The sequence below is a fragment of the Puia sp. P3 genome, from assembly GCF_050632245.1.
Lineage (GTDB): Bacteria > Bacteroidota > Bacteroidia > Chitinophagales > Chitinophagaceae > Puia.
The window spans coordinates 171147-227662 of record NZ_CP192583.1; the positions used below are offsets into that span (position 1 = coordinate 171147).

Sequence of the window (56516 nt, forward strand, 5' to 3'; positions counted from 1 at the left end):
GCTCGCTGCGCCAGCACAGGGTGTCGGGCAGAGCGGCTTCGCGGACGGCCTTGTATTCGTCAGCGTCGAATACCTGGTTCAGCCAGTAGAGGTATTCCCGGTAGTGGATGTTGGCCACTTCGGTCTGGTCGATGTAGAAGGAGTTGACGGTTACGCGGCGGGGAACGTTGTTCCAGTCGCGCATGACGTCTTCCTGTGTGGCACCCATGGTAAAGGTACCGCCCTGTACGAATACCAGACCCGGACCGGTACGTTGTTCTTTTTCTTTGGAAACCTGGAACCCGCCCATCTTGGAGTCATTGTAGTTCCAGCCGGTGACGCTGGACTGCTCCGCCTTTTTGTGAAAACAGGACGTGCCTGTAATGGATACGGTAATTGCCAGGATCGCTAGGTTTTTCAGATTCATAGTTGACGTTAGTTAACGCGTTTGCCGAAATTTTTAATTTTTTGGCCGTTTCCGGTGGTTTGGCCGTCGGGGCTGGGTTTTACTCCTTCCGGCGACCGGTTTACCGGTTAGTTGCCAATAGTATGCCAGACGATGGGGCGAGCCCAGGGCCGGTCTAAGGTGGAAAACGATGCTTTTTACTGTTTTATTGTATTAAAATACGAGAGTTAGTTTTCCACAGTTGCCTGGCGGGGTGATCTTTGGCCCCGGTGGTTATCCACCGGGGGCATTCCGCCGGTTCACACGCGGTTCACACCCCCTTCCCGGTCCATCCCCGGCTCAAATCCGTCCATTTTCGGGTAAACGGCACGGACTTTGGTTTCTTCCGGCTCGTCCCGACCCCCGGCTCGTCCCCGGGTCGCCCCTGGTCGCCCCCGGCTCGTCCCCGGGTCGCCCCTCGGTCGCCCTCGGCTCGTCCCCGGCCGGCCTCCGGGCTCAGTCCCGGCACAGCCTTTGAAGCGGATGAGCTGGCCCCTAACTGGCCATTAAACAACGGGATAGACAACAATAAATTGGGTCATTCGCCGTTGGAGGAGGGTTAAAACCGATAACCCGGCACACCGGCCGGCAGCCGTCCCGCTGAAAAATTATAATTAATTGATAACCAAAAGCAAAGCAGCCTATATCGCAAATCTACATTTCTAAAAGGTTCTCCCCGGGAATCGTGCATTTTTGAAGAAGAGCCTCGCGGCGCCGGCAAAAAAACTTCCGTCGGGGAAACCAAATTGTCAAAATTTTCGTGTCGGGAATGGGCGACCCCCCAGACCGTTCACCAATCACCCGGGCGCATGCGCCGGGCAGGACAAAAAAATTTATTTGCGTAGAAAGAAAATTTAAAAAGCTCATGAAAAGATTTTACCAGGGATTAGCTGCTTTAGTGGTTCTAGTTTTTACAGGCAGAGAGGCGATGGGGCAGGCTAACAGCATCAATGTCACTACAACGGCCGTCCCTTTCCTGCGGATCTCCCCTGACGCCGGGGCCGGAGGGATGGGCGATCTCGGACTGGCCACTTCTCCGGACGCTTCCAGCGGCTTTTACAATCTGTCGAAGACCCCGTTTGCCAAAAAAGACATCGGCATCGGGATCACCTATACTCCGTGGTTGAAGGACCTCGGCCTGAACGACGTCTACCTGCTCGCGGCCAGCGGCTATAAGAAGCTGGACGAGAACGCGGCGCTGTCGCTCGGCATCCGGTATTTCAGTCTGGGTAATATCCAGTTCGAGGACTTCAACGGCAACGCACTGGGCGAGGGCCACCCCCGCGAATTTAGTTTTGACCTCGGCTATTCGCGTAAACTCAGCGACAAGCTGGGTATCGCCCTGGCCGGCCGCTATATCTACTCGAACCTCGCCAGCGGCTATGCCGCCAGCGGCGCGACCTACCAGCCCGGCAAGACCTTTGCCGCCGACATCTCCCTGTACTACCACGGGGTGACGGACGAGGCCGGTGGCTGGAATTTCGGTCTTGCGCTGACCAACCTCGGCGGTAAGATCGGGTATACCAACTCAGCAACGGAAAAGGACTATATCCCCGCCGACTTCGGTCTGGGCGCTGCCTATACCGCCGTCTTCAATGAGGACAACAAGCTAACGATCGGGCTGGACATGCACAAATTGCTGGTTCCCGTACCCCCCAAGCCGTCCAACACCGGCAACGCGGCGACGGACGCCACCAACGACTCCACCAACCTGGCCAACTACCACCAGAAGAGCTTTGTCGGCAGCTGGTTCAGCAGCTTTGGCGGCGAAAATCAGTTCAAAAGCCTCCAGTTCTCTCTCGGCGCCGAGTATGCCTATCAGGACCAGTTCTTCTTCCGCGCCGGCTACTACTACGAGGACCCCACCAAGGGCGACCGCAAGTATTTCAGCGTGGGCGTAGGTCTGAAGTACAACGTGATGGGGCTGAACTTCTCCTACCTGGTGCCTTCGGGTAGCGGGACCAACAGGAATCCGTTGTCCAACACCCTCCGATTTGGCCTGACATTCGACCTGGACAGCAACAGCGACAACAGCAGCACGTCGAGCTCGACCAATTAATCGCCGGTATATAATATATTGAGGTCCCGGGGCAGGTCCCCGGGATTTTTTTGTCCGGCCGACGGCACCGGACGCGGGGAGTTGGACCGCATTATCTTATTTTTGGCACCCGTCGGCCAATAGCCGGCGGTTCACATCAATGTCATACAGAATCGGATTCGGAGTCGACTTTCATCAGCTGGCCGCGGGGCGCGAGCTCTGGCTGGGCGGTGTACATATTCCTTACGAGCGGGGCGGGCTGGGACACAGCGACGCCGACGTCCTGCTGCACGCCATCTGCGACGCCCTGCTGGGGGCCCTCAATCTGGGGGATATCGGGTTGCATTTCCCCAACACTGACCCTGCGTACAAGGATATCGACAGCAAGATCCTGTTGGAAAAGACCTATGCGCTGGTGCGCGGGAAAGGCTGGAGGGTAGTCAACATCGACAGCACCGTCTGTCTCGAGGCGCCGAAGATCATGAAATACGCCGGCGCCATGCGCGAGGCCATGGCGCAGCGGCTGGGCATCGCGGCAGACGATATTTCCATCAAGGCCACGACGACCGAGCAGATGGGGTTCGTCGGCCGCGGGGAAGGACTGACCGCGTACGCCACGGTTTTACTGGAGAAAGCAGGGTAGGTGGTTCAGGTCCACGGTTCACGCGACAAACCCCTACCTTTGCGCCATGTCAGCACGCGCCGAAGGCGAACTGCATTAGACCACTAAAAAATATATTTACGCCTGATGAGAATCACTGTCAAAGTCATCAACCAATCCCCTAACTCCCTCCCCGAGTACGCGACGGAAGGCTCCGCCGGAATGGACATCCGCGCCCACCTCACGGCTCCCGTAACCCTCGCACCGATGGAACGGCAGCTGATCCCCACCGGCCTGTTCATCGAACTCCCCCACGGCTACGAAGCCCAGATCCGCCCCCGCAGCGGCCTGGCCATCAAACAGGGGATTACCTGCCTCAACACCCCAGGCACCATCGACTCCGACTACCGCGGCGAGATCAAGGTCATCCTGATCAACCTTTCCGGCGAACAACAGGTGCTGCAGCCCGGCGACCGGATCGCCCAAATGGTCGTCAGTCCCGTAGTCCAGATCGGCTGGACAGCCGTCGAAGAGATCAGCGTCACAGCCCGCAACGCCGGTGGATTCGGCCACACCGGATCAAAATAGTTTTCATCAACTCACATATACAGCATGTTTAGATTTCTGGCAGGTCTTATCCTCATTGGATTATTGGCAGGTGTGACGGAGGGCTGCCGCTCGACAAAGAAGATCCGGAAGGTCATCACTACGCCCGTAGTCAAAAAGGACACGACCCACGTCACAGTCGCCCCCGTGCGTGATGCACACGCCGACTCCCTGCTGGTCATCCGCCAGACCCTCGACAAGCTGAACCACAACCATATCGACTTCAATACCTTCAACGCCAAGCTGAAGGTCCACTACGAAGGCGGCGACGGCAAGGACTATGAGGTCAACGCCTTCCTCCGCATCCGGAAGGACAGCATGATCTGGGTGTCGGTGAACGCCGCGCTCGGCATCGAGGCCTTCCGCCTGCTGATCACGCCGGACAGCGTCAAGATCCTCGACAAGCTGAAGAAGGTCGTCCGGCTCCGGTCGGTGTCCTTCCTCCAGGACGAGGTACACCTGCCCGTGGATTTCAGCACCCTGCAGGACCTGCTGATCGGCAACCCCATTTTTCTCGATACAGCGCACATCATATTCTATAAAGACGAGGTTAAGGGCGGGGTCTCGCTGTTCAGCTCGGGCACCATCTTCCGCAACTTCCTCACCATGGCCGCCGACGGCACGCAGCAGCACTCCAAGCTGGACGATACCGATCCCCTGCGCTCCCGCACCGGCGACATCACCTACGGCGAATACGACTACTCATCGGCGGTGCCTTTCTCGACCTACCGCAAGGTGTCCGTCGCCGAAAAGTCAAAAACGGATATCGAGATCAACTACAAGCAGTATAAGTTTAACGAACCATTAAGCTTTCCATTTACTATTCCAAAAAATTATAAGCGTAGATAAACGTTATATATACTCCCGCACCCGGTCTTGCGTTTACAAATATAATTGCAAGGGGGACCACGGGTCAGCCGGCACTGAGGACAATTATCAGACAATTTAATTCCGGGGGATATTTTTGCCGATTTTCCCGGGGGATCAATTAATTTCGGAGTCATGCTGAAAAACTTCTTACAGGCACTCTATTTCTGGTCTTCCTCGCTGCCGGGCTGGTCGTCCGGGCCCAAACGCCCGCACAGAACCGCACCGACCTGGAAAAGGAACGGGCCGCCATCCAGAAGGAGATCGAGGACGTGAAAAGGTCCCTCGACGAGACCCATAAGAACAAGCACGAGACCCTGGTCCAGCTGAACCTCCTGCAGCGCAAGCTCAAGCTGCGTGAATCCGCCATCAGCAATATCAACAAGCAGATCGACGTCATCCAGAGCGACATGAACAACTCCGCCCGCGACATTACCAAGCTGCGGAATGAGCTCGATACCCTCCGGATCCAGTACGCGCAGAGTATTGTTTTTGCGTACAAGAACCGTAGCAGCTATGACTTCCTGAACTTCATCTTCTCCGCCACCAATTTTAACGACGCCGTCCGCCGCATCCAATACCTCAAATCTTACCGCGCCTACCGGGAAGAACGCGCCGAGAATATCCTCCGCACCCAGGACCAGCTAAAGGTCAAGATCGACGGCCTCAAGGTGACCCGCATAGAAAAGGACGAAGCACTCAAGAAGCAGAGCAAGGAAAGGACCCTCCTCGAAGGCGAGAAAAAGGAAAAGGACGCCGCCGTCAGAACCCTGCAGTCCCAGGAGAAAGAGCTGAAAAAGGAAATGGCCGCCAAACAGAAACAGGACCTCCGCCTCGGCGCCGCGATCACCGCCGCCATCAAGCGCGCCCGCGACCTGGCCATCAAGGAGGCGGCCAAACGAAACGCCGACGCCAAAGCCGCCGAAAAGGCCGCCGAGAAATCAACGCCCGCGAACAACAAGTCCACCCGCCCCGCCGAAGAGGCTGTGGCCCCTGCGACCCTCAGTCCGGTCAAGGCATACAACAAGACCGTATTCACCAGCGAAGAAGATTTGCGGTTGAGCGGCGACTTCGAGAAGAACAGGCGCCAGCTGCCCTGGCCCGTCAGCGGCACGATCAGCATGGCCTTCGGTCCCCACGAATACATTCCGGGTATCAAGCACAACAATCAGGGCGTAACCATCGACTGCGCCGCGGGCACCCCGGTCAAAGCCGTTTTCACGGGCGAAGTGCAGAGCGTCTTCAGCGTCGGCGACGTCCAGGCCGTCATGATCCGTCACGGTAAATACTTTACTACCTATAGCAATCTTGGTTCAGTCACCGTCAGCAAGGGCGAACAGGTCCATACCGGTCAGGTCATCGGCCGCATCGGCGGCGAAGCGCAGCTGGAGTTCATTCTGTCTGACGAAAAGAATAAGGTGTACGACCCCGAGGTTTGGCTGAGACGTTAATATCTACCCACCCTATGATACAGAAATTATTTACCGGAGCAATGCTCCTCATGTCCCTCTCCTTCTGCGCCGCCGCCGCGCCGGCAGCGGAGCACAGCGCCAAAAAGCCCTACCACACGGTAAGACGCAGCAGCGGTCAAAAGAACCATCGGCTGGCCAGGGCCGTTAAGGCCGGAATGCGGCATCGCGTGGTGGTGGCCGGACGTAAGTCGGCGCACTCCAGGTCCGCTTCAGGGGTGATCGCTTCCCGGGCCGCGTCAAGGACGACCGTTTGCTGGACGGGTGATGCCGCCACAATCGCGCTCTCCAACGAGTTCCGCCGCCAGAAAGGCCATCTGGGCTGGCCCGTCGCGGGAACGGTATCGGCGTCTTTCGGTCCTCAGAAATATGCCGGAGAAATTTATCACAACAATCTGGGCACCACCATCGATTGTGCAGAAGGCGCCGACGTCAGGGCCGTATATTCGGGAGAAGTAACCTCAGTGACGGATATCGCCGGTGTTTTGTGCGTGATCCTTCAGCACGGCAGCTATTATACGGCATACAGCAATCTGGTAACGACTACAGTGGTGAAGGGCGACCAGGTACAGGCGGGTGAACCGCTTGGCCGCATTGCCGCTATCGGTCAGTTGGAGTTCATGTTATCGGATGAAGGTGGCCACTTTACGACCCGGAGCTCTGGTTGAAGAAATAGCCGCCCCGGCGTGAACCGCCCGCCGGCCGGGGCCCGCCGCGTGAACCGCGTGAACCACGCCGGCCGCACCGCGTGAACCATTCCCCTACGCCAAAAATCGATTGTACAACGCCTCATACTGCGGCACAATCCGATGTATATCAAAATTCTTCGAGTGCGCCACCGCATTTGCCTTGAACCGCTTCAGCGTCTCGTCGTCCTGCAGGATGCGTATCGCGTGCTCACTCATACCGTGAATATCCCCCACATCGTCCAGATACCCCGTCTCCCCCTGTATCTGTATCTCCGGTAAGCCACCCGCATTCGTGGAAATGACGGGAACCCCTGCGGCCATCGCCTCCAGCGCCGCCAGTCCAAAGCTTTCGTATTCCGAGGTCAGCAGAAAAAGATCCGCCACCGCCAGTATCTCCTCCATCTGCTCCTGCTTGCCGACAAACCGGACGTCTGCATCGATCTCCAGCTCCCGGCAAAGACTCTCCGCACCAGACCGCTCAGGCCCGTCACCTACAAAAAGCAGCTTGCTCGGTATCTTCCTGTGCACAATCTCAAAAATGCGGACGATGTCCTGAACCCTCTTGACCTTGCGGAAGTTCGACGCGTGCATGATTATGCGCTCCCCGTTGGGAGCGATCACCTTCCGGAACGCGTCGATCGGCTTCTTATGAAAACGCTCTGTATCCACGAAGTTGTGGATCACCCGGATCTCCTTCTCGATCGCAAAGCTGCGGTAGGTTTCGTCCCGCAGATTTTGGGATACCGCCGTGATGGCGTCGCTCTGGTTGATGGAAAATGCGACCACAGGAGCGAAGGTCTTGTCCCGGCCGACCAGGGTGATATCGGTACCGTGGAGGGTCGTGATCACCGGAATATAGCGGCCCTGCGCTTCGACGATCTTCTTTGCCAGATAAGCCGCGGAAGCGTGGGGGATCGCATAGTGTACGTGCAGCAGGTCCAGCTGGTGGTTGTTGATCACGTCCACCATGGCGCTCGACAGCGCGGTCTCGTATGGGGGATAGTCGAACAGGGGGTAGGTCGTAACCCGAACCTCGTGGTAGAAAATGTTCGCGTTGAACTCGTTGAGCCGCACCGGCTGCTGGTAGGTGATGAAGTGAACCTGATGTCCTTTGTCGGCCAACGCCTTCCCCAGCTCGGTCGCTAAAACGCCACTGCCACCGAAGGTCGGATAACAAACTATTCCTATACGCATAGAGTTTATTTATGATTACGAGGCCCTGCCCGAAGGTAGTTTATCCTTAACTTTAGCCCAAATTAACAAGATGCACCCTAAATTGTTGAAAGGCAACCTGCTATTATTTTTCTTAGTCGTTCTGATGGCGCCTGCGGCAACACATGCACAGACTGTTCCCACGGCCACGCAGCCGACAACGGTGACGCCCGACGACTCCATCTTTATCCGCCGGCTCGCCGACACCATCCTCACCGATGGCCAGGCCTACGGCAACCTCCGCCTTTTGACAAAATCGGTTGGTGCACGTCTCTCCGGCAGCGCCGGCTACTACAAAGCCGAGAAATGGGGACAGCAGGCGCTGGGCGCAGCCAATGCCGACAAGGTCTGGTTGCAGGAGTGCATGGTACCGCACTGGGTGCGGGGAGGCCGCGACTCCGCGTCGTGGTCAGGTCCGGTGCGGGTCAGGTCCGCAAGGAATGGTGACGCGACAGGCGGCTCCACGGCAATGTGGCGCGGAGGCCTCGACGTCCTTGCCCTCGGCAACTCCCAGCGGCACCGGCGCCAACGCCATCCAGTGCCCCCGTCATCCTGATCAACAATTTCGACGAACTCGAACAACAAAAGGACAACCTCAAAGGCAGGATCGTATTCTATAACTATCCCTTCAATCCCCTTTTCGTCGAAACCTTCCAGGCCTACGGCGACGCCGTCCGCTACCGCGGCGCAGGGGCAAGCCGCGCGGCAAAATATGGCGCGATCGGCGTTCTGGTCCGCAGCATGAGCTCCTCGGTGACCAATTTCCCCACACCGGCGCGCTCATGTACAATGACTCCTTTCCAAAAATACCCGCCTTCGCGGTGGGCCTCCGCGACGCGGACCGGCTGGCGGAACAACTAAAGACAAACCCCGGCGCAACCACCGTCTATATGCGCTCGGGCGCCCACATGCTCCCCGACACACCCGCCCACAATATCATCGGTGAACTAAAGGGCACCGAATTCCCCGACCAATATATTACAGTAGGCGGGCACCTCGACAGCTGGGACCCCGCCGAAGGCGCACAGGACGATGGCGCGGGCTGCGTCCAGTCGATAGAAGTGCTGAGGGCGCTGAAGGCTATCGGCTACAAACCCCGCCACACCATCAGGGTCGTCCTCTTCGCCAATGAAGAGAATGGCGGTCGCGGCGGCCGTAAATACGCCGAAGCCGCAAAAGACGCGGGTGAGAAACACCTGCTTGGCCTCGAGAGCGACAACGGCGGATTCACTCCCCGGGCATTCACGCTGTCTTTGTCCGAAGACAAACTCGCGGCCATCCAGCCCTGGATCAGTCTGCTCAAGCCCTACGGCGTCTACGAACTCGAACACGGCGGCGGCGGATCGGACGTGAACCCGATGGCGCGGCAGCTGAATGCCACCGTCGGCGAGCTGCGCCCGGACTCGCAGCGCTATTTCGAGTACCACCACGCCCGGAATGACGTGCTGGAGAATGTTAACAAACGGGAGCTTGAAATGGGAGCGGTCAACATGGCGGCGCTGATCTATCTCGTCGATAAATATGGGTTGTAACACGCAAACGGCTATACTATGAAAAAATTCCTTGGCATCGCCGCCGCAGTCATCATCGTGGGCGTGATCGTTTTCATCTTCGTCCGCTACTTCTATGTCTTCGGCGAAGGCGTCAAGGCGGGCGAGCTCAACTACGTGGTAAAAAAAGGCTTCCTCTTCAAGACATACGAGGGCAAGCTGATCCAGAGCGGCTTCCGATCGAAGATCCCCAACACCATCCAGTCCTACGAGTTCACCTTCTCCGTCGTCAACGAAGCCGTCGCCCAAAAGCTCATGCTCAACAGCGGCCGCAACGTCGAACTCCACTATAAGGAATACATCGGCGTCGTCCCCTGGCGTGGCTACAGCGAGTTCATCGTGGATAGTATTATCGCGATCACTAACGAGGCGAAATAGGGTAATCTTAGGCCAGCAGACAAAATATCGTGGGTCTTTTGTGTAACTCCGGCAACTTCCCCTCCTTCCATTCCCCCACCGTCCGGGTCTTGATATATTCCCCCGGACCCGTCAGATCGGCCGCGATACAGAGCCGCGTCGCGGGCCGGCAGGTCGACAGGAGGGTTTCGAGCAGTTGGTTATTGCGGTAGGGGGTTTCGATGAAGATCTGTGTACAGTTCAAACGCGCGGACTCGGCCTCCAGTGTCCCGCAGCGTCTTCGCGCGGCCGGCCGCGTCTACCGGCAGGTAGCCGGAAAATCGGAATTGCTGGCCGTTGAGGCCGCTGCCCATCAGGGCCAGCAGGATGCTGCTGGGACCGACCAGCGGATGTACGGTTGCCCCTGCCCGGTGGGCGGCGTCGGTGAGGATCTGGCCGGGGTCCGCGATACCTGGACAGCCTGCATCGCTGATCAGGCCGATCGTCTTTCCCTCTTTGAGCCGCTGGCGGAACACCGCCACCACTTCCTCCTCTGCCTTGTGGATGGTATGCCATTCGTAGTCGTCGATCACCATCTCCTTCCAGAGGGCTTTGAGGTATCGGCGCGCAGTCCGTTCGTTCTCGACAAAAAAGACCTGGCAGGCCTTCACCGCGTCGATAATATACGCCGGCAACGGCGTCAGCGACCCAGGATCGAGATAACAGGGGATCAAATAAAGTGCAGGACCATCCATATCTATTCCAAATTCTGATGATAAAGACTAATCGTCGCCGCAATCACGGCATAAGCCGGCGCCAACACCCACCCCAGCACCGGCACAAAATGCATCAAAAAAAGACCATCCCATTCCCGATGGCCAGTCCCTTATGCTGACTGATATACGCAACCGAAGCCGCGGAGCCCAGCCGGTGCCGCATACAACTATAATCCAGCATGGAAAATCCATAGTAGTAACACTCCACAAACGTACAGATCACCGGCGTGATCCACCCCACCAGCGGGATAAAGGACAGGATCAGAATGCTGATCGTATACACGGTCTGCCACAACGAATTCCGCACCGCCAGCCGCACGCCGCGGCCCATATCGGACATCAGCTGCGCGTCCAGCCGGAAACTATACTCCTTCCCATTGATCAGCGCCTCCGTCTGCTCGCTGAGATATGCGAACAGCGGCGACCCAATGATCAGGAAGAGATATTTGAATAAGGAAAAGTAAAAGAACACCAGCACCAGGTGAAACATGATCCCCCCATCACGAACAGGAAGCTGAGTGCTGCACTCTGCTGATGGTGCAACCACCGCTGGATCCCGATCACCCTGCTCAACCAGGATACCGCCTCGCTCGTCGAAGTCCAGAAAAAATACATCCCCACACAAAAAAGAACGGTATACAAAATCCCCGGTATCAGGATCCACTTCCAAAGCTTATGTTTGCTTACGAACTGGTGCGCCCGGACATAAGACTGAAACGCTATAATAAGTTCCTTCAGCAACGTCTTTTTTTCAAACGTACGCTAAATTGATGAACTTGACCGTTAAAAAACTTGATAGCCCCTTTTACGACCGCCCCAACGTGGTACGCATCGCGCGCGATCTGCTGGGTAAAGTGCTCGTCACGGAGTTCGGCAACCATCTCACCTCCGGCCGCATCGTCGAGGTCGAGGCCTACAACGGCGTCATCGACCGCGCCAGCCACGCCTGGTCCGGCCGCCGCACCCGCCGCACCGAAGTCATCTTCGGACAGGGCGGCGCCGCCTACGTCTACCTCATCTATGGGATCTATCACCTGTTCAACGTCGTTACCAACCAAAAGGACGTCCCCCACGCCGTTCTCGTCCGGGCCCTCGAACCCCTCGAAGGCATCCCCACCATGCTAAAGCGCACCGGTAAACCAAAACTCGACCATACTCTCACCCGCGGCCCCGGCAACCTCTCGAAGGCCCTCGGGCCTCCTCACCACTCACACCGGCACCTCCCTCCTCGGCGACGAGATCTACATCGGCGACGACGGCTATAAACCACGCCGCGGCGAGATCGTGGCCACCCCGCGTATCGGTGTCGACTATGCGGGCGAGGACGCGAAGCTCCTCTACAGATTTTTTCTCAAAGGGAATAAATATGTAAGTGGTAACAAGAAGCAAAACACGGTCTAGAACCTCGGACAAGGCACGCCCTTCCTCCCATCCGACTTCTTCTTGATATAGATCAGCGAGATCTCGATGCCCCCGCGGCTCTGCGACGCCGTCTTCAGCGAGGATACGTTGACGTCATAGGTCACGCCGAGATTGAAGTCGCTGTAGTCGAGACCGACATAGGGGATGACCGCGTCGGTAGTGTTATTGGTAAACCGGCCCCAGACGCCGGCGTAGAAGTTGACGGGGTTGGTCTCGTCGGTGCTCGCAGCCACGGTCCAGTGCGCCGCCGAGGACATACTGTCTTGCGCCGGCCTGATTGCTGAAGAGACCGCTGACATAGATCGTGCTCGGCGAGCCGACTATCGGGAAATAGCCACCGCCGTGCAGCGTCACGCGCGTGGGGACGTTGACGGTATCCGTCCCGAGGAAGGAGGCCTTTGGGCGGTTCAGGTGATAGCCGCTGGCGCCTACGTAAAAATTGTTGTTGCCGTCGGTGGTGGCGTTGTAGAGCACACCCAGATTCATATCGAAATAGTTGGTGCTGACGACGCGGTAGGCGATGGGCTCGTTGGAGAGACCCGTCCAGCCGCCCTGCAGGTCCAGCTGGTCCTCGAAATGCAGCTGTGTGCCGTCGAGACGCATATTGGCATAAGTGCCCCGGAAGCCGACCCCCAGCTGGTGGTAGCCGTCCTCGTCGAGACTTTTGTGATAGGCTGTGGAAAAGGAGATAAAATTGCTGGTCAGCGCGCCCGCGGCCGTCTTGTCGTTCATCGCCATGACGCCGATGCCCCGTGTGTCGTTCTCCGGCAGCTTGTTCCGCAGGATGGGTGCGTCGACGCTGACCGTGGATGTGATAAAGGCGTTATTGATAGAAGGCCACTGATTGCGGTAGTTGCCGGCCACCCGTACCACCCCGTTAAACTTGCCCGTCAGGGCGGGGTTGAGGGTCAGCGGCGAAGCAAAGAATTGTGAGAAACCGGGATCCTGCGCCTGGACGCTGTTACCGGCAAAGAGAAGGCCCACAAGAATAAGGAAGGCAGCCGCAGCGCGGCCGGCGGGGCGGGTAGACAGGATTATAGGAAAAGTTTTCTGCTTCATAAACAGTTAAATCACAATTATAAGACGGAAAAAACGATCCGGGGGTTGGGTTATTGTCGACTAAACTGCCGAAAAAATAATAAAAAAAGGGCAAAAACAAGAATTTACATGCGGACCGCGCCCAATCTACATCTGGACCTTGGTTCCATAGGCCAGATCGCCCGCATCCCCGAGGCCGGGAACGATATACCCCTTGGCTGTCAATTCGTCATCGATGGCGCCGCACCAGATCTTACAGTTAGGCTCACTCCGCAGGACAAACTCGATCCCCACCGTACAGGCGATGGCGACCACCACGTGGATCTCCGCCGGGTGACCCTCGTCCCGGAGGTACTGGATCGTCTTCACCAGCGAGGCGCCGGTGGCCAGCATCGGGTCCGAGATGATCACGACCCTGTTCTCCAGCTCGGGGCAGCTGACGTAGTCCAGACTGATATCGAAGCTACCGTCCCGGTTGTGCTTGCGGTACGCGGAAATAAATCCGTTGTCAGCCTTGTCGAAAAATTCAGCAGCCCCTGGTGCAGGGGCAGACCGGCGCGAAGGATGGTCGTAACAACCGGTTGATTCTCCAACACCTTACACGAAGCGATGCCCAGCGGCGTCTGCACCTCCTTCACCACGAAGGGAAGGGTCTTGCTGATCTCATAGGCCGCCACTTCCCCGATCCGCTCGAGGTTGCGCCTGAACCGCATGCGGTCCTTCTGTATCTCTTCGTCCCGGATCTCGCTGATCCAGTCGCACAAAAGGGTATACTGCTCGCTTAAGTTGACGACCATATGTGTTGGGTATTTTGGAGGGCAAACCTACGATAAAAATCCCGAATCGTCGGCCCGCCGGAACACAACCACAATAGTTACGCCCGCCCCTCCCTCCACGATCATCTCCCCCTCCAGCTGTGTGGCGAGCATCCGTATCAGCGGCAGCCCCATGGAGGCGCTCCTGCCGATGTCATAGTCGGCGGGCAGCCCCACGCCGTTGTCCCTGACCGACAGCCGGATCGCCGGCCCCTCACCGGCCAGGGTGATGGTGATCTCCGGGTCGGCAGGTGGCCCTCCCGCGGACGCCCGCGTCGGGGGAAAGGCGTATTTCATCGCGTTACTGATCGCCTCGTTGAGGATCAACCCCACGGGCACGCTCTGGCCCAGAGCCAGCCGTACCGGCGCTATCTCCAGCCGGAAAAGGATACGATGGCCCGCCCGCCTGCCCTCTTCGAGGAAGTCCACCAGCTGGCGGACATACCCGGGCATATCGATCCGGTCCTGGTATAGCTGCTGGTGGAGGAGGGATATGGTATAGATGCGGGCCGATAGATCCCCGAAGGCGCTGAGCGCGGCCTCGTCCTTCAGGTTGGCCGCCTGCATCTTGAGCAGGCTGATGATGACCTGCAGATTGTTTCGCACCCGGTGGTGGACCTCCCGCAGCAGCCATTCCCTCTCGGTGAGCAGCCGCTCATTCTCCCCCAGCAGCCTCCTCACCCGATAACGGCCGTACACGACCGCCAGCACGAGGCCTGTACAGACCCCGCACGACAGCAGTAGCCAGAGGATGAGATGAGGGAGTCTGGTCATTTATCGTACTTTTGCGGCGCTATGGTCTATAAAGTCATTGGTCTGATGAGCGGCAGCTCCCTCGACGGTCTGGATATCGTCTACGCCCATTTGCAGGAAAAGGCGTCGACCACAAAAGGCCCGAAAGGCTGGGAATATACCCTGGTCCATACCGTCTGTTACCCTTATTCCGACGAATGGCGGCAGCGGCTGGCGTTGGCCCCCGGGCTCTCCGCGCTGGAATATCAGCTGCTGCACGCAGACTATGGCCGGTATCTGGGAGAGCAGGTGCTGAAATTCGTCGAAGAGTTCGGCCTCCACTTCCGCGTGCAGCTGCTCGTCAGCCACGGCCATACGGCCTTCCACCTCCCCGCGCGCCATATGACGGCCCAGCTGGGCGACGGCGCCGCCATCGCGGCCGTGACCGGCATCAACGTGGTCAGCGACCTCCGGTCGATGGACGTGGCGCTTGGAGGACAGGGTGCGCCCATCGTGCCCATCGGCGAATTGTTGCTGCTCCCCGGCTATGACTTCTACCTCAACCTCGGCGGCATCGCCAATATCTCGCGCCACGGCGAAAAGTTCATCGCTTTCGACGTCTGTCCTGCTAACAGGGTCCTGAACACCCTCGTAGCCGGTCTCTGCAAGGCCTACGACGCCGACGGCGCCATCGCCGCGACGGGAAAGATCGACGAGGCGCTCCTCGACCGGCTGAACGAACTTCCCTACTACGCCCAGCCCTCGGCCCAAATCCCTCGCCAACGAGTTCGGCACGGAGACCGTCCTGCCGCTGATACAGGGGCTTTCGACCGCGGACGCGCTCCGCACCTATACCGCCCATATCGTGCAGCAAATAGCCGTCGCCGTCAGGTCGTTCGAGGTGGAGACGCCGGCCCGGATCCTCGTCACGGGCGGAGGAGCGCACAATAAATTCCTTGTTGAACGCCTGCGCGCGGAACTCATAGGCATCGGCGTCGAAGTCGTCGTTCCGGAGGCCGTATTGATCGATTTCAAAGAAGCCCTGATCATGGCCCTTATCGGCGTCCTGCGCTGGCGCGAAGAGAGCAATACGCTGGCTTCGGTCACGGGCGCCAGCCGCGATAATATCGGCGGCGCCGTCTGGATCGGCCAGGACAGCTAACGCTGCAGGGCCAGGCCAGGACAGCTAACGCGGCAGGGCCAGGCCAGGAAAGCTAGTTCATAAAGAACTCCAGCAAAGCCGCCTGCACCTGGGCCGTCTGCTCTTCCACGATCCAGTGACCCGCGTCTTTGATCTTTACTTCTTTTACGACATTCGTCGCCACCTTCCGGCCCACGTCGCCGAGAAAGCCGCCGGTCGAATGGTCCCCGCCCACCGTCATGACGGGCATGGTCAACTTGTGCTGCAGGAGAACGGCATTGTCCTTCTCGTCCTGTTTGAACGCTCCGAACCAGTGGAAGGAACCCGTCGCCGCCCCCGGCACCGAATACGCCCGGATATACTCGGCGGTCTCGGCGGCAGTAAACGCGTCCTTGCGGTATCCGACGATCGGCCAGAAATTCTTGAGGAACACGTCCATCTTGCCTTTTACGATCTCGCCCGAAGGCTCCCAGCCAAAGAAACCCCACCACCAGGCCTTGCCCCAGTAGGTGCTCCATGAGGGCTCGACGCCGGGGATCAGCGCGTCGAGAAACGCCAGCTTCTTCACCGCCGCCGGGTGCTTCGCCGCATAGGCATAGACGACCATCATCCCGATATCGTGACCCGCGAGGTTGATGGTATTATAACCCAGCTGCTTCGTCAGCTGAAAGATGTCCTCCGCCATCGTCACCTTGTCGTACCCGCCAGCCGGCTTCCCCGATTCCCCCACGCCGCGCAGGTCGGGAGCTATCACCGTAAAATGTTTGGACAGCTCGGGCATGACTCTATGCCACATATACCAGTTGTCTCCAAATCCGTGGACCAGCACCAGCGGGTCGCCCTTCCCGCCGATGACGTAGTGGATGTCTACGCCATTGACTTTTGCCATATGACTCTTGAAATTGGCCGGCGGGGCCGCGGGAGGCTGGGCCTGGGCACCGGCCGCGATAAAGCTGACAACGAGGAGGAAGAAGTATTTCATGTTCGATAATTAAGACAACAAATTTACCCGGGCCGCCGCCCGGCGTCAATGTCCGGATGCGGGCAATTGCTGTCAAAATCAAAGCCCCGCCTTTTCGGGCGGGGCTATTAAAAATCAATTTATTGATCTACTGGATCACAAACATCCAGGTCTTCCAAATCACGCCATCTGCCGAAAGGATCGTCAACTGATACGTTCCCCTCGAGAGGCCGGCCGTCGAGATGGTCTTATTCAGATAGCCGGTCTCCGTCACGGTAACTTCCTGTCTTACCAGGCGGCCATTCATATCATAGACCTGCAGCCTGACCTGTCCTGCCTGAGGAAGGCCGCCTTCGACCGTCAGCAGCTGCTGCGCCTGTACCGGATTGGGATAGAGGACCAGCGGCTTGTTTTGCGCCATCGCCGCGGCCGTCGCCGACAAAGCCAACCGGCCACCCGCCACCACACCCGATACTGCAATGGTGTCGTTGGCGCTGATAGTAGCCGTATTGTTGTCCGTCGTCTGAATCGTAAAGATATAGGTGCCATTGGTCAACCCCGTCACGGCCGTGTTCAGTGAATCGGGATGAGTGATCGTGGCGGTAGACGGCCCGCTCAGCTGGGTCCAGTGGTATTTGACGATGGTATAGCCGTAGTTGGGGTGTCCGGCGGCGGTCAGCAGGCTGGGCATTGCCGTAGCCGTCAGCGATCCCGCCGGTACATGTATCGTCTGCTGCGCCGGAGCCGTGAGGGTATAGGGCGTGAACGAATAGTAGACGACGCTGTCCGGCGTCAGGCGCAGCGGAGTACGGAGGGAGGGGGTGAGGATATCCAGCGCATTGGGATAGTCGGCCTCGTTGTTGTTGTAGGCGCCGTCGCCGCCGACGAAGGACTTGTTGCGGCCCCAGAAATACAGGGAATCGTTCTCGTCGAGGGCGTAGTGGTAGAAGGCGAAGGAGATGCCGGTAAATAGTCGCTTGAACTTTGTACCGGCTGCCACATGGACCGGTGCCGGGGTCATGAGGCCATATTTATTCCAGCTCCAGCCATAGGGAGTGGCATAGAGTTCCGCATGGTTCACGAGCTCCTGTCCGTTGCCGATCTCGCCCACAGCGTTGTCGCCGATGCCGTAGAGATTGCCGAGGCTGTCGATATAGGTAATGACGTTGGAGTTGGCGGTGATCTCCTTGATGGGGGAGCTCATGCCCCAGACCGTCTTTAGTGCGAGGGGTGCGGACATGGTACCCGCAGAGGATGCGCCGTAGTAGAGGTTCTCAATTCCGAAGGCATAGGGCCATCCCATATGACTGGTGCTGCCGGCGTCGGGGACCACCACAATATTGAAGTCGAGGTGACCGGCTGCAATGTCGGAGGCGGGACGTGGCAGGGTAACCTTTGTGTAGTTGCTGTCGCCCATGGACCACGCATAGACGTCGCCGTTGGTGGCGAGGGCCAGAAGCGTATTGCCCGGGGCGAGCTTGGTGAACTGAACGCCGGCCGGGGCGTGAAGCCTGACCGGACGGTTGATGTTGACGCCGGAGGGATTGTAGAAATGATAGTCGTCACCGCCCCAGTACCAAATGCTGCCGTCGTTGCGGATGGACAGGTAGGTAAAGAAATAGCCGTAGATCGCCTTGTTGCCGTTGAATGGCGCGCCGGTGGTATCGGTATCCCATCGGGTGCTGGTGGTGTTGTCCTGGTTGAGCCAGACATAGCCCGAATCGTCGAGGATGGTGAGCAGCTTGAATCCGCTGGTGGCTATATCCACGGCTTTACGGCCATTGATGGGAAGGGGGCGAACTCGTTCTGGTTGGCGGCCCTGGTTCCAGACCAGGGCGCGCGCCGTGCTGTCGGAATAGAGGTAGGCGTCGCGGTATTCCGTGCAGGCAACTTTGCGAACGACAGTGCCTGTGGCGACGCCTGAGGCGACGATAGTATCGTTGGCGCTGATGGTACCGGTATTATTGTCTGTTGTCTGGATCGTAAAGACATAGACACCGTTGGTCAGCCCGGTCACCGTGGTGTGGAGGGAGTCGGGATTGGTGATGGTGGCGGACGGCCCGCTCAGCTGGGTCCAGTGGTATTTGACGATCGTATAACCATAGTTGGGATGTCCGGCGGCGGTCAGCAGGCTGGGCGTAGCCGTAGCCGTCAGCGACGCGCTTGACGTACCGATGGTCTGCGCCGCGGGAGCCGTGAGGGTATAGGGCGTGAACGAATAGTAGACGATGCTGTCCGGCGTCAGCCGCAGCGGGGTACGCAGGGAGGGCGTCAGGACGTCCAGCGCATTGGGATAGTCGGCTTCGTTGTTGTTGTATACGCCGTCGCCGCCGACAAAGGACTTGTTCCGGCCCCAGAAATACAGGGAGTCGTGTTCGTCGAGGGCGTAGTGGTAAAAGGCGTCGCTCGGGCCGGAGGAGAGTTTTTGAACTTTATACCGCTGGCGACGTGGACGGGTGCGGGGGTCATCAACCCGTACTTGGCCCAGCCCCAGCCATAGGGAGTTTCATAGAGTTCCGCATGGTTCACGAGCTCCTGGCCGCTGCCGATCTCGCCCTGGGCGTTGTCGCCGATGCCGTAGAGGTTGCCGAGGCTGTCGATGTATTGGATGACTGTGTAGCTGGCGCTGATCTCTTTGATGGGGGAAGTCATGTTCCACACCGTCTTCAGCGCGATGGGGGCCGAAAACGTGCCGGCAGAGGACGCGCCGTAGTAGAGGTTCTCACCTCCAAAACCATAGGGCCATCCCATATGACTGCTGCTGCCGGCGGTTGGGACCACCGCGATATTGAAGTCCTGGCTGCCGGCGGCGATATCGGAGGCAGGGCCGGGAAGGGTCACCTTGACATAGTTGCTGTCGCCGGTGGACCAGGCATAGACGTCGCCATTGGTTGCCAGCGCGAGCAGCGTATTGCCGGGAGCCAGCTTGGTGAACTGGACGCCGGACGGCGTATGCAGCCGCACCGGATGGTCGATGCCGGAGGAGCCATAGAATTGATAGTCGTCACCGCCCCAGTACCAGATGCTGCCGTCGTTGCGGATGGACAGATACGTAGAATAATAGCCGTAGATCGATATGTTGCCGTTGAAGGGGGCGCCGGTGGCATCCGTATCCCAGCGAGTGCTGGCCGGGTTGAACGGGTCGCCCTGGTTGAGCCAGACAAAGCCGGAGTCGTCCAGGATAGTAATGACGTTCACGCCGGTGGATACGTCCACCGCCTTACGGCCGTTGATGGGCAGGGGATCGAACTCGTTCTGATTGGTCTCCGCGTTAAAGACAAGTGCGCGCACTGTGCTGTCGGAGTACAGGTAGGCATCCCAGTACGTGGTACAGGCAACTTTGCGAACGACTTTGGACTGGGATTGAACATGATGGAAGAGAAATACAAAAAGGATGGAAAGAGCAAGGGATAGGCGTAGCCGTCTCATCGATAGGAGTTGATAAGGTTTAAAAAATGGTTTAATGGTATCGTAGATAAAGATATCTTTTTGGAATGAATCGACAAAAATTTGGATAATTCGTAACGATTTCTTTCTCTTATTTCGTGAAATTTTATTTACGATGAAGCGATACGCGCTTGCCTTTCTTCTTCTTGCCTGTATTCAGGCCAACGCCCAGACCGACAGTATCAAAGCCGTCATTTACAGAGTGGCCGATAATATAATCGCCAATACCAGCTATACCTTCGTCAACGACAAGGCCCGGTCCCGCTACAACAAATGGGAGTATGCCAATGGGGTGATGATGATCGGGATGCAGAAGGTCGCCAAAGACCTGGATAAAAAAGAGTATGCGGACTACGTGTATAAGAACTATGACTTTGTATTTAAGAATGCCGCGCATTTTAAAGAATTGTATGCCAAAGACCCGCACACCGAATTTGCGCCCTTCTTCCGCATGGGCGCACTCGACGACTGCGGCGCCATGGCAGCCGCCCTGGCCGACGCCAACGAGCATGAGAAGAATCCGCAGTATCGCGAATACCTCGACAGGGTCGGCGACTATATCCTGCACAAGCAGTCCCGCCTCGACGACGGCACCCTCTGCCGGACGTTCCCGCGCAAAATGACCATCTGGGCCGACGACCTCTACATGAGCGTCCCCTTTCTCGCAAGGATGGGCAGGGCTACGGGAGACAACAAATACTTCGACGACGCCATCAGACAGGTGCTCAACTTCACCAAACACCTCTATGACCCCGCCACCGGCCTGTACTTTCACTGCTGGTTCAGCGACGTTGAACAGAACGGCGTGGCGCACTGGCTCCGCTGCAACGGCTGGCTGGCCATGGCCCAGGTCGAACTGCTCAACAACCTGCCCGCTACCCACCCCAGACGGAACGAGCTGATCAAACTCCTCACGCAACAGCTGGTCGGCATGGCCCGCTATCAGGACCAGGGCGGACTCTGGCACCAGGTGATGGACCGGCCCGACTCCTATCTGGAGACATCCGGAACGGCGATGTTCGTCTATGCCGTGGCAAGGGCGGTCAACGAGAAATGGATCCCGGCAACCTACAAGTCGATCGCGAAAGAAGGCTGGAAACACCTGGCAGAAAAGGTCAGGGGCGGACGGCAGCGTCGAAGACGTCTGCATTGGGACCGGCATAGAAGACAATATCTCCTTCTACTATAACCGGCCAAAAGTCCTCAACGATTTTCACGTATCGGGCGCCATACTGCTGGCGGGGACCGAGATGTTGAGGCTGGGCGCGCAGAACCACCCCTAAAGTGAGTTCTGGTACTCCATCGGGGACAGCTTGAAGTACTTCTGAAAGTTCCGGCTAAACAGACTCTGCGAGCTGTACCCGACCATCCTGGAGATCTCGGCGAACGAATGGTCGTTCTCCGCAATCAGCCGGGCCGCTTTCTTCAGCCGCGTAATATCGACCAGTTCCTTCGGCGACAGGGACGACAGCGATTTTATCTTCCGGTAGAAAGTGGTCCGGCTCATATGCATATGTTCGGCCAGCTTGTCGATATCGATATTCGGGTCCCTGATATTACTCCGGATATAGTCATCGAGTTTTTTAGAAACGCCTCGTCCGTCTTCGAATGCGCCATGGTGCCCACGTCGTCGAAGGGCGAGCTCGCGAAATGTTCCTTTATCTTCAGCCGGTTCCGCAGCAGGTTCGCTATCTGCACCTGCAGCAGCTCGGACGAGAACGGTTTTTGAATATACGCGTCCGCGCCTACCTCCAGCCCCTCGATATGGGCCTTATAGGTATTCTTCGACGTCAGCAGGATGATCGGAATATGACAGTATTCGACATTCGACTTCACCTTCTGGCACAGCTGAAACCCGTCGATCCCCGGCATCATGATATCCGATATGATGAGATGGATCACCTCCGAATCCAATATCTGCTGCGCGATCTCGCCGTTCAGCGCCAGATGCAGCCTGTACGTACTGCCCAGCACCACGGACAGAAAGTCCAGGATATCCTCATTGTCGTCGATGATCAGAATACTCTCCATAGGCTATTTTATCTTTTTCCAGCTGCTCAGCTGGAATTCGAATTTTTGATTGATCGGCAGCTGCAACTCAAATATGACCAGATCGGGATTGCCCTGCACCAGCGTCAGCGATCCGCCGTGCAGTTCGGTCAGCGATCTGGCCAGCGAAAGGCCGATACCCGTCCCCGGCTTGTCGTTCCCTCTGATCCGGAAAAAGGGCTCGAAGATCTGGTCCCTGTACTTTTCCGGAATTCCCTTGCCGTCGTTGGAGAAGCGGATGATCAGGTGCTTGTCGCCCGGCCCCGACGGTTCGATCGTCACCGTCGCCCTCGACCCGGCGTACTTGACCGCATTCGAGATCAGATTGCTGCAGATTTTGGCGAATGCCTCGCTGTCGACGGAGGCTGTGACGGGTGCTTCGGGCGCCTGCAGCGCCAGTTGAATACCCGCCTTCACCGCCTCCGGGCGGAAAGCCGCTATCTGCTCGCCCACCTGCCGCGTGATATCCGTCTTTACATAGTTAAGGCTGAACTGCTGCACCTCGGTCTTCCGGAAGTCCAGCAGCTGGTTGGTCAGTTCCACCAGCCGCCTCGCGTTCCTGTCCGCGATCAGCAGGCTCTTGCGTACGTCCGGCTGCTCCTTGAAATTGTTCATCAGCCATTCGATCGGTCCCGCGATCAGTGTCAGCGGCGTCTGGATCTCGTGCGTGATATTGGTGAAGAACTCGATCTTCGCCTCATAAACTTCTTTTTCTTTTTCGTGTTCGAACCATCTCTGCTGATCCAGAGACTTCCGCTCGAGACGCCGCTTGTACAACCGGAACGCCAGCAACAGGCCGGCAATTAAGATCAGCGCGTACAGGACATAGGCGGCGTTGCTCTTCCAGACCGGAGGGAGGACGGTGATCAAAAGCCTCCGCTCCTTACTCTCCCAGCTGCCGGTGTTGCTCTCCGCCTGTACAACGAATTCATAGCTCCCCGCCGCGAGGTCGGTAAAAAACGCCTTCCTGTTGACGCTGAGATAGGTCCAGGCCTTGTCCAGTCCTTTCATCCGGTATTTATACCGTATGGCCTCCGGCGCGGAATAGTTGAGCGCGGCAAACTCGATGCTAAAATTGGTCTGATCATGCGTCAGGACGAGCGTATCGGTATATAGAATAGAGCGCACCAGCCGGCCGTCGTCCCCGCCGGGCGAGACCTCCCTGTTGTTGATCTGAAATCCGGTGATATATATCGGGGGAGCGGCGATCTTTTGTCCGAACTCCGCGGGGTTGAAGGCGATCATCCCTTTTACGCAGGGAAAATAGATCTTGCCGTCGGGAGTCATGCAGGCGCTGCCGTAGTTGAACTGATTCGTGATCAGTCCATTCGACTTCGTATAGACGCTGATTTTTTCTGTTCGCAAATCGAGACAGACAAGGCCCCGGAGCGTGCTTACCCATAGCCGTCTCATGCCGTCTTCCTGCATACACAACACGACATTGCTGGGCATTCCGTTGACGGTGCTAAAGCGCTTTATCGTCTTCCTGTCCCGGCTCAGCCGAACGAGACCCCCGCCCGTCGTGGCGAACCAGAGACAGCCTTCGCTGTCCTCAAAGATCTTGTGTACGGCGAACTCGTTGATGACCGAGCCCCCGACGCTGTCGCCCAGCCGGATATTGCCCTGCGCCCCCGTCTTTGGGTTATAATAGAACGTGCCCCGCGCCACGCTGCCGGTCCAGATGGTCCCGGCCCTGTCTTCGAGGATATCGAAGACATAGCTGTTGTGCGGGATCTGCCGGGCGCGGCGGAAGGACTTCTGTTGGCGGTCATATGCAAAAAGCCCCGGGCCGTTATAGGAAGTGCCTATCAGGAGGGTACTGTCCCTGGTCATATAGATACAGGATACAAAATTGCTGGTATGGCCGTCTCTGTCGTCGATCATGCCAAATCGGTCGGTGATCGTCCCCGTTCGCATGTCCATGATCTCCATGCCGTGCAGATAGGGCCCGATGAACAGCTGGTTGCCGACCGGCAGAAGGCCGTGGATATTGGGATAGGAGATGCTGCCCGTCTTTCCGGTGGCCGCATAGTGCGTAAATTTTCCCGTCTTCGGATCGAATCGGTTGATACCCGCATCTTCGGTGCCGATCCATAAATTCCCCTGGCGGTCCGGCATGATCCGGCTGACGGCGTCGCCCGAGACGGCATTGGCCCCCTGCAGCGGATAGTATTTTTCAAACCTCGCGTCCTGCTTCGAAAAATAGTTGAGACCCCCGAAATAGGTGCCGGCCCAGATGCCTCCCTGGTTGTCTTTGCAAAGGACATAGACGGCGTTGTCCGCGATGGCATAGGGGTCGCCGGTCCTTTTTCTCAGATTGACCATCGTATCGGCCCCGGGAGAATAGATATAGATGCCCGACTCGGTCGCGATCCAGTATTTGCGGTCGCCCGCGGAGATGATGTCACGGACATAGATAGCCGTATTGGCGTTGCTGTGCAGGGGAAGCGGCCGGGTGGTCCTGCTGCCGGCGTCGTAGATCTTCAGCCCCTGCTCGAAACCTCCTACCAGCACCTCGTTGCCGCCGATCGGGCAGATCTTGCTGATCGATCGGCTACTGGCCACACCGGCCTCCCCGAATATGCGAACGCTGTCGAGCGTTTTTTGACTAAGGTCGAATCTTCGGAGAACGCCGTCGTCATTCCCCGCCCACAGCCGCATGTTGTCATCGAAGGCGATACAGGTGGCCCGTATTTCCAGATGCTCCGGCCGGCCCGTGGACTGATCGTATTTATATAGCGAGTTATTGGCGAGGAACCAAAGATTGTTGGCGCTGTCTATCAAAAGATGGCTGATATAGGCCTGTGACGCGAGCCCTGTCTCGGTGAGCAGCTCTTTATAGGGATCGTATTTAAAGACGCCTTTGCCCGAACCGATCCATATGATCCCTTTTTTGTCTTCTGCGAGTGCGGTGATGGCGTTGTCGCCGATGCTCCCAAACTTATTCTCCTTGTTGGCGATGGTTCGGAAAGAGTAGCCGTCATACCGGTTGAGCCCGCCCCGCGTCCCGATCCACATCAATCCTTTCCGGTCCTGTAGGATAGAATACACCGAGTTATGGGCAAGTCCGTCATCGGCCTGGTAGTGTTTGAAATAATACTGCCCATAGCAGGAAGACGCCGTTAACCCCAATAGCAGGCATGCCACGAAATAGAAGCGCATAGTTAGGAGCTCCAAATATATTAAATGGGGGCTAATATATCCGGGTCAAAATTTGGAACGAATCGACAAAATAATGAACAGAACGGCCGCGGGACATTTGGCATCTTCGCATCATTACTCAAAACTGACTTGTTTATGCTTGCCATCACATCTCTAAGCCCTATACGGCATTGTAAGTCCCTTCTATTGCTGGCCCTCCTGCTTTGGTCAGCCACACTATCAGCCCAGACGGTTATAAAAGGTACGGTCCGCGACGCGCAGGGCGCCCCGGTGCCCAATGTTACGGTGACCGTCCTGGGAACAAAGACCGTTACGATGACCGACGAGGCGGGCAGTTTTACGGTGCACGCGAAAAGGAGTGAGAAACTACACTTCACCTGCGTCGGATTTGACCCCAAAGACATCGTCGTCGGTAAGGCCACACAGATCAATATCGTCCTTGACAACGAGGCCTCGAAGGCCATGAACGAAGTGGTGGTCGTCGGCTACGGCACGATGAAGAAGAAAGACCTGACCGGCGCGATCACCAGCATCCGCCCCGACAAGATCGCCGAAGAAAACCCCAAGACGGTCCAGGACATCCTTCGCGGTACCCCCGGCATGGTCATCGGCCTCGACGCCTCCGCCAAGAGTGGCGGCAGCATCCAGATAAGAGGCCAGCGTTCCGTCTACACCGACGGCGGGCACAACGACCCCCTGCTGATCCTCGACGGAATGATCTTCTACGGCGAGCTCTCCGAGATCAACCCCGACGATATCGAACAGATCGACGTCCTGAAAGACGCTTCCGCGGCGGCCATCTATGGCGCCAAGTCGGCCAACGGCGTCATCATCATCACCACGAAAAAAGGCAGGCAGGGCAAGCCCACCATCAACCTGACGTCCAATATCGGGGAGTCGACGATGGGCTCCAACCACAAGGTATGGGGTCCGCAGGGATATATGCAATACCGGCAGGACTGGTACACCGAAGCGTCCTACGGCACGGATGCGTCGGGAGCTTACGCGCCTTATCAGACGGGTGTCAGCAAGGGGAAAGGGGGATATTTCGAGAAGCCCACTCCGGAAGTATTGAGCAAATATGGAATATCGATCGACCAGTGGAGAGCCTACTCGACCAACGCGACCGGCGCCTCCGATGACCAGATATGGGCGCAGCGGCTGTTGCTGACCGGGACCACGCTGACCAACTACCTTGCAGGTAAGTCGTTCAATTGGTACGATCATAGTTTCCGGGATGGTTTTAACCAGGACCACAATATTTCGATATCCGGAGCCAGCGATAAGATGAACTATTATTTGTCTGCCGGTTATCTGAGGAACGAGGGTGTGGTCGTAGGCGATACTTATAAGGCCATTCGTTCGAATCTGAAGCTCGACGGCAAGGTGACGAGCTGGCTGGATATCAGCGCGAATGTCAATTTCCAGAACCGGACGGATGACAACGCCGACAATGGCGCGGGCAAGCTGAAGGTGGACTGGGGCTCGCAGATCCTCAACAATAGCCCCTTTGCTTCGTACCTGGATAGCGCCGGAAAACCCGTGATCCATCCGATGGGTGACGATCAGGCCGCGAATAAGGGGTATAACTATGATTTTACCCGGCAGTACAAGCAGCTGGACAGGGGTTATACCGTACTGAATACTATTTTTACGGCTAAGGTGAAACTGCCGTGGAATATCACCTACTCCTTCAATATTTCGCCGCGTTATCAGTGGTTCCATAACTATTATTTCGAGTCGACCGAAAACCCGGACTGGCTGGCGATCAATCATGGCGTCGACCGCGAGACCGCTCAGGACTTCGACTGGTCCATGAACAATACGCTCAACTGGCAGAAGAGCTTCGGCAAGCATTCGTTGAATATTACCCTTGTACAGGAGGCGGAAGAGAAGAAGTACTGGGAGCAGATCATCTCCGCGCGGAATATCCTGCCGACGGATGCGCTGGGCTATCATGAGGTAGCCAATGGAGACCCGCTGTACAGCAGCTTTAATTCCAACGATACGCACGAGACCGCGGATGGTCTGCTGGCGCGGGTGTTCTACAACTACGACGCGAGGTATATGGTGACGGCTTCGGTTCGCCGGGACGGTTACTCCGCTTTCGGGACGTCCAATCCGCGTGCTACCTTCTTTTCGGCGGCGCTTGGCTGGACCTTTACCAACGAGAAGTTTTTTCACTGGAAGCCGATGAACAGCGGCAAGCTCAGGCTTTCTTTCGGACAGAACGGGAACAGGTCGCTGGCCGACCCCTATGTCGCGCTGGCCAATCTGGCGCCGGGTTCCGGAACACAGGGATATGTGGACGTCAACGGCAACTATATCCAGGATTTCTATGTCCGTATCGACCGGATGGCGAACCCGCACCTGCAGTGGGAGAAGACCTCCGCCTACAACGCGGGTCTCGATCTTGGTTTCCTCAACAACCGGCTGACTGCGACGCTCGACTACTATTTTATGCCGACGACGGATATGGTCATGAAACAGGCCCTGCCGAGCTTCACCGGATTTACCAGCATAACGACCAATCTGGGCGAGGTTCAGAACAAGGGTTTTGAGATTGCGCTGACTTCGCAGAATATCCAGACCCGGAAATTCAACTGGAACACGACTTTCGGCTATTCTCAGTACAGCAATACGATCAGGCATCTTTATGGCACATATGTAGACGTGGTGGACGCGACCGGTAAGGTCATCTCTCACAAGGAGTCTGACGACATTTCCAACGGATGGTTCATCGGCAAGCCGATCTCGGCTATCTGGGACTACAAGGTGACGGGTATCTGGCAGACCAATCAGGCTGCCCAGGCCGCGGTCTACGGTCAGCGCCCGGGCGACCCCATCGTGAAGAACGACTATACCGGCGACGATATCAAGAATAGCAACGGCACCGTCACTCCGGTCTATAACAATAAGGACAAGGAATTCATCGGGCAGAAGTCGCCGCCGATCATGTGGTCGATGCGCAATAGTTTCACCTACGGGAATTTCAATTTCTCGTTCAATATGTATTCTTACTGGGGGCACAGAAGTATCGGATCTTCTTATCTCAACCAGGACAACGGTACTTCCGGCGTCACGTATAACATGAATACCTACGCCAAAAAATACTGGACGCTGAATAACCCGAACAATTTTTACGCCCGTCTGGACGCCAAGGGGCCTGCTGGACTGACTTCTCCGGGCGCTGTATATGACAAGTCTTTTGTGCGGCTCGACAACGTAACGTTTGGCTACAATATGCCTTCGCGGCTGGTTTCGTCGTGGGGGATGCAGGCGGTGCGATTTTATGTCACGGCGCGGAATGTGGCTGTCTGGCATAAGGACCAGCATTGGGTGACCTGGGATATCGAGACGGAGGGTATCGCACCGAGGATCTACACATTTGGCGCTAACGTAACTTTTTAAATACGACTACTCATGAAAAATATACCTATAAAAGCGATTGTGGTGATTGGCCTTTCGGCGCTGGCGGGCTGTAAGAAGAGCTATCTGCAACCGGACCCGCTGTCTTTTTACGAACCGGAGGCGACATTTACGACGAAGTCGGGTCTCGACGCGGCGGTCGCTATGTGCGACAAGCACCTGAGAGACTACTGGAGCTATACTTCCACGAGGGACCTGTCGCTGCCGATCAGTACCGAGTATATGCTGTCCGACCTGGCGGTAGCCGGCAAGACGGACGACGGGAATATCTTCGCCGACGTAGCCACCCGTCTGACGCCGACCACCGGCGAGAATACGGACGACGTCAACATGATCAAATACTTCTGGGACGAGACCTTCAACGGCGTCAAGTACGCCAATACGATCCCGTCCTTTATCGACAAGGTGCCGGGTCTGGACTCGGCTACGAAACACGAATACCTGGGCCGCGCCTATTTCCACCGGGCCTTCCGTTATCTGGCGCTCGTCTTCCAGTACGGCGACGTTCCGCTGGTGACGCAGATCCCGACGGTCCCCAAGCAGGACTATAAGACGACGGCAAAAGCGGCTATTCTGGATATGATCACGTCGGATATGGAGAAGGCCGTGCAGTGGGTGCCCGAGCAGTCCGCGATGCCGTATATCGGAATGATCAGCAAGGGCGCCTGCCGTCAGCTGCTGATCAAGTGCTATCTGGCGACGGGTCAGTGGGACAAGGCGATCGATCAGGCAAATCAGCTGATCAGCGGATCGGGGTATTCGCTGATGACCGGGACCTTCGGGACCTTTGAAAACCCTTTCCCTTCGACCTGGCCGATCACGCGCAATGTCATCTGGGACCTGCACCGGCCGGTGAACAAATGTATCTGGACGAACAAGGAGGCCATTCTGGCCATGCCCGACCGGGACGGCACCGACGCGGGCATCGAGCAGCACAGCATGCGCAACTGGGGACCGATGTGGAATATCGGCACGCTGGTCTCGCCGGCGGGAAAATATATGCAGGCCTATGCCACTTCGAGCAAATCCTATAATGCAAACCTGGACTATAACTCGGCCGTGGGCCGGGGTATCGCGCCGATCAGGCCGACGTATTTCGCCCAGCACGATCTCTGGGTCGTCAACGGCATCGACGATACTTCGGACCTTCGCCACAACAGCCGCACGGGCAACTGGGCCAGGATGGATTCGCTGAAATACAATGACCCGACGGACCTGGCCTGGTATGGCAAAAACCTCCGGCTCTACAACGGCGCCACGCTGTTGTGTACGGATACCGTCCGCGACTGGTTCGACTGGCCGCACTATAAAGTATTCGCGCTGGACCCCAATCATGTCGGTAATCCTGCGAGTAATAACAACAAGGGTGGGGCGGCAGACTGGTACTGCTACCGGCTGGCCGAGACCTATCTGCTGCGCGCCGAGGCGGAGTTCTACAAGGGCGATCTGGCGTCTGCCACTGCGGACGTGAATGTGGTCCGTACCCGCGCAAAGTGCAAGCAGTTATACTCGACCGTTAACATCGGGGATATCGTCAACGAGCGGGCCCGCGAGCTGTATATGGAAGAGTGGCGGCATGAGGAGCTGAGCCGGATCTCGTGGTGTCTGGCGCTCAGCGGACAGTCCGACGAGTTTGGCAACAGCTATAACGTCAAGACCCTGTCCGATAACAACTACTGGTTCCAGCGGATCCAGCACTACAGCGACTATTATAATAAGAACCGCGTGACCGTGAAGGGGCGTGTCTATACGATCAACGCGAACAATATCTACTGGCCGATACCGCAGTCGGCGATCGACGCGAATCTCTACCAGCGGCTGCGTCAGAATCCCGGGTATGACGGGTATGATGGGTCGGTGGCGGAGTGGACGAAATGGCAGGATGCGGTGGCTGATGAGCTCAAAACGCACTAGGCCGTTGGTGCCGCCGCGGTTGTTCTCGCCGCCCGGCACGGTGTTCACCTCTGGAATACTATGCCGGGCTTAGCCCGAAAAACAAGCAGTTCGTTTGATTAAATCGTCTTTTTTTAAAGACGATTTTTTTGCTTACAGGCCCAGAACCGCCTTCAGCTTGACATATCCGGCCTTACTCACCGGCACCTGTGCTCCCGACTGGAGGATGCAGAGATGGCTGTCCTTCTCATACGGGTCTATTCGCGTTACCTGGCCGATGTTGAGGATATAACTCCTGTGCGTGCGGACGAATAATGTCGGGTCGAGGGTTTGCTCGAAATAGCTCATGGTGCGGTTCTTGAGGAACGCGCCGTTATGGGTGTGGATCTTGACATAGTCGTCGGCGGCCTCGAGGAAGCTGGATGTCTTCGAGGGGGATGATCTTGATCTTTCCTCCGGTCTTGACTACGATGCGTTGCTGCTGTGCGGGGGACTGGGACGCGGTCTCCAGCAGGGCCGGGTGCCCCCGGCGGCCCCGGGTTCGTCGGTTGTCGTCGCGGGTTGTGCGGCTGCGCGGTTGTCGATCCATTTTCTTACGGCTTTGTCGAATCTTTCTTTATTAAAGGGTTTTAATAAATAGTCCACCGCGTGGCTCTCGAAGGCGCGGATGGCGTATTCGTCAAAGGCGGTAGTGAAGATCACGGCCGGCGGCTGGTCCAGGAGTTCGAGCATTTCGAATCCGTTGATCTTGGGCATTTGTATATCGAGGAAGAGGAGGTCGGGGTGCAGTTGCTGGATCGCCTTGATGCCTTCAAATCCGTCGCTGCATTCCTGTACGATCTGTATCTCGGGGTAGCCCTGCAGGTATTCGCGGACGATCATCCTGGCGAGGGGTTCGTCGTCGATGAGGATGGCTTTGATCGGTGCGGCTGGTATGTTGGCTTGTGTCATGGCTGTTGTGGTATTTTCACGGTGGTAGTGAATAAATTGTTGTCGATATGCGTTTCGAGCAGATCGGGTCTGGCGAACAGGAGATAGAGGCGGCGCTGGATGCTGCTGAGTCCGAATCCGGTGCCCTTCTTGGGGCGGGAGGTCTCGGGGTCGAAGGGGTTGGTGACGTCGATGCGGACATAGCTGCCTTCGACCTTGCGGGCGTGGATGGTGATGGTCACCGCGTCGGTGGTGTCGTAGAGTCCAAACTTTATCGCGTTTTCGACGATGGGTTGCAGCAGCATGGGCGGCAGGCGCAGGCCGAGGCATTCTTCCCCGCAGATGATCTGTGTTGACAGGCGGTGGCCGAAGCGAACCTTTTCGATGTCGAGGTAAAGTTCGAGGTATTGCAGCTCTTCGGACAGGGGCACCCATTGTTGTTCTTCCTTCTTGAGGTTGCCGCGGAGGAAGTCGGACAGCTGCTGGATCATCTTGCGGGCCTGTTCGGGCTGGCTGCCGATGAGGGCGCTGATGGAGTTGAGGCTGTTGAAGAGGAAGCTGGGGGCCAGTTGCTGCCGTAGTTTGAAGAGCTCGGCTTCTTTCGAGAGGCGTTCGGCGTCGTTGCGGCGCTGGCGGTTCTCCTGTTCTTCTTCGGTGCTGTACCAGAGTACGCTGAGGATGGACATACAGCCCACCTGCAGGAAGACGATATCGAAGCGGACGGCCCAGCTGCGGGAGAAGAACTGGCTGTAGTCGGGGCCGCCGGGGTGGTCGGTGAGGAGGGGGACGAGGATAGCCTTACAGGCGAGGAGGATGATGCCGCTGAGGCCGAGGCTGATGAACAGGATGTACCAGTACCTTTCCTTTTGGGGAGATAGTACTGCATGTTGTTGCTGATGAATCCGCAGCAGAGGGCCACCAGCGTGTTGGACACGAGGCTGTCGGTGATGGCGGTGGCCACGGAGAGGCCGAACCCCAATAGCAGCGAGATCTGGAGCACGGCCCAGATGGCCCACCAGGAGATGAAGATGAGGAAAAACTTACCGGTCGATAATGGGGCTTTGGCCATGAATTTATTAAAAATGGTTTTGGTTCACGCGGTTCACGGGGTCGGGCGTCGGGGTTCACGGGTCCCGCCGCGGCGTCGTGTAGCGGCGGTTCACATGGTTCACGGAGTCGGGCGTCGGGGTCCCGCGGTTCACATTCCCTCATCCCGCGGTTCACGCCGTTCGGCGGGTTCACGCGGTTCACGCGTCCCCTACAACAACCGCAACATCTTATGCGTGCTGCTGGCGCGGATATGGTCCGCCCGGCGGTGGATCAATTCAACATACCCATCCGGGTCGTCGGTCTCCTCGGATCCGCGAGTACATCTCGGCCCCGTCGAGCAACCCGCTAAAGCGGTAGAGCTCGGCGACGTTCACGAACTTCCACTGGACGAGCTGTTGCTCGTGGTTGTAGAAGTCGTCCTGTTCGGACCTCCCGATAGCCGCGGCTTTCTCAAAGGCCTCCTGCTCGTCCGCGGCCGAGATGAGGCGAAGCTGTTCGTCAAACTGCGGGGTATGGTGTCCCTCGCCGCAGATGATTCGAAAAACGATTTTGGTTAGATACCAGTTCATAGTCATAGTTTAGTGTAGTGCAATCGGGTCAGGTTTGGGGTCCGGGTCCCGAGGTAGCAGGTTTTTCACAGGATTAGGAGAATATTGGTTCACGGGTTCTCGCGGTTCACACGTCTCGCGGTTCACGGGGTCGGCCAGGCAGGGGTTCCGTGGTTCACCCACGGTTCACATTCCCGGCCCGCGGGTCTCGCGGTTCACGGGGTCGGCCAGGCAGGGGGTTCCGTGGTTCACCCGCGGTTCACATCCCCGGCCCGCGGTTCACACGCGGCTCTAAAAATTCTTCAGTTCAATCCCCCCCAGCACCGAGGTCCCTTCGATGATCAGTATCTTCTCGGGATTCGTGGTATAGGGCTGCTGCCGCTTGTCCTCAAAACCGGCCAGAACAGCCGTGATCTCGGAACGCACCTCCCAGTGCGGCGGAACGATGATCTTTGTCCCACCCATGATCTGGGTCACGTCCATCCGGATCTTCCCCGTAAAATCCGCCTGCGAAAGGTCGATCTCGGTGCCGCCGAGGACGGTCGTGACGTCCCCTCCCTTAAAATTCTTGCTGAGCACCTTCTTGTGTACGCCGCCAAAAATGGAGGTGGTATCGATAAAGTCGTCGGAGGAAATGCTTTCGTGGTTGGAAAACGCCGCCGTCGCGCCGCCGGAGTCGCCGGAGTTGCCGAAACCCGCGCCAGCGCCCGCACCAACACCCGCACCAGCGCCTCCGCCCTGCCAGTCGGTCCAGTTGCGACCATGCCTGCGCCAGCGCCGCCTTTCACAGTCATCGCGCCACTCCTGCCCATACCGGTTGCGGTTCGGGCGCAGGATGATCAAAAGTCCCACGAGGATCAGCACACCGGGCCATATATAGCGGTCGATATGTATGTCGGGATAGTAGTCCTTGGCAAGAAAGATCCCACCGATCACGATCATGATCAGCCAGCCCCCGCCACGGAAATTGTGCCGGAAACCGATAAAAACACCAAGGGCTATCAGTAGAACATGCCAGTGAAACAGTTCGTCGGGAAGGGGAAAACCCATTTGGTCCAGGAGCAGCACACCACCTACCAGCAACAGGAACAAACCCGCCCAGATCCGACCCGGCCCCCTTCTGCTGCTATTCTTGTCGTCCATTGTCATCTTTTTTCAATTTTACTCAAATCTAGGGTGTTATACGACGACGAACAAGAGCCGATAGGGGAGCCCTCCCCGCGGGCGGTTAGTGGGGGTGTTTTGTCGGTGAAAAAGTCTACATTCACCGGGACTTCCTATGCATAATAAGATTTGGATACCTATATCGTTGCTTCTTCTGGCCGGATGTGCCAATAACGACGGCCCGACGACAAAGCTCGACTCCTCACCCCCTCCCCCCGATGCCGCGGTCAGCGACGCCTATCATAAGGAACGGCCCGCGAAAGGGGAAAGTCAGTCAACCAGAACGGCGACCGAACCACCCAACCACCGAGCCCCCTCCGCCGCCGACGAGAACCCTGAAGAAGATCTCCAAACCATCTACAACGACTGTATCGCCGAATACACAAAGACCGTGCTCGTCGATACCTCCTTCCTCCTCGGCGAGGACCTCTATAACCTCCACGCCGAACACCGCTGCCTGATGGACAGCGCCATCAGGGTACCAAAACCATACACCAGGATATACAAGCTGGACAGTTTCGTGACCCACAATTTTGCCACACAGGTCCGCCTGACCCGAAACGGAAAGACCATACTGGAAAGATCGATCCATAAATCCGATTTCGACGGCCACCTGGACCCATACCTTAGAAAGTATGGAGCGCTACGCCACCCAAATTTTGAATTGAAGGACGGAAAAATACTCCTGCAATACAGCATTTCAATCCCCCTGACAGACGTCGGCATCGGCGCCTATGCGGATATGGACAAAGAAGGTAAAATTATCTTCCGGGACAGCCGCTGACCGGCCGCGGCTGCCACCGACCGGCTGTGGGGGAACCGGGGCCGACGGGGCCGAGGCGGCGGGGCCGCCACCTCACTCATAATAATAAACCAGCAAATTCGTAGCCTGACTGGCGGTCACATGATCATTCCCCTGAAAGGGCGGCCTGGTAATTTTCTTACCCGAGCGATCATAAAGCGTGAAAATATCCTGGCAACCGGTATCCAGATTGACCATAAAAGCGACCCTTGCCACTCCTTCGTATTTCTTCAGGTAATCCAGTGCTTTCCGCGCGCCCTCATAGAGCGAACTGGCGTTCGGCAGATTGATGATATAGTGGGTGATCTCGTCGTTGTCCTCCTTGCAGACGGCGAGGACCCGCCGCGGACTCACGGTGGGGGAACCGTTCCGGCCTACCTGCAGTGTGTCATCGTATACCAGGAGGTGCGACTGAAAAACGGTAGTTTGCCCCTTCTTCGCCCAGTTGATAAATAGTTGCTTGTCATAAGCACTCGACCGGGGGTTCAGACGGAGCCGGCCGTTGTCGTCATTTACGATTATGTTGCCGGCCTTTAGGCTAAATGCGCCGAGCCCCCCATCGGCATAGGCTACCACCAGTCCGTCCAATCCGTTTTCGACAAGAGCCGCGTTGACCATATGACCTTCGTCCAGACAAAGCCCCACGGGAGCGGCCATCCCGTAACAGTTGGTCATATAGGCCCCGCTGCTGTAACCAATAATATTTTTGAACACGGCCCACTGCCTGAACCTTTCGTCGACAGAGACATTCTCCGGGGATCGCGCCGCGAAATACTTTACTCTGACGTGATTACCCGTCCTCCTGAGCTTGACGATACCATACATATCACCGGCGATGGTCGCCGTCTTAATATCTACATACGCCTTGTCATAACCGCCCTGCTGACGCAGCGGCAAAACGAACAAAACAGCTATGATCAATACATACTTCATCTTTTTTCTTAAATGCAGCCGCCAGCAACCGACCGAGACTAGCCATACCCATACCGATAAAAACAAACAGCAAAAGAAAACACAGTTTCATCCACCACACAGACTGATACCATGTCGCGCGGAAAAGATGCACCCAGTTGCCGTAACGAATATTGTCAGCGAACTTCTCCGCGGAGCCGACCTTCGCGGCGACGATATAGCTATTCTCCTCACACCTCGCCACCAGATACCGGAATTTAAAACTATGGCGCATCGAAGGCTCCTGCGCGGACAGCTGCACCAACATGGCAGCAACATGATCCATCCAGAAATCGTATACCGAAACGTAAAACAGCCGATCCCGGGGCTCCGCCAGCGAAAGCACCCGGAATTGCTCCGCCCACTGCACTATTTTTAAAAGAGAATCCAATTCCGCAGACATACCCCGCGGGAGCGCAATAGCCTTACCGTAAGCGCATCCGACAACCGCCTGCGGTTAGCAACACTATCGGTTGAACCACTATCCAACGACGCGAGCCGATGCTTTACCGATACAACACTCCGGAGCCCGACCGTGTCGGTCCACGGTATATCGGGGAATTCATAAACACGCGACAGCCCGCCATTACTATCGGTCGCGCCAACGCCAACCAGTAAAAAAGCCGCCACCGCCAGCACCCCCCTATGATATAAACCCATTTCATCTCAGTCCTTTGATCCGCGGGTCATCCTTAATTCTGTTCAAAGCCGGCTCGGCATCCACCCAGTCCCATAACCGGAATCCCTTGCCGGCAGCCAGCTGAAGATTGGTAAACGCCGCCTCCTTATTCGTGCCCGTGGCATACCAACAGGCCAGATAGATATACGGAGTATAGTCGGTGGAGTCGAGGCGAACCGCATTGGTCAGCGCCTTGAAGGCCGAATCCCGCCGGCCGGCTTTAAGATACGCATACCCGAGCTCGGCATAGCCCCGGCTGTATTTCGGATTCAGCAGCACGGCCGAATCTGCACTACTGACCGCGGAAGAAAAATTACCGGTGCGGTTATAATACAACGCGAGGCCCGCCCATGGCTTCGGGTCCCGGTTGTTGGTCTCCATGGCATTGTTGAGACAGGCCATGGCCGAGTCGAATTTTTTTACATGGGTATAAGCCTGGGCCAGTCCGACGAGGATCTCCGCGTCGTCGGGAGCCAACTTCACGGCCCTGCGAAAATACTGGAGCGCCTGGTCAACGCTGTCCATTGTATAATAGACGCGGGCTACATCACTCCACAATTTTGGGTTTCCGCTGCTCATGCTCAGGGCCTGATTAGCGTATATGAGGGCCGAGTCATAGACGTGCAGCTGATAGAACAGCTTTCCAAGGTTCGAGCTGAAAGTGAATGTCTGGGGAGAGATACTGACCGCTTTTCTGTAGTAGAAGAAAGCGCTGTCTGGGGTCGTCGAGCCCGCGTAATAATTGCCTATTTTGGTAAATACGTAGGCGTTTGGCCTGCCAAACTGCGTCGCCTTTTTATAATAGGCCACATTTTCTTCTCCATTGCGCGCAAAGTTGTCATAGCTCGCCATTTCCAGATAACGGTCCGACAGGGTTGACGGGTCGATAAACCTGCCGATCTCGGCCTCCTTCAGGTGACTGCCCTTCCGTTGCCAGAAATAGATGCCCGTGGCGTCCCCGCTGATCACGTAGCCCTCGCCGCACCGGGACGACCGCCCTGATCGTACTGGTATGCCACGGAAAACACTGTCTTGTCAGCGAGCTGTCGTACTGAAAAATAAACATGGGGTCATAGAGGGGCGAACCGCGCTCGCCATGCTGGTCCTTATACTGCGTATAGAGGAGGCTGCCCCCGATGATCGGAACATATCGTTCCGCATTACCAATATTCGTGTACTGCCTGCTGTTATACTGCCCCTTGCTACCCACCGTCCATGCGTATCGGACGCTATCGGTCCAGGCATAGATCTGACGATTGTCAGGCGAGAAGGCCCAGTCCTGCGGAATGATGCGGACCCTTGACTGACCCGGATACATTTTTTATAAAGATGACCGAGCTCTGCGCCGGTTTCGACGTCGCGTCCACCAGTATCGCCGAGTCGTCCTGACAGATCAGCAATTGACTGCCGCTGTGGTTGAAGACCAGCTTGTGCGCGCTGCTGCCCGCGGTAAATTCCTGGATAGCCCCGCCGGCCACCTGCACGAGCCTGCATTTGGAATATCCGTCGTACACAGCCAGCAGGCTGCCGTCGCCGGAAAAGGCCGCCGTCAGGTCGAATGTCTGATAGCGGGTATTGTCCACTTTTTCGGCAAAGAAATAGGCCTGATTGTGCAGGACTGGCTTGGGTTTGACGATCTGATACTGCGCGATCTGCCTTAGCACCTTGTCGAGCGGAATTGTTGATCCGCCAGCTGTTGCCCGATGGGTCCCGCTCGTATAACAGGAGCCGGCCCGCCGAAGAGACCAGCACCTTCGTCGCGTCCCCGCTGATGGCAAGCGGCTTGCAGGAGCCGGCAAATGGAAATTTGAGATCTTTTTTGGAATTCGTTTAAATAATACCGGTAGATGCCCTGACTGCCCACGACGACTGCCGAAAGCCCGTCCTTTTCGGAAACAGGTTCCAGAAGGTATTCCGATTTATTGGCGTAGTGAGGCACGTCGGCAATTTCTATCGGATGGCGGGCGTCAGGAGGGATCGTCATCGCCAGTATAGAATCGAAAACCGCGGTGGTCACAAAATTCGGGTCATAGTCCCCGGCGTCTTTCAACAGGTACAGATAGTTGCCCCACTCGACATCCCCTGGCCTTGGCATAGGCATATTTAGAGCCGCAGCAGGGAGATCTCCAGCTTCTTTCCTCTCAGCGAATCGCGGTGTGCGGCAGCGCCAGTCTGTCCGCCTTCATACAGTCTGAACAGGGTATCTACCACGCGCTGTCTGCGTTCGGGGCTGAGCAGCGAGCTCACCCACCAGTCGGTGCTGTCGCGCAGCCTGATCTCGAAAATGTTCTTGCTGATCTCGCGATTCTTTGTTCGCAGCGTGCGGAGGGTTAGTAACGAAACGACCAGAAAAATGAGCGCCAGTACAAGGAATGTACCGACAATATAGGAAGCGCGGGTCATTACCCTTGCAAATCCGCTTGTTGCTGATATTCTCTGCGTCCACCCTTGCCTTCTCCGCCAGGTCGTTTTTTTCCTTTTTGAGATCTTTATCCTGCTGAATTACACATTCATCCAGAAAATCCACATTCTTCTTAAACAACACCTCAAGATCCTTCTGCTCATCCTTCCTGTGGTATCTCGATGCCCACGCACTGTTATGATAGTTGATCGCCTTCCAGGCCACCAGCTCTTTCAGCAGCAGACCCCGCAGCCGGTTGTGCGGGCCGTTCTCCTGCTCGAAGCGTATCCTTCGGTCGTTGAGCGTCCTGTACTGCTCGCCGCTGCGGACCTCGTCGCGCATCCAGCCGTTGAGCATGGGCCAGTTGCGCATCAGGCTCTCGTGCGAGATGTCGAGGATCAGCGAGGGCCCCGGCTGCGTCATCACCGGCGGCATGATAAAGGAGGTGTCGGCGCCTCTGAACTGGTCGATCACCTGGTTCGTTTCCGTCGCGGTCGCGCCGATGCCTTTTGTGATCGCGTGGATCACGGAGAGTTCGACGGGGCGGCGGCCGCCTTTTTGCTCGGAGCTGAGGTCTGTCAGGGACTGGAATACGATCTGGGCGATCAGTTTACCTTTATCGTTCAGGCTGTCGTAGACGTCTTCCACATGCTTCCCCAGCGCACTCTCCATCCCGCCCACCGCCGAATAGTCTTCCGGAACGATCACCGGGGCCGTGCCATTCTTATACGTCCGCATCAGCGCGTGCTGTAGGATCGGCAGCTGATCCAGATTGTCCCTGAGCCGCGTCTCTTCGATCTCATTGAGCAGTATCGACACCAGCCTCGGGTCCATGGTACGGCTGGTCGAGGTCAGCGGCCCCTCGATGACTTCTTTTATTTGCGAGCGGTTCAGCTGCGGCACCAGATACTGACCGTCGTTGATGATCTCGGGGAGCCCCGGTATTTGACGCACTCGCCGAGGAATTCGGAGCGCATGGTGATGATCACGTATACCTTGCTTTCGGGCTGCAGGCTGGCCTTGATGAGGAGATTGACGAAATGACTTTTTAGCGGCGTATACTCGGTCGCTTCCTGCCGGAAACGGAACAGCTCTTCGAACTGGTCGATGATGATCAGGAGATTCTTTTGCTGGCCGTTGGCCGCAGTCTGGCCGGGTGTAGCCTGCAATTGCTGATTCACTTCCAAAATGCCGTAGACTGTCCTACGCAGCGTTTCCGAGATCCCGCCGCGTTCTTCCAGGATCTTCTGGTTGTCGCGACTCCCGCATTTGACGCTGGACAGCGCAATAGCCAGGTTCTCGATCGGGTCCCTGCCCGGCCGGCAGATCGCTATATTCCATCGCTCGCCCGCCTCCTTTAAATAACCGCCGTACAACTGCGGGATCAGCCCGGCCCGGATCAACGAGGACTTGCCCGCGCCCGAACTGCCGATGACCGCCAGGAACCTCGTTTCGCCCAGCCGCCGAAGCAGCTCGCCAGCCTGTCCGTCCCTCCCCCAGAACAGGTGGAACTCCGATGTTCGGAAAGGACGGAGACCCGGATAGGGACAGGCTTCGATCGCGTCCTGGGTCAGCGGGACGATCTCCTTGCCGTCTTCCTGAAGGTCGAGATAGAACTCGTCGAGCTGAAAATAGGTAGGCTCCATAGCAGGACTATAGATTGTTTAAGAAATTGTCGAGTTTGGGTATGATCTCCGTGACGTCTTTGATGACGATCAGCTGCTTGTTGAGGATATCCCGGCTGATCTTTTTGTCCGGATTCGGCTCGTCGACAAATACCGCTCTGGATTTTATGTTTTGCGCCTTCAGCAGCAGCGACTGGCGGACGAGATACCATTTGGGGTCCGCGTGCCCGTAGTAGATGAGCGCGCCGTGACAGCCATCCAGCTCTGCCTTCTCGCTTTCGGGACTGTCGAAAGGTTCGCTGATACGCAGCGCCACCATATCCATATTTTCGATCCGCTCTTTTATTTTTATCCGCGGGTCGCTCTCGTGGTCGGTGTTGAAATTATACAGCATGATCACTTTCCGGGTGTCGGAAAATTTGTTGATCGCCGCCGTCAGCTGATCGCTGTCTTTCTTCTTCCAGACTGTCCAGCAGCGCGAAGAGGTCTTCATAGTCATAGCCCATAAAATTGGGGTGGGTGGCGAGTTCCCCGACGAAGGAAGGCTCCATGCTGGTCCTGATGGATGCGTCAGGATACCAGATGATGATCCGGTAAAAGGATTGCTGTTTCGCCCGCTGACAGGCCAGATCGTACTGCAGCCGGCCCGGTCCCTCAACCAGTTCGTTTGGGTGAGAGACGATATGGATGGAGTAGACGCTGTCCTTCATCTGCGTCTGAACGTCGGGGTCGTTCGGGTCCTGCTGGCTGTTGATGCCAGGTACCACCTCGAAGGGCCATTTTTCATGCCGGACCTTGCCTTCTACATGATACATCAGCTCGCGCCGGCGCTTCTTTCCTTCGTCGCTGACGGACAAACAAAGAAAGATCTTTCTGTTCTCCCGCAGCTGGATGATCTCGCGCGCCATTTTGCCTTTCTCGTCGGCATCATCCACGGAGCTGGCGAGTTTTCTGTTCAGGGATAGTTCGCCGGCGATAGTGTCGATCTCCTGCTGGATGCTGGTAAGCAGTTTGTCCTCCTCGTCCGCGCCGTGGAAAAAGGCCATATTCTTCGGAAGACCCTGCAGGGCGGTTATCCCGGGATAGCGTCTGAGTTCGCAGTTGCGGGCGAAGATCGGTATGACCCTGCTCTTACCCGCCATGTACCTGTCCAGCGCGGTCTTCAGTTCGACGTCGGTAATATATTCCGACATCAGAAAATCCTGACTGAGCAGCAGGAGTATAATATCGGCCTGGTCCAGCCGTTCGAGTATGACCTTGTGCCATTCCCCGGCCCGCCTCGATCCTGTTGTCCGTCCACACATTGATAGTCGGTATAGACTTGGTGTTTACAAACGTGCACAGCCGGCCCAGTACCGCTGTGTCCTTGTGAGAGTAGCAGATGAAAATATTGATTTTGGACATGTCGCCCGGCGTTTGGAGCAAAATAGTGAAATTAACCGCGGCCCGAATGGGTATTTTCACTAATGTCGTTGACTTAAGCAAGAAAAGGTGTTTTCACGGTGGGGTGGGTATTGATAATGAAGTAATTTGTAATGAGTATATAAGAAGGGGCGGTGTGATCGCCGAAAACCAAAAAAAGATTACCGGATCAAAGTAACCAACAAACTAAACTACCATATCAATGACAGCGAAGCATTCAAAGGCCGTCACACGCACGGCCAGGAAGGGGCCTTCACCAGGAATCGTCTGCTTCCGTTTGGTCATTTGATAATCAGTATATTAAGAATGGGAAAGACGGGACTACAACGGGAGATGGACCGCTTCTTAAGCGAGACGGAGAACGAGCAGTTCAACATCCGCAGGATCACCAAGAGTGGGTTCAGCCGGTCGAGACGGAAGTTGGCGCCCGAAGCGTTCCTTGAGCTCAACGATATTATCTGGAAGGACTTCTATAAGGAAGTCGATTACTACGGTTATCATGGACAGAAGCTGTTGGCGGTCGATGGCACTTATCTGAACCTGCCGAACCATCCGAGCATCCACGAGGAGTTTGACAGAAGAGGCATGGGTAGGGGAAAGAACAAAGACCTGCCCAAGAGCATGTGCCTGCTGTCCGCGCTGTATGATCCGGTGAACTATCTGACGTTGGATGTGCAGACCGGTCCGACGGATGGCAACGAACAAGACCTGTTATTGAAGCATCTGCCAAAGGTGGAGCGGGGAGATATATTGCTGCTGGATCGCGGATATCCTGGCGCAGCGCTGTTTGCCGGCTTGCAATCCAGGGGCATTCACTTCATCGTCCGGATGAGGGAGCACTGGTTGCCGGTCAGGGAGTTTAGAGCCAGCCGCAAGCGGGATACGATAGTAACGTTGACCGTGCCGGATAAATACTATGATAGCTTTGCCGAACAGTTCCCCTCGATGAAAAGGGAAGTCAAATGCAGGCTGGTTAAGATAGCACTGGAGAATGGAGAGGAGGAAATATTGGGCACCTCGTTATTAGATACCGTAAAATACAAGCTGCCGGAACTCGGTGAACTGTATCAGATCCGCTGGGGTGCGGAGGAAGGTTACAAGATGTACAAGGCCCGGGTGCAGGTGGAAGCCTTCAGCGGCAAGACCGCTACCGCCGTTAAGCAGGATATTTATGCCAAGGTGATGATGATGACCTTATGTGCAGCACTGGCGTTCCCTATAGAGGAAAAAGTCATTGCAGAAAGCACTGCAGATAAACAGAAAGGCAAGATCAGGCACCGTAAAAAGATCAACCGCACCTTTGCTTATTGGTCGACCAAATGTATCCTCATCGGCATGTTCATTAAAAGGACCATCAGATTAGCACTTGCTGTCTTCGACAAACAGGTGGCCGCTAACACAGAAATCGTTCGACCTGGCAGGCATGAAAACCGAAAGCGACGACCGCCAAGACTGTATCATATGAATTACAAAGACGTGTGAAACCCTTAAGTCAATGACATTAGTATTTTCACGGTATTTCAACACCGCAAGCGCGGACCACCACAGTTAGTTCTTGAGCAATTGATAGTTGGTTCCGTCTACCTGGACAAAATAGATGCCTTTTGGGAGGCCGGCCACGGGTATGGAGGCCGTGCCGACGCCCGCGGCATACTCGCGGCGCCACAGGGTCTGTCCCCGGGCGGACCGGAGGACCAGTCGGGTAAAGGAAACCGGACTATTGATATTGATCTGATCCACAACGGGATTCGGATAGACGCGAACGATGGCTGCTGACTTGCCGCCGACGGCTGAAACCGGCGAATACAGCATCCCGCCGCCGGGCGAGACGAAACAAAGGCGGTAAAAGCCTATACCAGAAAGAGGCCGAACATCGGTATAACTCTGGGGACCGCCGGTCACATCCTTCACCTCCAGCTGCTGCCAGCCCGCGAGCCCGTCGGCCGACCGCTGCACCACCACGAGACCCGAACCGATGTCCTCCGTCCAGGTCAAAATATTCCCCTGCTGCCCCCGCCGGGCGGAAAAGCCGTCAACCTCCACCGGCAACAGGATCCCCTGACTATACACCGTCACCGTCACCTGATCGATCCGCGAGGAGAAAGCCACGCTCAGGATCTGCGCGATCAATTTAGAAGAAATGGCCACGCCAAAGCCGGAGCCGTTGACGTCGGCCGGCAGGAGCGTCGTACCCCATAAGTCGGAAGAACTGCCGTAGACAGCCGCGCCCATCGATGTCGGCCAGGCCACACCGGTAGCGGCGTGATCGGTGCCGACCCGGACGCCCCCTTGAGGAGCATGATGGAATTGTCGGAGACCGTACTGGTCCCGAGGGTCAGCAACGAAAAGGTTTGCCGGTTAATCGTGACGGCAACCCCACAGATGGTATTGGCGGAAGGTACGTTCAACCCTAAATTGGTGACGTTGAGATAGTCCGTCGTCGTCGTTATTATCGAGAGGGCCGAGACCACAGCCGACACGGATGCCACGCTGCCGTCGGTACTCTGGATATTGTTTGGGTTTACCCACGAAGACCCGCCAGATCCTGCATTGGCGCCGGTCGAGGTCGGGTTGTTGTCGCCCGTACACTGCGCAACGGCGAAGGGCCGGCACAGCAGGGTGGACACGAACAGGCATAGTGAGCCGCGTACAATTTGTTTCATGGTGCGTGATTAATGGTTAACTTAGGGACACAGGTCGGACAGGCCTCAGCTGGTTCGCGGCCAGCAAAGGACGATTATGGCGATGGCCATAGCGTTGCTAATTGGGAATTGCTACTAGTGAAATGCGAACAGAAGGTCTGTGACAACCGGATCGTGGATAGTAGGTCTGCTACCAGAAAGGATCAGAGCGAGCTAAATAGTAATTTCTAAATTCTACTGCATAGAAACACTGTTTTTTGCTTCTATGCAAGTCAGGCTGGGTCAAAAATGCCCCAACTAAGGGTAACCACTTACTGTTTTTTAACTATAATCAATTAAAAAAGGAACTACAGTAAATTAGAACATTTACTACAAAAATAGACCTTATGCTCAACAACTGGCTGCGCACCGCCCTCCGAAACATCCGAAAAAACCCCAGCTCGTCCCTCATCAATATCTTCGGTCTGACCGTCGGTCTGTCCAGCTGTCTGCTGATCGCGCTGTTTATCCGGCACGAACTCAGCTACGACGACTTCGAGTCCAACGGCCCCCGGGTTGCCGGGGTCATCATGGGCTATAAATTCGACGGCGGCGGCGGCATGCGCTGGGGTAATTTCACCAGCACCAAGGTGGCCCCCACCTTCCAGCGGACCTTCCCCGAGGTGGAGAAGGCGGTAAGGATGACCGAACGCGACCGGATCGTCGGCTATCAGGAGAAGCTGTTCACGGAAAAGAAGTTCATGTTTGCCGACTCCAGCTTCTTCGACGTTTTTAGTTTCAACTTGCTGAAGGGCGATCCCCATACCGCCCTCAGCGGTCCTAAAAAGGTGATCCTCACCGAGACCACGGCCCGCCGCTATTTCGGAGGCGAAGAACCCATCGGCAAACTCCTCAGAATAGGCACCGACAGCACCACCTACCAGGTGACGGGGCTGATGGCCGACGTGCCGTCCAACTCGCAGTTCAAATTCGATTTCCTGGCCAGCTTCTCCTCCCTCTACGCCAATCAGGAAGAGACCTACTGGGACGCCAACTACGGGACCTTCCTCCTCCTCCGCGATCAGAAAACCTTTGCCACCCTGCAGCCAAAGGTGACGGCCTTTATGAAAAAGGAGATGCAGGGCAAGGGCGCCACGGTCGACTTCCTGCTCGAGCCCTTCGACCGCGTCCACCTGTATTCCGAGTGGGTCGGCTTCGAACCCGGCACCTCCATCGTATACATCTATATACTGGCCGGCGTGGCCCTGCTGATCCTGATCATCGCCTGCTCGACCTATATCAATCTGAGTACGGCCCGCAGCGTCGAACGCGCCCGCGAAGTGGGTGTCCGCAAGGTGATCGGCGCTGGAAAAGGACAGCTGTTCTGGCAGTTCATCGGCGAGTCGCTGATCCTGTGTCTGCTGGCCGTGGTCCTGAGCCTTGGTGTCGTGCTGCTGGTCCTGCCTGCCTTCAATAGCCTTGCTGACCGGACCCTGCCGGCGGCCTCGCTGTTTTCCCCGCTGTTCATCGGCTTCTCGCTGCTGACGGCCGTGGTCGTAAGTCTGCTGGCGGGCAGCTATCCCGCGCTGATCCTGGCGCGATTCCAGCCGATCAAGGTGCTGAAGGGCGCCTTCAAGAACACCCGTAGCGGCCGGGGACTGCGCCAGTCGCTGATCATCGGGCAGTTTGTGATCTCGGTGTTCCTGATCGTCTCGACCTTTATCATGCAGGGGCAGTTGAGCTATATCCGCAACAAACAGCTGGGGTATGACCGCGAACACGTACTCCAGGTGCCGATGACCCGCAAAATGATCCCACAGCTTGCCTATATCAAATCAACGCTGACCAGTAACCGAGATATCGTCAGCGCGACCAGCTGCGCCTCCACGCCCGTGGATATTCAGGGCGGATACAATATGCGCAACGAGACGATGGCGCCCGGTCAGTATCTCTCCGTCAGGGGTAACCCCATCGACGAAGGCTATATCCGGACCAACGGGCTCCGTCTCGTGGCGGGCGAAGACCTCTCGCTGCAGGACATGAAGGACGGCAGCCCCTGGGCCTTCAATCCCGCGGACAGCAACAAACAGGGCCTTTATCATTTTATTCTGAACGAGTCGGCGGTCAAAGCCCTGGGCTGGAAGACGCCGGAGGAAGCCATCGGCAAACGGATGGATATGGGCGAGTCCCGCCCTGGCTATGTAAGAGGCGTGGTCCGCGACTTCAATTTCGAGTCGCTGCACAACGCCATCCTTCCGCTGGTGATGTTCCCGGAGGTGCGCGGCGACAGGATGCTGGTGCGGGTCACGGGCGAACACCTGCCGGCGACCATCGCCTTTATCGAATCCAAGTGGAAGGACATCGCCCCCTATATGCCCTTTGAATACCATTTCCTCGACGAAGACTACGACAAGACCTATTCCTCCGAGCTGAGACTCGGGAAGGTGATGAACCTGTTCAGCGCGATCGCGATCCTGCTCGCCTGTCTCGGTCTCTTTGGGCTGTCGTCCTACGCCGCGAAGCAACGAGTCAAGGAAATTGGCATTCGAAAAGTCCTCGGCGCCTCGCTGGGCCATCTGGCGATGCTGCTTTCGGGCAGCTTTATCCGAATGGCGCTGATCGCGATCGTCATCGCCTGTCCGCTGGCCTGGTGGGCGATGAATAAATGGCTCGAAGGCTTTGCCTACAGGGCGGGGATAGGATGGGTCGACTTCGTGCTGGCGGCCGTCATGGTACTGGCCGTGACCCTGGCGACGGTAAGTATTCAGGCAATTCGGACGGCGCTGTTAAACCCCGTGCGCAATCTGAAAGTCGAATAGACCATGAAACGACTGTTACCCCTCGCGGCCTTATTTTCCCTGCTGTCCGCCAGCAGTCATGCCCAGACTCCCGACGAGGCCATCAAGGCCCTGATGGACAAGGGCGGTATCACCGGCATGAGCGTCGGCATCGTCAGAGACAGCCAGCCCGTCTACGTAAAAAGTTTCGGCTACCGAAACAAGCCGGCGGGACTGCCGATGGATACGTCAACCTGCGTCTACGCGGCGAGCCTTTCAAAAGCTGTATTCGCCTACCTCGTGATGCAGCTGGTCAGTGAAGGCGCCATCGATCTCGACAAGCCGCTGTATACCTATCTGCCCAAACCCCTACCGGAGTATCCCGACTATAAAGACCTCGAAGGGGACGATCGATGGCGGCTGATCACGGCCCGGCACTGTCTGAGCCATACGACGGGCTTCCCCAACTGGCGTCAGTTCAATCCCCACGACAATAAAAAGCTGGAGATCTTCTTCACGCCCGGCAGCCGTTATGCCTACAGCGGCGAAGGCCTCGTGTTGCTGCAACTGGTAGTCGAGACCGTTACGGGCAGGTCGCTGGAAGACCTGGCGCAGCAGCGGATCTTCGGGCCTTTTGGCATGCGGCGCACCGGCTATATCTGGCATCCCGCCTTCGACGAAGACTTCGCGGTCGGGCATACCGCGCGTGCCGATACGGTCGTGAAAAGAAGGAGGAGCAAATCCAACGCCGCGGGCTCGATGGAGACGACGATCGCGGATTATACCAGATTTCTCGCCGCGGTCATGCAGCACCGGGATATCACACAAAAGGCCTGGGACCAGATGGTGTCGCCGCAGATAGCGATCTACGAAAAACACCAGTTCCCTTCGCTGAACACCGACTCGACCCTGGCCAACCGAGCCATCAATCTATCTTACGGTCTGGGTTGGGGGCTGTTTACAGACCCCGCCGCGGGCCCGGTCTTCTTCAAGGAGGGGCACGACGACGGCTGGCAGAACTACAGCATCTGTATTCCGGGACGAAAAGAGGCCTATGTGTTCCTGGCAAACAGCGACAACGCCGAAAAAATGTATACGGAGCTGGTCCGCCGCCTGACCGGCATCACCCTGCCCTGGGAATGGGAGGGGTACGGGCCGCCGCGGAAGAAGTAGCGTACACCCGCTGTCGCGAAACCGGACACCGCGTACACCCGAAGACGCGGCAGCCCGCTGATCCCGAGCCCGTTATCTCTCTGGCATATTGTTGGCCGGTGAGTCTCAAACCAACGCTATGTTCCGGAACTATCTCAAGGTCGCCTGGCGCAACCTGCTGAAGAGTAAACTCTATTCCACCATCAATATTGCAGGCCTCGCGACGGGTATGGCCGTGGCGATGCTGATCGGGCTCTGGATCTACGACGAGCTGTCTTTCGATCGCCACAACACGGAGAATTTGGACCGCATCGGGCAGGTGCTGCAGAACGTCAATTTTGGCGGCACCACGGACACCTATGGGATCGTGCCGATACCGCTGGCGAAGGATATGCATGACAACTATCCCGACTTTCAGTATGTGTGCCGGTCTTCCCAGTCGAAGGCGCAGGTGCTGGCCATCGGGGACAAGCTGATCTCCAACACGGGCGCTTATGTCGATCCCGATTTTCCGAAAATGATGACGCTGAAGATGCTGATGGGCAGCCGCGACGGGCTGAAGAATATGCATGCGGTGTTGTTGTCGGAGTCGCTGGCGAAGACGCTGTTCGACGGGGAGGATCCGGTGGGGAAGACCGTGAAATTCGACAACAACTATGGCCTGACGGTCGCGGGGGTATACGAGGATTTTCAGAAGAACAGCAGTTTTAACGACTACCATTTTATCGGCGCATGGGATCAGTGGGCGGCGTATAGCGACGATACCAAAAATAACCTCGACGCGTGGGACAGCAATTCCTGGCAGATCTTCGCGCAGCTGAAGCCGGGCGTCGCATTCGCCGTCGCCTCGGCCAAGATCAGGATGGCGCGGGAGCGGCAGGGCAATTATCCGAAGTACAAGCCGCAGTTCTTTGTGCAGCCGCTGAGCCGTCTGCATTTGTATCAGTATAAGAATGGGGTCGAGACGGGGTCGATGATCAATTTTGTGTGGCTTTTTGGGATCATCGGCGTGTTCGTTCTTCTTCTCGCCTGTATCAATTTTATGAATCTTTCGACGGCGCGCAGCGAGCGTCGCGCCAGGGAGGTGGGCATCCGCAAGGCGATCGGATCGGTGCGCCGGCAGCTGGTGTTCCAGTTCCTCTGCGAGTCGCTGCTGGTGGCGATGTTGGCGTTTGGGTTATCGCTGTTGCTGGCGCAGTCGAGTCTGCCATTTTTCAACAGCCTTTCCGACAAGGCGATGGCGGTGTTGTGGAAGAGTCCGCTGTTCTGGGGGCTGGGTCTTGGGTTTAGTCTGCTGACGGGGCTGGTAGCGGGCAGTTATCCGGCGCTTTATCTTTCTTCTTTTAGGCCGGTGAAGGTGCTGAAGGGTACGTTCAGGGCGGGGCGGTTCGCATCCGTCCCCGGCGGGTGCTGGTGACGCTGCAGTTCACGGTGAGCGTGGTGCTCATTGTGGGGACGCTGGTGGTCTACCGGCAGATACAGTATGCAAAGGACTTGCCGGTGGGGTATGAGCGCAGCGGGCTGATCGAGATGAATATGACCACGAAGGATATGTACGCGCATGCCGACGCTATACGGGAAGAGTTGCTGGGTAGTGGGGCGGCTACAGCCTACGCGCAGACCTCCTGTCCGGTGACCAACAACTGGGGTGGCACGACGGATTTCTCGTGGAAGACGAAGGCGCCGGATGCGCATCCGCTGGTCAACGCGAATTTTGTGACGGTGGATTTTGGCAGGGCGGTGGGATGGCAGATGGCGCAGGGGCGGGATTTTGTGCGCGGGATGGCGACGGACAGTTCGGCGATGATCCTCAACGAGGCGGCGGTGAAGTTGATGGAGCTGAAGACGCCGGTTGGTGAGACGGTGGTGTTGCATGGACGTCCCTATATCGTGGTTGGGGTTTCGAAGGATATGATCCGGTCGAATCCTTTCGAGAAGATTGCGGCTTCGATGTATACGCTGACGGGCAATGGCGGGGGTACGATCGAACTCCGGCTGAACGGGGCGATCCCGACGAGCGAGGCGCTGCGGCGGACGGCGGAAGTGTTCAAAAAATACAATCCGGGCAGTCCGTTTACCTATCAGTTCGTGGACAAGTTATACGAGAAAAAATTTGGCAACGAGCAGCGGATCGGCGGGCTGGCGACTTTCTTTGCGGCGCTGGCGATCTTTATCTCCTGTCTGGGGTTGTTCGGGCTGGCTTCATTTGTGGCGGAGCAGCGGACGAAGGAGATCGGTATCCGCAAGGTGCTGGGCGCTTCGCTGACGAGTGTATGGCGGCTGTTGTCAAAGGAATTTATCGTGCTGGTGGCGGTGTCGCTGGTGATTGCGATGCCGGTAGCTTATTATTTCATGCACCAGTGGCTGCAGGGTTATGAGAACCGGACGGAGATCCCGTGGTGGATCTTTGCGGCGGCGGGGGCGGGGGCGATCCTGATCACGGTGCTGACCGTGAGTTTTCAGGCGCTGAGGGCGGGTTTGGCCAATCCTGTAAAAAGTCTGCGTACAGAATAAAATCATTTTATGATAAAGAACCTGATGGTGACGGCCGTCCGTCATTTGCTGAAAAAAAGGGGCTATAGTGTTTTAAATATCGCGGGGTTGGCAATAGGAGTCGCCTGCGCTTCTATGATATTTTTATGGGTGGAGGATGAATTGTCTTTTGATCGTGGTTTCGCCAATCGGGACAGTCTGTACCAGGTATACGAAAATCAGACCTATGAAGGGAAAGTATCGACCTTTCATGCGACGCCGGGGCCGATGTCTGCGGCGATATTGGCCGAGGTGCCGGGAGTGGTGAGGGCTTTTCGGATGTCCGGGACTTTTGCGGAGCTGTTTGCGCTGGGTGATAACGCCGTTTATGAGAAGGGCGACTATTCGGATGCGGGCGTGTTTCAGGCGCTGGATATCAAATTTGTGAAAGGGGCTGCTTTTAGCCAGCTGCATTCGATAGTGGTGAATGTCTCGATGGCGAAGACGTTCTTTGGCGACGCTGATCCTGTTGGGAAGACGCTGCGTCTCAACAACCAGCAGGACTTTGTGGTCAGCGGGGTGTTCAGGGATATGCCGAAGAATTCGAGCTTTCAGTTCCAGTGGCTCGCGCCGATGGAGAACCAGGAGCATAAGTATGCCTGGCAGACTTACTGGGGCGCGAACTGGGCGCATACGTTCGTACAGCTGGATTCCCGTTCGGACAGGGCGGCTGTGGATCGGGAACTATTGCGGCTGCTGGACAGGCATCAGAAAAACAATAAGACTGTGCCTTTTCTTTTTGCCATGCGGGACTGGCGACTGCGGGCTGATTTTACCGATGGGAAGCAGGCAGGAGGGAAGATACAGTATGTACGACTTTTTAGTTTTATCGCGTGGATCATATTGTTGATCGCGTGTATCAATTTTATGAATCTGTCTACGGCGCGTTCGGAGCAGCGGGCGCGGGAAGTGGGCGTGCGAAAGGTGATGGGAGCTGCGCGGCGGAGCCTGATCGGGCAGTTCATTCTTGAGGCGTTGTTGTTGTCGCTTGTGGCCGTGGTGATCGCGGTGGGGCTGGTGTATTTATTTGTGCCGGGATTCAATGCGCTTGTGGGAAAGGAGCTTTCCCCGGCCTCGGCCGGCCGCTGCATGTTGGTTATCTTCTGGCGATCGTGGTGGTGACGGGATTGATGGCGGGGAGCTATCCTGCATTTTATTTGTCTTCCTTTAATCCGGTCGGTGCGTTGAAGGGGTTGCGCCCGGGTGGTCGTGGGCTTGTGCGGCGGGGGCTGGTGGTGGCACAGTTCACTATTGCGATCGTGCTTATTGTTGGGGTGTTCGTGATCTTCCGGCAGATAAAGTATGTGCGAAGCCGTGACCTGGGTTATACGAGGGACAATCTCCTTTATATACAGCTGCAGGATAACCAGACGAGGCAGCTGCTGAATGTACACGACGATCTGCTCGCAACGGGTGTAGTGGCGGATGCCTCGCTGAGCGAGTATCCGGTGACGCAGATATGGAACAATACCGACAACTACAGCTGGGAGGGCAAGAATCCATCTTTGGATCTGCTGGTGACCTGGGAGAATATCGATGCGCATTTTTTATCGACGATGGATATGCAAATGGTGGCGGGCAGGGGTTTTATACGAAGACGTCAGTGGACAGTAATAGCGTGATCATTAATGAAGCTATGGCTGCTGCGATGGGTTCTTATGGAAAGGTGGGCAGTATTGTTACGGACGGGGGTCGGAAGCGGTTGACGGTCGTGGGGATCGTGAAGAACTTTTTATTTAACACGTTGTATGAGTCGGCGGCGCCGCTGGTGTTCTATAACCAGCCGTCGGCGGCGCATTTTTTGAATATCCGGCTGCGGTCGGGGATGCCTATGTCTGATGCGCTGGCGGGGGTAGAGAGGGTTATCAGGCGTTTGAGTCCCGGGTTTCCGCCGCAGTACAAGTTCGTGGACACCGATTTTGACGAGGCGTTTGCGAATGAGATGTTAACGGAGAAGCTGGCGGGACTGTTTGCTGTGCTGGCGATCGTCATCTCTTGTCTGGGGTTGTTCGGGCTTGCGGCGTATACAGCGGAGCGGCGATTGAAGGAGCTGGGGATCCGGAAGGTCTTGGGAGCGTCGGTGCCGGGGCTGGTGGGGTTGTTGTCGGGGCAGTTCCTGCGGCTGGTCGGCTTTGCCTGTTTGATAGCGTTCCCGTTGGGATGGTGGGTGATGAGTAGTTGGCTTTCGAATTACGCGTATCATACGACGCTATATTGGTGGATCTTCGCGCTTGCCGGTGCGGGTGCGGTGCTGATCGCGCTGATCACGGTGAGTGTTCAGGCGGTCCGGGCTGCGGTAATGAGTCCGGTTCGGAGTCTGCGATCGGAATAGGGGTTTATATTTATAAGGCTAATAATGGCGTTGACGCTGCCGGTAGGTCAGGGTCTGCTCTTGTGCCTGCCGCTGTCTGTATTTCCTTCACGCCGTACTCCTGCCCAAGGCTTTGTGATCTCAAACGGCTTTATTCAAAAGGTCGATATACCACATTTTTTTGTACCCGCCCCGAGTTATCTATATGCCTCGACCTGTTGGGTGCTGAGCAGGGCATTCAATTCTCCCAGATTGGTATATTTATAAATCGGAACGACTAGCCGCACGGCGTCCTCGATCTTCTGAACAGTAGAGTCATTCACCTGTCTTAGCCTTGGAGTTCGCCTCTGTAGAGCCACCAGCTTATGCCTGATCTCGAGTTCCCTGGTGACATTCAAAGATTCCTTTCGTATAACTTCATTCAGCTCAATCGTTTTCCGTCCTCGTCAATCTTCGGACAGATAACATGACAGTGTGGATAATGGGCGTCATTATGGCGATAGACGAGATAGGGCTGATCGTCCAGTCCTATTCCTGCCATGTATTCCTTCGCTATTTGCGCCATCTTTTCATTGGCAATCGTTTCAGAAGTTTGAAAATTTATAGGAATATGTATCGTATTCAACTGAGCCCTTTCGTTCCTTGTCGTCAGCCGTTGAAGATGACGAAGCTTATCTTTCTACTCACGTCCTCCAGATTCTTTGGTAAATTCTCCGCAACTATGCACTTGGCTTGTTTCTGCTCCAATTTCAGTTCGTGATACCGAAGACCTTGAGCGATGTTTCTGTTTGTTCTTTTTTTATAAACATCGTCTGATATGTTTTTGAAAGTGTTCATTAATTTCTGAGGAAAGCTCGACCAGTCATTTTCCGTCTTCCGGCGACAAGGCCATGGATTTAACCTTCTGTATCTCCTTACGCATTTTTACAGCCTCTGAAATAAACGTGTCGAACGACCTGTTACGTGTATAATACGTAATCGGTAGGCCCATCAAAAGGTTCCCGCTGTACTCGCTCAATCCCCGCCAGCTTGAGTTGGCTACTTTCTTCCTAAACTCGTCCAGTTCCCGCTGACTCTGGTAAGTCGAGACTTTCTTTGACCTTAAATGTTGTTGATTTGGATTGTTCATTGCTCGGTTTTTTGGGTAGACATGCTATTCAAAGATGACGATCATCTCAGTGGAAAAAACCGGAAAAGCTATAGCTATTATGTCAATAATTTTCAGTATGCGATGTCACCGTTTCGCGGTAGCCAGCTGGGATTTAATTTGGGAGATCTCTGCCTGGTTGTGCTGCATTTCTGACTGTAGGGTGATTTGTTGCACAATCAGGGACTGGATCTTGAGCTCCTGTTTTTCCTGATCGTGGGACGGTTGTCCTGCGTGAGACGTCTTTATTTCTGTCAATTCATCATTGGCGGTATAGATGGCAGTACGAAGTTGGGTCAGGGTACTTTGCTGGCGGGTTAGCAGGGCACTATATGCTGCCAGCGAGTCGCAGAGTGTAGATCGAAATACCTCGGCATCCTTGAATCTTTGCATTTCAGCCGTATGAGCGGAGTCATCCTTGGCTTTTTGCGCTTGCAATAAAGCAATTTTCTCTTTTTCGCTGGGACCGCAGGAGGCCAGCAACAAAAGCGAGATGAAAAAGGCGATCAGTTTCATATGGTGGTGATTAAGGGTTTTCAGGGAACGGGTTTAATAATTGGTTGGGCTACACAATTTTAAACGTCCTGAACGGACAGTTATTGCGGCCGCGCGAGGAAAAGGATATTTAAAATATTGCAAATCAATTGGTTTCGTGATTTTAGAAAGAGAAAATCTGACTGTTAGACTGTTGCCGGTAATGGGCACGTGGACACCTAGGGAGAAAGAGGAAGTCATAAAAAGAAAAACCAGTAGTAAGAAAGGGAATAATCAGCCCTAAAAAAGGGAAAATAGGGGGCCAAACGTCTGCCTCTATGACTATAATCCTTTTCTTTGAGAATGATTAAGCGTGACAAGCGCTATAACCTTATCAAATTGCTGCATGCCGACGGACAGATAAAGATGCTGGACGACATTTTCGATTATGTGCCAAAGACTGTGGTGGCAACCGATCTGGGAAAGAAAGTCTCAGACTTCAATATATTACTTGCCCGGCCAGACAATTTCGAGTTGAGAGAAATCTACCGTATAGGGAGCCTCTGTGGCCTCAGCGACAGGGATGCCTATCTACTGGTAGAAGCGCAATATTTGAGGCTAAAGAAGCCGAACAAAAGTTCCGATCCATAGCCGTTACCTTTCCTATTTAACATGAACCTATCCTCAAAGCAGACCAATCCTTTCCAACCTTTACGCGGGCCGTCTCTGATCGTTAGAGGCGGCCTTTTCATTACCCCTAAACAGTCGGTATGATACAGGAAAGATTCGACGAGACGATTGGTCTGATCCAGCGGCATGCCGACTCCTACCCCTTGGTACATCAACTACTGGAGTTATACGGCCACTCAATACTGGTATTCGCCTTCTTCAGCAAGCCAGCCGTCGGTAACAGCCGGCAACGGATACTCGAGCAGTATCAACTGCGGATGGCATTGCCCCGACGTAACAATAATTCCCTGCCGCTATCACCACGACTGCTCGACGGCCTTCGAAATACAGATCACCAGCATATCTGTATTTCAACGTTTGTAACCGGTATTGGGATTTGGCGGGTTTTCAGTGATTTCGGACTTGAAGACTTGGTCGGGGTGCTGTTCTCGAAGAACCAGCCGGAGCAGGTACCGACGTATAGTCATTTGTTTATGAATGGTGTGTTGCTGTCGAGAGAGAGATAGTAAATGCCTAAAGGCATGAGTTATCTCTGGTTGGTTATGGTCGACAGAAAAGCGACTAAAATAGCTTAAATTGCTGT

57 protein-coding genes and 4 pseudogenes (1 of these 61 only partly in view) are annotated in these 56516 nt (G+C 56.2%); 27 read left to right on the top strand and 34 right to left on the bottom strand.

Annotation, left to right across the window (positions count from 1 at the left end; genetic code table 11):
- Nucleotides 1-406, bottom strand: the 5' portion of a protein-coding gene (locus ACQ86N_RS00975; RefSeq protein WP_431213531.1) for a formylglycine-generating enzyme family protein. The gene continues 311 nt to the left of window position 1, outside the view; the window shows 406 of its 717 coding nt (coding positions 1-406); the start codon lies at nt 404-406; the stop codon falls past the left edge of the window.
- 883 nt (nt 407-1289) lie between these two features.
- Between ACQ86N_RS00975 and porV the strand changes: the two genes are divergently transcribed.
- From porV to ACQ86N_RS01005, 6 genes are all read left to right on the top strand, one after another.
- The gene (gene porV, locus ACQ86N_RS00980) at nt 1290-2483 is read left to right on the top strand and encodes a type IX secretion system outer membrane channel protein PorV (RefSeq protein ID WP_431213532.1); all 1194 of its coding nucleotides are present in this window, start codon (nt 1290-1292) and stop codon (nt 2481-2483) included.
- Between the two features lie 139 nt (nt 2484-2622).
- Complete coding sequence (ispF, locus tag ACQ86N_RS00985) at nt 2623-3105, top strand: 2-C-methyl-D-erythritol 2,4-cyclodiphosphate synthase (protein WP_431213533.1); 483 nt, start codon at nt 2623-2625, stop codon at nt 3103-3105.
- A 105-nt stretch (nt 3106-3210) separates the two neighbouring features.
- The gene (dut, locus tag ACQ86N_RS00990) at nt 3211-3651 is read left to right on the top strand and encodes a dUTP diphosphatase (protein WP_431213534.1); all 441 of its coding nucleotides are present in this window, start codon (nt 3211-3213) and stop codon (nt 3649-3651) included.
- Between the two features lie 24 nt (nt 3652-3675).
- Entirely contained in the window at nt 3676-4518 is an 843-nt protein-coding gene (locus ACQ86N_RS00995) for a DUF4292 domain-containing protein (RefSeq protein ID WP_431213535.1), read from the top strand.
- Nucleotides 4519-4808: 290 nt separating this feature from the next.
- Nucleotides 4809-5987: a murein hydrolase activator EnvC family protein gene (locus ACQ86N_RS01000; RefSeq protein WP_431213536.1), complete on the top strand. Its 1179-nt coding sequence runs from the start codon at nt 4809-4811 to the stop codon at nt 5985-5987.
- A 14-nt stretch (nt 5988-6001) separates the two neighbouring features.
- Nucleotides 6002-6673 (top strand): murein hydrolase activator EnvC family protein, encoded by a 672-nt coding sequence (locus ACQ86N_RS01005; RefSeq protein WP_431213537.1) that lies wholly within the window; start codon nt 6002-6004, stop codon nt 6671-6673.
- 93 nt (nt 6674-6766) lie between these two features.
- On the opposite strand, the gene bshA is transcribed toward ACQ86N_RS01005, so the two are convergent.
- Nucleotides 6767-7888: an N-acetyl-alpha-D-glucosaminyl L-malate synthase BshA gene (bshA, locus tag ACQ86N_RS01010; protein ID WP_431213538.1), complete on the bottom strand. Its 1122-nt coding sequence runs from the start codon at nt 7886-7888 to the stop codon at nt 6767-6769.
- Between the two features lie 70 nt (nt 7889-7958).
- Between bshA and ACQ86N_RS01015 the strand changes: the two genes are divergently transcribed.
- The 4 genes from ACQ86N_RS01015 to ACQ86N_RS01030 are packed head-to-tail and all read left to right on the top strand — an operon-like array spanning nt 7959 to nt 9834.
- The gene (locus ACQ86N_RS01015; protein ID WP_431213539.1) at nt 7959-8462 is read left to right on the top strand and encodes a hypothetical protein; all 504 of its coding nucleotides are present in this window, start codon (nt 7959-7961) and stop codon (nt 8460-8462) included.
- Nucleotides 8378-8767, top strand: coding sequence for a hypothetical protein (locus ACQ86N_RS01020; RefSeq protein ID WP_431213540.1), 390 nt, complete (start codon nt 8378-8380; stop codon nt 8765-8767). Before ACQ86N_RS01015 ends, ACQ86N_RS01020 begins: the two co-directional genes overlap by 85 nt.
- Nucleotides 8728-9438, top strand: a complete 711-nt coding sequence (locus tag ACQ86N_RS01025) for a M20/M25/M40 family metallo-hydrolase (protein ID WP_431213541.1) — start codon at nt 8728-8730, stop codon at nt 9436-9438. The genes ACQ86N_RS01020 and ACQ86N_RS01025 overlap by 40 nt, the downstream gene beginning before the upstream one ends.
- 18 nt (nt 9439-9456) lie before the next feature.
- Entirely contained in the window at nt 9457-9834 is a 378-nt protein-coding gene (locus tag ACQ86N_RS01030) for a hypothetical protein (protein ID WP_431213542.1), read from the top strand.
- Nucleotides 9835-9841: 7 nt separating this feature from the next.
- Here ACQ86N_RS01030 and ACQ86N_RS01035 read toward each other — a convergent pair whose 3' ends face one another.
- From ACQ86N_RS01035 to ACQ86N_RS01045, 3 genes are all read right to left on the bottom strand, one after another.
- Nucleotides 9842-10057 carry a hypothetical protein gene (locus tag ACQ86N_RS01035; protein ID WP_431213543.1) on the bottom strand — a complete coding sequence of 72 codons (216 nt, stop codon included), beginning with the start codon at nt 10055-10057 and terminating at the stop codon, nt 9842-9844.
- A complete protein-coding gene (locus ACQ86N_RS01040) occupies nt 10014-10547 on the bottom strand; it encodes an SAM-dependent methyltransferase (protein ID WP_431213544.1) in 534 nt (177 codons plus the stop codon). The genes ACQ86N_RS01035 and ACQ86N_RS01040 overlap by 44 nt, the downstream gene beginning before the upstream one ends.
- Before the next feature lie 94 nt (nt 10548-10641).
- Entirely contained in the window at nt 10642-11232 is a 591-nt protein-coding gene (locus ACQ86N_RS01045) for an EI24 domain-containing protein (RefSeq protein ID WP_431217932.1), read from the bottom strand.
- Nucleotides 11233-11344: 112 nt separating this feature from the next.
- Between ACQ86N_RS01045 and ACQ86N_RS01050 the strand changes: the two genes are divergently transcribed.
- Nucleotides 11345-11833 carry a DNA-3-methyladenine glycosylase gene (locus ACQ86N_RS01050; RefSeq protein ID WP_431213545.1) on the top strand — a complete coding sequence of 163 codons (489 nt, stop codon included), beginning with the start codon at nt 11345-11347 and terminating at the stop codon, nt 11831-11833.
- A gap of 132 nt (nt 11834-11965) precedes the next feature.
- Here ACQ86N_RS01050 and ACQ86N_RS01055 read toward each other — a convergent pair whose 3' ends face one another.
- The 4 genes and pseudogenes from ACQ86N_RS01055 to ACQ86N_RS01070 all read right to left on the bottom strand — a co-directional run bounded on the left by ACQ86N_RS01055 (nt 11966) and on the right by ACQ86N_RS01070 (nt 14617).
- Nucleotides 11966-12223 (bottom strand): type IX secretion system membrane protein PorP/SprF, encoded by a 258-nt coding sequence (locus ACQ86N_RS01055; RefSeq protein WP_431213546.1) that lies wholly within the window; start codon nt 12221-12223, stop codon nt 11966-11968.
- A complete protein-coding gene (locus tag ACQ86N_RS01060) occupies nt 12153-13049 on the bottom strand; it encodes a PorP/SprF family type IX secretion system membrane protein (protein ID WP_431213547.1) in 897 nt (298 codons plus the stop codon). The genes ACQ86N_RS01055 and ACQ86N_RS01060 overlap by 71 nt, the downstream gene beginning before the upstream one ends.
- A 126-nt stretch (nt 13050-13175) precedes the next feature.
- Nucleotides 13176-13825, bottom strand: a pseudogene (gene upp, locus ACQ86N_RS01065) (uracil phosphoribosyltransferase).
- A gap of 27 nt (nt 13826-13852) precedes the next feature.
- Nucleotides 13853-14617 (bottom strand): sensor histidine kinase, encoded by a 765-nt coding sequence (locus tag ACQ86N_RS01070; RefSeq protein WP_431213548.1) that lies wholly within the window; start codon nt 14615-14617, stop codon nt 13853-13855.
- A 21-nt stretch (nt 14618-14638) separates the two neighbouring features.
- Between ACQ86N_RS01070 and ACQ86N_RS01075 the strand changes: the two genes are divergently transcribed.
- Nucleotides 14639-15526, top strand: coding sequence for an anhydro-N-acetylmuramic acid kinase (locus ACQ86N_RS01075; RefSeq protein ID WP_431213549.1), 888 nt, complete (start codon nt 14639-14641; stop codon nt 15524-15526).
- Entirely contained in the window at nt 15441-15737 is a 297-nt protein-coding gene (locus tag ACQ86N_RS01080) for an anhydro-N-acetylmuramic acid kinase (RefSeq protein ID WP_431213550.1), read from the top strand. Before ACQ86N_RS01075 ends, ACQ86N_RS01080 begins: the two co-directional genes overlap by 86 nt.
- Before the next feature lie 52 nt (nt 15738-15789).
- Here the strand turns inward: ACQ86N_RS01080 and ACQ86N_RS01085 are convergent, their stop codons facing one another.
- The 3 genes from ACQ86N_RS01085 to ACQ86N_RS01095 all read right to left on the bottom strand — a co-directional run bounded on the left by ACQ86N_RS01085 (nt 15790) and on the right by ACQ86N_RS01095 (nt 20106).
- A complete protein-coding gene (locus ACQ86N_RS01085) occupies nt 15790-16698 on the bottom strand; it encodes an alpha/beta fold hydrolase (protein WP_431213551.1) in 909 nt (302 codons plus the stop codon).
- Between the two features lie 127 nt (nt 16699-16825).
- Nucleotides 16826-19042 (bottom strand): PKD domain-containing protein, encoded by a 2217-nt coding sequence (locus ACQ86N_RS01090; RefSeq protein WP_431217933.1) that lies wholly within the window; start codon nt 19040-19042, stop codon nt 16826-16828.
- Complete coding sequence (locus tag ACQ86N_RS01095; RefSeq protein ID WP_431213552.1) at nt 18949-20106, bottom strand: hypothetical protein; 1158 nt, start codon at nt 20104-20106, stop codon at nt 18949-18951. Before ACQ86N_RS01095 ends, ACQ86N_RS01090 begins: the two co-directional genes overlap by 94 nt.
- Nucleotides 20107-20239: 133 nt before the next feature.
- Here ACQ86N_RS01095 and ACQ86N_RS01100 point away from each other — a divergent pair.
- Nucleotides 20240-21407, top strand: a pseudogene (locus ACQ86N_RS01100) (glycoside hydrolase family 88/105 protein).
- Here the strand turns inward: ACQ86N_RS01100 and ACQ86N_RS01105 are convergent.
- From ACQ86N_RS01105 to ACQ86N_RS01115, 3 genes are read right to left on the bottom strand one after another with little or no spacing between them, the layout of a single operon-like run.
- Complete coding sequence (locus ACQ86N_RS01105) at nt 21404-21631, bottom strand: helix-turn-helix transcriptional regulator (protein ID WP_431213553.1); 228 nt, start codon at nt 21629-21631, stop codon at nt 21404-21406. The pseudogene ACQ86N_RS01100 and the gene ACQ86N_RS01105 overlap by 4 nt on opposite strands.
- Nucleotides 21628-22155 (bottom strand): response regulator transcription factor, encoded by a 528-nt coding sequence (locus ACQ86N_RS01110; protein WP_431213554.1) that lies wholly within the window; start codon nt 22153-22155, stop codon nt 21628-21630. Before ACQ86N_RS01110 ends, ACQ86N_RS01105 begins: the two co-directional genes overlap by 4 nt.
- A 3-nt stretch (nt 22156-22158) precedes the next feature.
- Complete coding sequence (locus ACQ86N_RS01115) at nt 22159-25335, bottom strand: ligand-binding sensor domain-containing protein (RefSeq protein WP_431213555.1); 3177 nt, start codon at nt 25333-25335, stop codon at nt 22159-22161.
- Nucleotides 25336-25470: 135 nt separating this feature from the next.
- Here ACQ86N_RS01115 and ACQ86N_RS01120 point away from each other — a divergent pair, with 135 nt between their 5' ends.
- Together ACQ86N_RS01120 and ACQ86N_RS01125 are read left to right on the top strand one after the other, a co-directional pair.
- Nucleotides 25471-28746 carry a SusC/RagA family TonB-linked outer membrane protein gene (locus tag ACQ86N_RS01120; protein WP_431213556.1) on the top strand — a complete coding sequence of 1092 codons (3276 nt, stop codon included), beginning with the start codon at nt 25471-25473 and terminating at the stop codon, nt 28744-28746.
- Between the two features lie 12 nt (nt 28747-28758).
- Nucleotides 28759-30678 (top strand): RagB/SusD family nutrient uptake outer membrane protein, encoded by a 1920-nt coding sequence (locus ACQ86N_RS01125; RefSeq protein WP_431213557.1) that lies wholly within the window; start codon nt 28759-28761, stop codon nt 30676-30678.
- A gap of 132 nt (nt 30679-30810) precedes the next feature.
- Here ACQ86N_RS01125 and ACQ86N_RS01130 read toward each other — a convergent pair.
- The 5 genes and pseudogenes from ACQ86N_RS01130 to ACQ86N_RS01150 all read right to left on the bottom strand — a co-directional run.
- Nucleotides 30811-31062, bottom strand: a pseudogene (locus ACQ86N_RS01130) (LytR/AlgR family response regulator transcription factor); the annotation flags it as partial.
- 60 nt (nt 31063-31122) lie between these two features.
- A complete protein-coding gene (locus ACQ86N_RS01135) occupies nt 31123-31608 on the bottom strand; it encodes a LytR/AlgR family response regulator transcription factor (protein WP_431213558.1) in 486 nt (161 codons plus the stop codon).
- Complete coding sequence (locus tag ACQ86N_RS01140) at nt 31605-32603, bottom strand: sensor histidine kinase (RefSeq protein ID WP_431213559.1); 999 nt, start codon at nt 32601-32603, stop codon at nt 31605-31607. The genes ACQ86N_RS01135 and ACQ86N_RS01140 overlap by 4 nt, the downstream gene beginning before the upstream one ends.
- Nucleotides 32604-32912: 309 nt before the next feature.
- A complete protein-coding gene (locus tag ACQ86N_RS01145; protein WP_431213560.1) occupies nt 32913-33206 on the bottom strand; it encodes a DUF4288 domain-containing protein in 294 nt (97 codons plus the stop codon).
- A 270-nt stretch (nt 33207-33476) separates the two neighbouring features.
- Entirely contained in the window at nt 33477-34328 is an 852-nt protein-coding gene (locus ACQ86N_RS01150; protein ID WP_431213561.1) for a LiaF transmembrane domain-containing protein, read from the bottom strand.
- A gap of 136 nt (nt 34329-34464) precedes the next feature.
- Here ACQ86N_RS01150 and ACQ86N_RS01155 point away from each other — a divergent pair, with 136 nt between their 5' ends.
- The gene (locus ACQ86N_RS01155; RefSeq protein WP_431213562.1) at nt 34465-35133 is read left to right on the top strand and encodes a hypothetical protein; all 669 of its coding nucleotides are present in this window, start codon (nt 34465-34467) and stop codon (nt 35131-35133) included.
- A gap of 72 nt (nt 35134-35205) precedes the next feature.
- On the opposite strand, the gene ACQ86N_RS01160 is transcribed toward ACQ86N_RS01155, so the two are convergent.
- The 9 genes and pseudogenes from ACQ86N_RS01160 to ACQ86N_RS01200 all read right to left on the bottom strand — a co-directional run bounded on the left by ACQ86N_RS01160 (nt 35206) and on the right by ACQ86N_RS01200 (nt 42111).
- Nucleotides 35206-36084, bottom strand: coding sequence for a hypothetical protein (locus ACQ86N_RS01160; RefSeq protein ID WP_431213563.1), 879 nt, complete (start codon nt 36082-36084; stop codon nt 35206-35208).
- Entirely contained in the window at nt 36020-36505 is a 486-nt protein-coding gene (locus tag ACQ86N_RS01165) for a hypothetical protein (RefSeq protein ID WP_431213564.1), read from the bottom strand. The genes ACQ86N_RS01160 and ACQ86N_RS01165 overlap by 65 nt, the downstream gene beginning before the upstream one ends.
- Nucleotides 36506-36763: 258 nt before the next feature.
- Nucleotides 36764-37633, bottom strand: coding sequence for a tetratricopeptide repeat protein (locus ACQ86N_RS01170; protein WP_431217934.1), 870 nt, complete (start codon nt 37631-37633; stop codon nt 36764-36766).
- Entirely contained in the window at nt 37620-38099 is a 480-nt protein-coding gene (locus ACQ86N_RS01175; protein WP_431213565.1) for a hypothetical protein, read from the bottom strand. The genes ACQ86N_RS01170 and ACQ86N_RS01175 overlap by 14 nt, the downstream gene beginning before the upstream one ends.
- A complete protein-coding gene (locus ACQ86N_RS01180; RefSeq protein ID WP_431213566.1) occupies nt 38041-38445 on the bottom strand; it encodes a hypothetical protein in 405 nt (134 codons plus the stop codon). Before ACQ86N_RS01180 ends, ACQ86N_RS01175 begins: the two co-directional genes overlap by 59 nt.
- Nucleotides 38439-38876, bottom strand: a complete 438-nt coding sequence (locus ACQ86N_RS01185; protein WP_431213567.1) for a hypothetical protein — start codon at nt 38874-38876, stop codon at nt 38439-38441. The genes ACQ86N_RS01180 and ACQ86N_RS01185 overlap by 7 nt, the downstream gene beginning before the upstream one ends.
- Before the next feature lie 87 nt (nt 38877-38963).
- Nucleotides 38964-40828: pseudogene (locus tag ACQ86N_RS01190) on the bottom strand (hypothetical protein).
- Between the two features lie 7 nt (nt 40829-40835).
- Entirely contained in the window at nt 40836-41207 is a 372-nt protein-coding gene (locus ACQ86N_RS01195) for a hypothetical protein (RefSeq protein WP_431213568.1), read from the bottom strand.
- Nucleotides 41191-42111 (bottom strand): hypothetical protein, encoded by a 921-nt coding sequence (locus ACQ86N_RS01200; RefSeq protein WP_431213569.1) that lies wholly within the window; start codon nt 42109-42111, stop codon nt 41191-41193. The genes ACQ86N_RS01195 and ACQ86N_RS01200 overlap by 17 nt, the downstream gene beginning before the upstream one ends.
- A 316-nt stretch (nt 42112-42427) precedes the next feature.
- Between ACQ86N_RS01200 and ACQ86N_RS01205 the strand changes: the two genes are divergently transcribed.
- Nucleotides 42428-43711 (top strand): IS4 family transposase, encoded by a 1284-nt coding sequence (locus ACQ86N_RS01205; protein WP_431217370.1) that lies wholly within the window; start codon nt 42428-42430, stop codon nt 43709-43711.
- Between the two features lie 66 nt (nt 43712-43777).
- On the opposite strand, the gene ACQ86N_RS01210 is transcribed toward ACQ86N_RS01205, so the two are convergent.
- Nucleotides 43778-44461: a T9SS type A sorting domain-containing protein gene (locus ACQ86N_RS01210; protein WP_431217935.1), complete on the bottom strand. Its 684-nt coding sequence runs from the start codon at nt 44459-44461 to the stop codon at nt 43778-43780.
- Nucleotides 44356-44892 carry a hypothetical protein gene (locus ACQ86N_RS01215; protein ID WP_431213570.1) on the bottom strand — a complete coding sequence of 179 codons (537 nt, stop codon included), beginning with the start codon at nt 44890-44892 and terminating at the stop codon, nt 44356-44358. Before ACQ86N_RS01215 ends, ACQ86N_RS01210 begins: the two co-directional genes overlap by 106 nt.
- 365 nt (nt 44893-45257) lie before the next feature.
- Between ACQ86N_RS01215 and ACQ86N_RS01220 the strand changes: the two genes are divergently transcribed.
- From ACQ86N_RS01220 to ACQ86N_RS01250, 7 genes are all read left to right on the top strand, one after another.
- Nucleotides 45258-47669, top strand: a complete 2412-nt coding sequence (locus ACQ86N_RS01220) for an ABC transporter permease (RefSeq protein WP_431213571.1) — start codon at nt 45258-45260, stop codon at nt 47667-47669.
- A gap of 3 nt (nt 47670-47672) precedes the next feature.
- Nucleotides 47673-48800: a serine hydrolase domain-containing protein gene (locus tag ACQ86N_RS01225; RefSeq protein WP_431213572.1), complete on the top strand. Its 1128-nt coding sequence runs from the start codon at nt 47673-47675 to the stop codon at nt 48798-48800.
- 118 nt (nt 48801-48918) lie between these two features.
- Nucleotides 48919-50196 (top strand): ABC transporter permease, encoded by a 1278-nt coding sequence (locus ACQ86N_RS01230; RefSeq protein WP_431213573.1) that lies wholly within the window; start codon nt 48919-48921, stop codon nt 50194-50196.
- Complete coding sequence (locus ACQ86N_RS01235; protein WP_431213574.1) at nt 50187-51293, top strand: ABC transporter permease; 1107 nt, start codon at nt 50187-50189, stop codon at nt 51291-51293. Before ACQ86N_RS01230 ends, ACQ86N_RS01235 begins: the two co-directional genes overlap by 10 nt.
- A gap of 9 nt (nt 51294-51302) precedes the next feature.
- Nucleotides 51303-52433 carry an ABC transporter permease gene (locus ACQ86N_RS01240; protein WP_431213575.1) on the top strand — a complete coding sequence of 377 codons (1131 nt, stop codon included), beginning with the start codon at nt 51303-51305 and terminating at the stop codon, nt 52431-52433.
- The gene (locus ACQ86N_RS01245; protein ID WP_431213576.1) at nt 52424-52933 is read left to right on the top strand and encodes a hypothetical protein; all 510 of its coding nucleotides are present in this window, start codon (nt 52424-52426) and stop codon (nt 52931-52933) included. Before ACQ86N_RS01240 ends, ACQ86N_RS01245 begins: the two co-directional genes overlap by 10 nt.
- Nucleotides 52930-53643 (top strand): ABC transporter permease, encoded by a 714-nt coding sequence (locus tag ACQ86N_RS01250; RefSeq protein ID WP_431213577.1) that lies wholly within the window; start codon nt 52930-52932, stop codon nt 53641-53643. The genes ACQ86N_RS01245 and ACQ86N_RS01250 overlap by 4 nt, the downstream gene beginning before the upstream one ends.
- A 176-nt stretch (nt 53644-53819) precedes the next feature.
- Here ACQ86N_RS01250 and ACQ86N_RS01255 read toward each other — a convergent pair whose 3' ends face one another.
- The 3 genes from ACQ86N_RS01255 to ACQ86N_RS01265 all read right to left on the bottom strand — a co-directional run bounded on the left by ACQ86N_RS01255 (nt 53820) and on the right by ACQ86N_RS01265 (nt 55285).
- Nucleotides 53820-54020, bottom strand: coding sequence for a hypothetical protein (locus ACQ86N_RS01255; protein WP_431213578.1), 201 nt, complete (start codon nt 54018-54020; stop codon nt 53820-53822).
- A 23-nt stretch (nt 54021-54043) separates the two neighbouring features.
- Entirely contained in the window at nt 54044-54274 is a 231-nt protein-coding gene (locus ACQ86N_RS01260) for a relaxase/mobilization nuclease domain-containing protein (protein WP_431217936.1), read from the bottom strand.
- 582 nt (nt 54275-54856) lie between these two features.
- Nucleotides 54857-55285 carry a hypothetical protein gene (locus tag ACQ86N_RS01265; protein ID WP_431213579.1) on the bottom strand — a complete coding sequence of 143 codons (429 nt, stop codon included), beginning with the start codon at nt 55283-55285 and terminating at the stop codon, nt 54857-54859.
- Between the two features lie 357 nt (nt 55286-55642).
- Here ACQ86N_RS01265 and ACQ86N_RS01270 point away from each other — a divergent pair, with 357 nt between their 5' ends.
- Complete coding sequence (locus ACQ86N_RS01270; RefSeq protein ID WP_431213580.1) at nt 55643-55894, top strand: hypothetical protein; 252 nt, start codon at nt 55643-55645, stop codon at nt 55892-55894.
- Nucleotides 55895-56013: 119 nt separating this feature from the next.
- Nucleotides 56014-56439 (top strand): hypothetical protein, encoded by a 426-nt coding sequence (locus ACQ86N_RS01275; RefSeq protein WP_431213581.1) that lies wholly within the window; start codon nt 56014-56016, stop codon nt 56437-56439.
- Nucleotides 56440-56516: the final 77 nt, after the last annotated feature.

Coding starts and splice junctions, on each gene's coding strand:
- porV (WP_431213532.1), top strand. CDS start 1,290: ATGAAAAGATTTTACCAGGGATTAGCTGCTTTAGTGGTTCTAGTTTTT.
- ispF (WP_431213533.1), top strand. CDS start 2,623: ATGTCATACAGAATCGGATTCGGAGTCGACTTTCATCAGCTGGCCGCG.
- dut (WP_431213534.1), top strand. CDS start 3,211: ATGAGAATCACTGTCAAAGTCATCAACCAATCCCCTAACTCCCTCCCC.
- ACQ86N_RS00995 (WP_431213535.1), top strand. CDS start 3,676: ATGTTTAGATTTCTGGCAGGTCTTATCCTCATTGGATTATTGGCAGGT.
- ACQ86N_RS01005 (WP_431213537.1), top strand. CDS start 6,002: ATGATACAGAAATTATTTACCGGAGCAATGCTCCTCATGTCCCTCTCC.
- bshA (WP_431213538.1), bottom strand. CDS start 7,888: ATGCGTATAGGAATAGTTTGTTATCCGACCTTCGGTGGCAGTGGCGTT.
- ACQ86N_RS01015 (WP_431213539.1), top strand. CDS start 7,959: ATGCACCCTAAATTGTTGAAAGGCAACCTGCTATTATTTTTCTTAGTC.
- ACQ86N_RS01030 (WP_431213542.1), top strand. CDS start 9,457: ATGAAAAAATTCCTTGGCATCGCCGCCGCAGTCATCATCGTGGGCGTG.
- ACQ86N_RS01040 (WP_431213544.1), bottom strand. CDS start 10,547: ATGGATGGTCCTGCACTTTATTTGATCCCCTGTTATCTCGATCCTGGG.
- ACQ86N_RS01060 (WP_431213547.1), bottom strand. CDS start 13,049: ATGAAGCAGAAAACTTTTCCTATAATCCTGTCTACCCGCCCCGCCGGC.
- ACQ86N_RS01070 (WP_431213548.1), bottom strand. CDS start 14,617: ATGACCAGACTCCCTCATCTCATCCTCTGGCTACTGCTGTCGTGCGGG.
- ACQ86N_RS01075 (WP_431213549.1), top strand. CDS start 14,639: ATGGTCTATAAAGTCATTGGTCTGATGAGCGGCAGCTCCCTCGACGGT.
- ACQ86N_RS01085 (WP_431213551.1), bottom strand. CDS start 16,698: ATGAAATACTTCTTCCTCCTCGTTGTCAGCTTTATCGCGGCCGGTGCC.
- ACQ86N_RS01095 (WP_431213552.1), bottom strand. CDS start 20,106: ATGAGACGGCTACGCCTATCCCTTGCTCTTTCCATCCTTTTTGTATTT.
- ACQ86N_RS01105 (WP_431213553.1), bottom strand. CDS start 21,631: ATGAGCCGGACCACTTTCTACCGGAAGATAAAATCGCTGTCGTCCCTG.
- ACQ86N_RS01110 (WP_431213554.1), bottom strand. CDS start 22,155: ATGGAGAGTATTCTGATCATCGACGACAATGAGGATATCCTGGACTTT.
- ACQ86N_RS01115 (WP_431213555.1), bottom strand. CDS start 25,335: ATGCGCTTCTATTTCGTGGCATGCCTGCTATTGGGGTTAACGGCGTCT.
- ACQ86N_RS01120 (WP_431213556.1), top strand. CDS start 25,471: ATGCTTGCCATCACATCTCTAAGCCCTATACGGCATTGTAAGTCCCTT.
- ACQ86N_RS01125 (WP_431213557.1), top strand. CDS start 28,759: ATGAAAAATATACCTATAAAAGCGATTGTGGTGATTGGCCTTTCGGCG.
- ACQ86N_RS01135 (WP_431213558.1), bottom strand. CDS start 31,608: ATGACACAAGCCAACATACCAGCCGCACCGATCAAAGCCATCCTCATC.
- ACQ86N_RS01145 (WP_431213560.1), bottom strand. CDS start 33,206: ATGAACTGGTATCTAACCAAAATCGTTTTTCGAATCATCTGCGGCGAG.
- ACQ86N_RS01150 (WP_431213561.1), bottom strand. CDS start 34,328: ATGGACGACAAGAATAGCAGCAGAAGGGGGCCGGGTCGGATCTGGGCG.
- ACQ86N_RS01155 (WP_431213562.1), top strand. CDS start 34,465: ATGCATAATAAGATTTGGATACCTATATCGTTGCTTCTTCTGGCCGGA.
- ACQ86N_RS01160 (WP_431213563.1), bottom strand. CDS start 36,084: ATGAAGTATGTATTGATCATAGCTGTTTTGTTCGTTTTGCCGCTGCGT.
- ACQ86N_RS01165 (WP_431213564.1), bottom strand. CDS start 36,505: ATGTCTGCGGAATTGGATTCTCTTTTAAAAATAGTGCAGTGGGCGGAG.
- ACQ86N_RS01170 (WP_431217934.1), bottom strand. CDS start 37,633: ATGGCGAGCTATGACAACTTTGCGCGCAATGGAGAAGAAAATGTGGCC.
- ACQ86N_RS01175 (WP_431213565.1), bottom strand. CDS start 38,099: ATGTATCCGGGTCAGTCAAGGGTCCGCATCATTCCGCAGGACTGGGCC.
- ACQ86N_RS01185 (WP_431213567.1), bottom strand. CDS start 38,876: ATGCCAAGGCCAGGGGATGTCGAGTGGGGCAACTATCTGTACCTGTTG.
- ACQ86N_RS01200 (WP_431213569.1), bottom strand. CDS start 42,111: ATGTGTGGACGGACAACAGGATCGAGGCGGGCCGGGGAATGGCACAAG.
- ACQ86N_RS01210 (WP_431217935.1), bottom strand. CDS start 44,461: ATGGGCGCGGCTGTCTACGGCAGTTCTTCCGACTTATGGGGTACGACG.
- ACQ86N_RS01215 (WP_431213570.1), bottom strand. CDS start 44,892: ATGAAACAAATTGTACGCGGCTCACTATGCCTGTTCGTGTCCACCCTG.
- ACQ86N_RS01220 (WP_431213571.1), top strand. CDS start 45,258: ATGCTCAACAACTGGCTGCGCACCGCCCTCCGAAACATCCGAAAAAAC.
- ACQ86N_RS01225 (WP_431213572.1), top strand. CDS start 47,673: ATGAAACGACTGTTACCCCTCGCGGCCTTATTTTCCCTGCTGTCCGCC.
- ACQ86N_RS01230 (WP_431213573.1), top strand. CDS start 48,919: ATGTTCCGGAACTATCTCAAGGTCGCCTGGCGCAACCTGCTGAAGAGT.
- ACQ86N_RS01240 (WP_431213575.1), top strand. CDS start 51,303: ATGATAAAGAACCTGATGGTGACGGCCGTCCGTCATTTGCTGAAAAAA.
- ACQ86N_RS01265 (WP_431213579.1), bottom strand. CDS start 55,285: ATGAAACTGATCGCCTTTTTCATCTCGCTTTTGTTGCTGGCCTCCTGC.
- ACQ86N_RS01275 (WP_431213581.1), top strand. CDS start 56,014: ATGATACAGGAAAGATTCGACGAGACGATTGGTCTGATCCAGCGGCAT.